The organism is Defluviitalea raffinosedens (assembly GCF_016908775.1).
Classification (GTDB): Bacteria; Bacillota; Clostridia; order Lachnospirales; family Defluviitaleaceae; genus Defluviitalea; species Defluviitalea raffinosedens.
Genome location: NZ_JAFBEP010000014.1, coordinates 1 through 57,671, shown reverse-complemented (window position 1 = coordinate 57,671; position 57,671 = coordinate 1). Strand labels below are relative to the sequence as shown.

At 36.7% G+C, this 57,671-nt stretch carries 57 protein-coding genes (1 of these 57 running past the window's edge); 1 reads left to right on the top strand and 56 read right to left on the bottom strand.

Going from position 1 to position 57,671, the window contains the following annotated elements:
• From JOD07_RS10495 to JOD07_RS10350, 31 genes are all read right to left on the bottom strand, one after another.
• Nucleotides 1–934 carry the beginning of a PTS sugar transporter subunit IIABC gene (locus JOD07_RS10495; protein WP_158741414.1) on the bottom strand. It extends 1,193 nt beyond the left edge of the window, so the window shows 934 of its 2,127 coding nt (coding positions 1–934); the start codon lies at nucleotides 932–934; the stop codon falls past the left edge of the window.
• A gap of 343 nt (nucleotides 935–1,277) precedes the next feature.
• Nucleotides 1,278–2,162 carry a GNAT family N-acetyltransferase gene (locus JOD07_RS15845; protein ID WP_330576595.1) on the bottom strand — a complete coding sequence of 295 codons (885 nt, stop codon included), beginning with the start codon at nucleotides 2,160–2,162 and terminating at the stop codon, nucleotides 1,278–1,280.
• A gap of 281 nt (nucleotides 2,163–2,443) precedes the next feature.
• On the bottom strand, nucleotides 2,444–2,713 hold the full coding sequence (locus tag JOD07_RS15840) for a GyrI-like domain-containing protein (protein WP_330576596.1): 270 nt from the start codon (nucleotides 2,711–2,713) through the stop codon (nucleotides 2,444–2,446).
• The gene (locus JOD07_RS10480) at nucleotides 2,710–3,282 is read right to left on the bottom strand and encodes a helix-turn-helix domain-containing protein (protein WP_330636260.1); all 573 of its coding nucleotides are present in this window, start codon (nucleotides 3,280–3,282) and stop codon (nucleotides 2,710–2,712) included. Before JOD07_RS10480 ends, JOD07_RS15840 begins: the two co-directional genes overlap by 4 nt.
• Before the next feature lie 140 nt (nucleotides 3,283–3,422).
• On the bottom strand, nucleotides 3,423–4,112 hold the full coding sequence (locus JOD07_RS10475; RefSeq protein ID WP_158741415.1) for a 4Fe-4S double cluster binding domain-containing protein: 690 nt from the start codon (nucleotides 4,110–4,112) through the stop codon (nucleotides 3,423–3,425).
• 223 nt (nucleotides 4,113–4,335) lie between these two features.
• A complete protein-coding gene (locus JOD07_RS10470; protein ID WP_204613913.1) occupies nucleotides 4,336–5,178 on the bottom strand; it encodes a pyridoxamine kinase in 843 nt (280 codons plus the stop codon).
• Nucleotides 5,179–5,367: 189 nt separating this feature from the next.
• Complete coding sequence (locus JOD07_RS10465) at nucleotides 5,368–6,414, bottom strand: hypothetical protein (protein WP_158741417.1); 1,047 nt, start codon at nucleotides 6,412–6,414, stop codon at nucleotides 5,368–5,370.
• Between the two features lie 70 nt (nucleotides 6,415–6,484).
• Nucleotides 6,485–7,549, bottom strand: coding sequence for a DUF3795 domain-containing protein (locus JOD07_RS15835; protein WP_204613911.1), 1,065 nt, complete (start codon nucleotides 7,547–7,549; stop codon nucleotides 6,485–6,487).
• Nucleotides 7,550–7,747: 198 nt separating this feature from the next.
• A complete protein-coding gene (locus JOD07_RS10455) occupies nucleotides 7,748–9,019 on the bottom strand; it encodes a S41 family peptidase (protein ID WP_204613909.1) in 1,272 nt (423 codons plus the stop codon).
• Between the two features lie 262 nt (nucleotides 9,020–9,281).
• On the bottom strand, nucleotides 9,282–9,932 hold the full coding sequence (locus JOD07_RS10450; protein WP_201800607.1) for a class I SAM-dependent methyltransferase: 651 nt from the start codon (nucleotides 9,930–9,932) through the stop codon (nucleotides 9,282–9,284).
• A 296-nt stretch (nucleotides 9,933–10,228) separates the two neighbouring features.
• Nucleotides 10,229–10,864, bottom strand: a complete 636-nt coding sequence (locus JOD07_RS10445) for a GyrI-like domain-containing protein (RefSeq protein WP_158741420.1) — start codon at nucleotides 10,862–10,864, stop codon at nucleotides 10,229–10,231.
• 13 nt (nucleotides 10,865–10,877) lie between these two features.
• Nucleotides 10,878–11,669 (bottom strand): MerR family transcriptional regulator, encoded by a 792-nt coding sequence (locus tag JOD07_RS15830; RefSeq protein ID WP_158741421.1) that lies wholly within the window; start codon nucleotides 11,667–11,669, stop codon nucleotides 10,878–10,880.
• 226 nt (nucleotides 11,670–11,895) lie between these two features.
• A complete protein-coding gene (locus tag JOD07_RS15690; RefSeq protein ID WP_279380857.1) occupies nucleotides 11,896–12,018 on the bottom strand; it encodes a hypothetical protein in 123 nt (40 codons plus the stop codon).
• On the bottom strand, nucleotides 12,008–12,463 hold the full coding sequence (tnpA, locus tag JOD07_RS10435; protein ID WP_204613907.1) for an IS200/IS605 family transposase: 456 nt from the start codon (nucleotides 12,461–12,463) through the stop codon (nucleotides 12,008–12,010). Before tnpA ends, JOD07_RS15690 begins: the two co-directional genes overlap by 11 nt.
• Before the next feature lie 183 nt (nucleotides 12,464–12,646).
• Nucleotides 12,647–13,567 carry a DMT family transporter gene (locus tag JOD07_RS10430; RefSeq protein WP_201800608.1) on the bottom strand — a complete coding sequence of 307 codons (921 nt, stop codon included), beginning with the start codon at nucleotides 13,565–13,567 and terminating at the stop codon, nucleotides 12,647–12,649.
• Between the two features lie 404 nt (nucleotides 13,568–13,971).
• Nucleotides 13,972–14,343: an MmcQ/YjbR family DNA-binding protein gene (locus tag JOD07_RS10425; protein ID WP_158741422.1), complete on the bottom strand. Its 372-nt coding sequence runs from the start codon at nucleotides 14,341–14,343 to the stop codon at nucleotides 13,972–13,974.
• 236 nt (nucleotides 14,344–14,579) lie between these two features.
• A complete protein-coding gene (locus JOD07_RS16070; RefSeq protein WP_330636266.1) occupies nucleotides 14,580–14,819 on the bottom strand; it encodes an AAA family ATPase in 240 nt (79 codons plus the stop codon).
• A gap of 20 nt (nucleotides 14,820–14,839) precedes the next feature.
• A complete protein-coding gene (locus JOD07_RS10415; protein WP_204613905.1) occupies nucleotides 14,840–15,406 on the bottom strand; it encodes a TetR/AcrR family transcriptional regulator in 567 nt (188 codons plus the stop codon).
• A gap of 410 nt (nucleotides 15,407–15,816) precedes the next feature.
• Nucleotides 15,817–17,043, bottom strand: a complete 1,227-nt coding sequence (locus tag JOD07_RS10410) for a Zn-dependent hydrolase (RefSeq protein ID WP_158741461.1) — start codon at nucleotides 17,041–17,043, stop codon at nucleotides 15,817–15,819.
• Nucleotides 17,044–17,119: 76 nt separating this feature from the next.
• Entirely contained in the window at nucleotides 17,120–18,649 is a 1,530-nt protein-coding gene (gene preA / locus JOD07_RS10405; RefSeq protein WP_158741424.1) for an NAD-dependent dihydropyrimidine dehydrogenase subunit PreA, read from the bottom strand.
• 4 nt (nucleotides 18,650–18,653) lie between these two features.
• Entirely contained in the window at nucleotides 18,654–20,030 is a 1,377-nt protein-coding gene (gene hydA / locus JOD07_RS10400) for a dihydropyrimidinase (protein ID WP_204613903.1), read from the bottom strand.
• 193 nt (nucleotides 20,031–20,223) lie between these two features.
• Nucleotides 20,224–21,399, bottom strand: coding sequence for an ABC transporter substrate-binding protein (locus tag JOD07_RS10395; protein ID WP_204613901.1), 1,176 nt, complete (start codon nucleotides 21,397–21,399; stop codon nucleotides 20,224–20,226).
• An 85-nt stretch (nucleotides 21,400–21,484) separates the two neighbouring features.
• A complete protein-coding gene (locus JOD07_RS10390) occupies nucleotides 21,485–22,375 on the bottom strand; it encodes an ABC transporter permease (RefSeq protein WP_204613899.1) in 891 nt (296 codons plus the stop codon).
• Nucleotides 22,376–22,388: 13 nt separating this feature from the next.
• Entirely contained in the window at nucleotides 22,389–23,201 is an 813-nt protein-coding gene (locus JOD07_RS10385) for an ABC transporter permease (protein ID WP_158741428.1), read from the bottom strand.
• 6 nt (nucleotides 23,202–23,207) lie between these two features.
• The gene (locus JOD07_RS10380) at nucleotides 23,208–24,041 is read right to left on the bottom strand and encodes an ABC transporter ATP-binding protein (RefSeq protein ID WP_204613890.1); all 834 of its coding nucleotides are present in this window, start codon (nucleotides 24,039–24,041) and stop codon (nucleotides 23,208–23,210) included.
• 201 nt (nucleotides 24,042–24,242) lie between these two features.
• Nucleotides 24,243–25,394: an iron-containing alcohol dehydrogenase gene (locus JOD07_RS10375; protein WP_158741430.1), complete on the bottom strand. Its 1,152-nt coding sequence runs from the start codon at nucleotides 25,392–25,394 to the stop codon at nucleotides 24,243–24,245.
• 82 nt (nucleotides 25,395–25,476) lie between these two features.
• Complete coding sequence (locus JOD07_RS10370; RefSeq protein ID WP_204613888.1) at nucleotides 25,477–26,802, bottom strand: aminotransferase class III-fold pyridoxal phosphate-dependent enzyme; 1,326 nt, start codon at nucleotides 26,800–26,802, stop codon at nucleotides 25,477–25,479.
• A 704-nt stretch (nucleotides 26,803–27,506) separates the two neighbouring features.
• A complete protein-coding gene (locus JOD07_RS10365) occupies nucleotides 27,507–28,667 on the bottom strand; it encodes a PucR family transcriptional regulator (RefSeq protein WP_204613886.1) in 1,161 nt (386 codons plus the stop codon).
• A gap of 319 nt (nucleotides 28,668–28,986) precedes the next feature.
• Nucleotides 28,987–29,439 (bottom strand): chemotaxis protein CheX, encoded by a 453-nt coding sequence (locus JOD07_RS10360; RefSeq protein WP_243144625.1) that lies wholly within the window; start codon nucleotides 29,437–29,439, stop codon nucleotides 28,987–28,989.
• Entirely contained in the window at nucleotides 29,423–29,851 is a 429-nt protein-coding gene (locus JOD07_RS10355) for a bacteriohemerythrin (RefSeq protein ID WP_158741433.1), read from the bottom strand. Before JOD07_RS10355 ends, JOD07_RS10360 begins: the two co-directional genes overlap by 17 nt.
• Before the next feature lie 89 nt (nucleotides 29,852–29,940).
• Nucleotides 29,941–30,699: a class I SAM-dependent methyltransferase gene (locus JOD07_RS10350; RefSeq protein ID WP_158741434.1), complete on the bottom strand. Its 759-nt coding sequence runs from the start codon at nucleotides 30,697–30,699 to the stop codon at nucleotides 29,941–29,943.
• A gap of 163 nt (nucleotides 30,700–30,862) precedes the next feature.
• Here JOD07_RS10350 and JOD07_RS10345 point away from each other — a divergent pair, with 163 nt between their 5' ends.
• Entirely contained in the window at nucleotides 30,863–31,207 is a 345-nt protein-coding gene (locus tag JOD07_RS10345; protein ID WP_158741435.1) for a phenylpyruvate tautomerase MIF-related protein, read from the top strand.
• A gap of 127 nt (nucleotides 31,208–31,334) precedes the next feature.
• Here the strand turns inward: JOD07_RS10345 and JOD07_RS10340 are convergent, their stop codons facing one another.
• The 25 genes from JOD07_RS10340 to JOD07_RS10220 all read right to left on the bottom strand — a co-directional run bounded on the left by JOD07_RS10340 (nucleotide 31,335) and on the right by JOD07_RS10220 (nucleotide 57,376).
• Nucleotides 31,335–31,658 carry a hypothetical protein gene (locus JOD07_RS10340; RefSeq protein WP_158741436.1) on the bottom strand — a complete coding sequence of 108 codons (324 nt, stop codon included), beginning with the start codon at nucleotides 31,656–31,658 and terminating at the stop codon, nucleotides 31,335–31,337.
• A 159-nt stretch (nucleotides 31,659–31,817) separates the two neighbouring features.
• Nucleotides 31,818–33,518, bottom strand: a complete 1,701-nt coding sequence (locus tag JOD07_RS10335) for a methyl-accepting chemotaxis protein (RefSeq protein WP_158741437.1) — start codon at nucleotides 33,516–33,518, stop codon at nucleotides 31,818–31,820.
• Nucleotides 33,519–33,596: 78 nt separating this feature from the next.
• A complete protein-coding gene (locus tag JOD07_RS10330) occupies nucleotides 33,597–34,796 on the bottom strand; it encodes a sugar ABC transporter permease (RefSeq protein WP_158741438.1) in 1,200 nt (399 codons plus the stop codon).
• Between the two features lie 2 nt (nucleotides 34,797–34,798).
• Nucleotides 34,799–36,316 carry a xylose ABC transporter ATP-binding protein gene (locus JOD07_RS10325; RefSeq protein ID WP_158741463.1) on the bottom strand — a complete coding sequence of 506 codons (1,518 nt, stop codon included), beginning with the start codon at nucleotides 36,314–36,316 and terminating at the stop codon, nucleotides 34,799–34,801.
• A 69-nt stretch (nucleotides 36,317–36,385) separates the two neighbouring features.
• Nucleotides 36,386–37,480 (bottom strand): sugar ABC transporter substrate-binding protein, encoded by a 1,095-nt coding sequence (locus tag JOD07_RS10320; RefSeq protein WP_158741439.1) that lies wholly within the window; start codon nucleotides 37,478–37,480, stop codon nucleotides 36,386–36,388.
• 172 nt (nucleotides 37,481–37,652) lie between these two features.
• On the bottom strand, nucleotides 37,653–38,714 hold the full coding sequence (locus JOD07_RS10315) for a D-xylose ABC transporter substrate-binding protein (protein ID WP_158741440.1): 1,062 nt from the start codon (nucleotides 38,712–38,714) through the stop codon (nucleotides 37,653–37,655).
• On the bottom strand, nucleotides 38,704–40,317 hold the full coding sequence (locus tag JOD07_RS10310; protein WP_158741441.1) for a response regulator: 1,614 nt from the start codon (nucleotides 40,315–40,317) through the stop codon (nucleotides 38,704–38,706). The genes JOD07_RS10315 and JOD07_RS10310 overlap by 11 nt, the downstream gene beginning before the upstream one ends.
• On the bottom strand, nucleotides 40,310–41,806 hold the full coding sequence (locus tag JOD07_RS10305; protein WP_158741442.1) for a sensor histidine kinase: 1,497 nt from the start codon (nucleotides 41,804–41,806) through the stop codon (nucleotides 40,310–40,312). Before JOD07_RS10305 ends, JOD07_RS10310 begins: the two co-directional genes overlap by 8 nt.
• A complete protein-coding gene (locus tag JOD07_RS10300) occupies nucleotides 41,793–42,833 on the bottom strand; it encodes a substrate-binding domain-containing protein (protein ID WP_204613884.1) in 1,041 nt (346 codons plus the stop codon). The genes JOD07_RS10305 and JOD07_RS10300 overlap by 14 nt, the downstream gene beginning before the upstream one ends.
• A 331-nt stretch (nucleotides 42,834–43,164) precedes the next feature.
• A complete protein-coding gene (locus tag JOD07_RS10295) occupies nucleotides 43,165–43,890 on the bottom strand; it encodes a YoaK family protein (RefSeq protein WP_158741444.1) in 726 nt (241 codons plus the stop codon).
• A gap of 169 nt (nucleotides 43,891–44,059) precedes the next feature.
• Complete coding sequence (locus JOD07_RS10290) at nucleotides 44,060–44,647, bottom strand: alpha/beta fold hydrolase (protein WP_158741445.1); 588 nt, start codon at nucleotides 44,645–44,647, stop codon at nucleotides 44,060–44,062.
• A gap of 80 nt (nucleotides 44,648–44,727) precedes the next feature.
• On the bottom strand, nucleotides 44,728–45,189 hold the full coding sequence (locus tag JOD07_RS10285; protein ID WP_158741446.1) for an NUDIX hydrolase: 462 nt from the start codon (nucleotides 45,187–45,189) through the stop codon (nucleotides 44,728–44,730).
• 320 nt (nucleotides 45,190–45,509) lie between these two features.
• Complete coding sequence (locus tag JOD07_RS10280; protein WP_204613882.1) at nucleotides 45,510–46,379, bottom strand: SDR family oxidoreductase; 870 nt, start codon at nucleotides 46,377–46,379, stop codon at nucleotides 45,510–45,512.
• 153 nt (nucleotides 46,380–46,532) lie between these two features.
• Nucleotides 46,533–47,087 carry a glycosyl-4,4'-diaponeurosporenoate acyltransferase CrtO family protein gene (locus JOD07_RS10275; protein WP_158741448.1) on the bottom strand — a complete coding sequence of 185 codons (555 nt, stop codon included), beginning with the start codon at nucleotides 47,085–47,087 and terminating at the stop codon, nucleotides 46,533–46,535.
• A gap of 103 nt (nucleotides 47,088–47,190) precedes the next feature.
• Nucleotides 47,191–48,084 carry a helix-turn-helix transcriptional regulator gene (locus JOD07_RS10270; RefSeq protein ID WP_180322476.1) on the bottom strand — a complete coding sequence of 298 codons (894 nt, stop codon included), beginning with the start codon at nucleotides 48,082–48,084 and terminating at the stop codon, nucleotides 47,191–47,193.
• 23 nt (nucleotides 48,085–48,107) lie between these two features.
• Nucleotides 48,108–49,274: a M28 family peptidase gene (locus JOD07_RS10265; RefSeq protein ID WP_158741449.1), complete on the bottom strand. Its 1,167-nt coding sequence runs from the start codon at nucleotides 49,272–49,274 to the stop codon at nucleotides 48,108–48,110.
• Between the two features lie 314 nt (nucleotides 49,275–49,588).
• On the bottom strand, nucleotides 49,589–50,287 hold the full coding sequence (locus JOD07_RS10260; RefSeq protein WP_204613880.1) for an SAM-dependent methyltransferase: 699 nt from the start codon (nucleotides 50,285–50,287) through the stop codon (nucleotides 49,589–49,591).
• Nucleotides 50,288–50,584: 297 nt separating this feature from the next.
• Entirely contained in the window at nucleotides 50,585–50,788 is a 204-nt protein-coding gene (locus JOD07_RS10255; RefSeq protein WP_330636255.1) for a GyrI-like domain-containing protein, read from the bottom strand.
• Between the two features lie 356 nt (nucleotides 50,789–51,144).
• Complete coding sequence (locus JOD07_RS10250; RefSeq protein ID WP_158741452.1) at nucleotides 51,145–51,726, bottom strand: flavin reductase family protein; 582 nt, start codon at nucleotides 51,724–51,726, stop codon at nucleotides 51,145–51,147.
• A gap of 4 nt (nucleotides 51,727–51,730) precedes the next feature.
• The gene (locus tag JOD07_RS10245) at nucleotides 51,731–52,141 is read right to left on the bottom strand and encodes a MarR family transcriptional regulator (protein ID WP_207756920.1); all 411 of its coding nucleotides are present in this window, start codon (nucleotides 52,139–52,141) and stop codon (nucleotides 51,731–51,733) included.
• Nucleotides 52,142–52,559: 418 nt separating this feature from the next.
• The gene (locus tag JOD07_RS10240) at nucleotides 52,560–53,651 is read right to left on the bottom strand and encodes an MFS transporter (RefSeq protein WP_158741453.1); all 1,092 of its coding nucleotides are present in this window, start codon (nucleotides 53,649–53,651) and stop codon (nucleotides 52,560–52,562) included.
• 307 nt (nucleotides 53,652–53,958) lie between these two features.
• Nucleotides 53,959–55,032, bottom strand: coding sequence for a hypothetical protein (locus JOD07_RS10235; protein ID WP_207756918.1), 1,074 nt, complete (start codon nucleotides 55,030–55,032; stop codon nucleotides 53,959–53,961).
• Between the two features lie 373 nt (nucleotides 55,033–55,405).
• The gene (locus JOD07_RS10230) at nucleotides 55,406–55,705 is read right to left on the bottom strand and encodes a DUF1062 domain-containing protein (RefSeq protein ID WP_158741454.1); all 300 of its coding nucleotides are present in this window, start codon (nucleotides 55,703–55,705) and stop codon (nucleotides 55,406–55,408) included.
• Nucleotides 55,692–55,994, bottom strand: a complete 303-nt coding sequence (locus tag JOD07_RS10225; protein WP_158741455.1) for a CD3324 family protein — start codon at nucleotides 55,992–55,994, stop codon at nucleotides 55,692–55,694. The genes JOD07_RS10230 and JOD07_RS10225 overlap by 14 nt, the downstream gene beginning before the upstream one ends.
• Nucleotides 55,995–56,416: 422 nt before the next feature.
• Entirely contained in the window at nucleotides 56,417–57,376 is a 960-nt protein-coding gene (locus JOD07_RS10220) for a hypothetical protein (RefSeq protein ID WP_158741456.1), read from the bottom strand.
• Nucleotides 57,377–57,671 lie beyond the last annotated feature (295 nt).

The window sequence follows — 57,671 nt, the reverse complement described above, 5'->3', positions numbered from 1 at the left end:
CTTTCCTTTTTTCAGGTCGTGCGCAGCGATACATGGCGTAAGCAGCACCAGGAAAGCCGAATATATAAAGAATAAACTCCCCACTGAAAAATCTGGTAGCCAAAGTTGAAAAATGTGTCGTCGCAGGATCGGCCAATTGGGCGAAAAAAATGTTTTGAGCGCCTTCAACTACATTTCCTGCAATCTCCATCGTACCTCCAATGGCAGTTTGCCAAAATGGCATATAAAAAACATGGTGCAAACCAAAAGGGATAAGAAGTCTTTTAATCAATCCAAAGAAAAACGTTCCTACGACACCTGTAGTTGCTACAAGACCGCCTAATTGATTAATGCCTATTTGCACTGGCTGCCAGATGTAAAACATTAATATACCTACAAAAGTGTAAACAATCGTACCTATGATGGGTACAAATCTGGTTCCCTGGAAGAAAGCAAAAGCCGCAGGCAATTCAATCTTATAGTATCTGTTATGCAAGGCTGCAATACCAAGTCCAACGATAATTCCTCCAAAAACCCCCATCTGTAAAGAAGTCATTCCTAAAACAGAAGCCGTTGCACCACTCATAAAAGCTTCCGCCCCCCCATATATAACAATCATACCGCTTACCGCAGCATGCATTACAAAGAAAGCAATCATAGCAGCCAATGCAGCTACTTCTTTTTCCCTTTTAGCCATTCCAATCGCTACCCCTACAGCAAAAATCAGGGGCAAGTTGTCAAAGATAATACTGCCGCATTGACTTAAGATCGTCATAATATTATATATAACCGTTCCAGGTCCCATAAAACCGATTAAATTATAGGTCTCCAATGTCGTAACGTTCGTCAGGGATGCACCTAAGCCAAGCAATAATCCAGCTACCGGCAAAACAGCTACTGGTAGCATGAATGAACGTCCTACCCTTTGCAATACGCTAAATGCTTTATCTTTCATCTCTTCACCCGCCTCCTATATGGCATACCATTCTTTTACTTTATAGAATTCAAGTTTTATTATTTACAGAATAGTAAATACATATGCAAAAATATCCTTCCGGTGTATTTTACAAAAAATAACTACATCACACATATAAGGTGAAAAATCTGGCCACTCCCAAGCAAGACAAATTTCCTATTCACAAGAAAGAGTTTCACAAACACACTTCTCACGCCGAGCGCGGTCGACAAAGTCGACTAAATACAATATGCGCAAGTGTGCTTTCTGCCCGGAGGACTTTTTATTACAATAAAAAACTGCAAAACCTATCAAAAGTCTTGCAGTAAATACAAAAATAATCTTACGCTTCTTTTTCCTGAAAAAGTTCTATTTGCTCTCCCAAAGGTCCGGTGCAAAATGCAATTCGGGCATACAGCTTAGGTTCTGATGGTAAAATAATATCTTTCGGTGGTATAAAAACATCATATCCGGCTTTTTGCACAGAATCTGCTATGGCATCAACATCTGACACAGCAAGTGAAAAATGTCTGATTGCTCCCTGGTCCTTTATCCCTGGGCCATTACAGAAAATTTCTACTAAGCCATTGTCTGTATCAAACATAATACCTTCATTCCAGGTTCTCACAATTTTCAGATTTAATACCTTTCTATAAAATGTCTTTGCAGCCTCAAATTCTTCAGTAGTGCATTTAAGTGACACATGATGTATTCCTTTAATCACAGGTTTTTCATACACCATCTCAATGCATTTCCACGTTTCGTCCAATATATGGTATACTTTGGGCTCATCCTTTTTATTTTCCTTAAATCCCACGGATGTGTAACAATAATATGCTTGAGGATTATTTTCAAATACACCTAATGAGAGTTTTTGGGCTCCATATATTTCAAGAGCATATTTCATTCCCAGCTGAAGCATTTGCTTTCCATAACCTTTTCCTCTTTTATCTGGATTCAAGATTATAAAACCAAATCTTAATTCATCTGTTTTGTCTCCAGGCTGCCTTAATATAAAAAATCCTGCTGGTCCATCTTCATCAACTGCCACGAACGGAAAAAATGTCTCATTTTCAATTCTCTCAGAAACAGCATCGTTCATGCGTTCCGCCGTTATTGGAAATGCACCAAGCAGTCCAGCAGTCCATTTATAAAAATCTCTTTCCTCTTTGCACCAGGTCACTATGTGTTTGGCGTCCTCTTTCCTGTATGGCCTTAGTCTTAACATATTATTCCTTCTTTCTTTTATAAATGTGATTTGACTTATACATTTTTTGAAATACACTATGTTTCGCTGGATCATTACGAACATCATATCGCTGTGTCATGAACAGCCCGGTATTCAATACAGTAAATGCTGGCTCTAGCCGATTTACTTAAATTATAATTCATAAATAGTCTGCTGTTAAGTCATTTGAAATGTGTTTGCCAATTCTATTCTGCTTTCAATTAAAAACGCCAATCACTAAAAAGTAATTGGCGTTTTTAATTTATGGCCTATGCTATTTTTTATATTTTCTCAACCGGTATCCAAATTTCACTATAATAATCCTCTGGATTCCCTTCAGGTATAGTATACATTTCAACATTATAGTTGCCCGCAAGCTTATATTCCCTGCAACTTGGCAGCCACTCACTCCAGATTCTTGTATTGACATCTTGCAATGGTTTTGGCAATGGACCTCTACACGGGAATACCGCCCATGTCCCAGCTGGAATCACTCTGGTTTCATAGCCTTCAGGAATTTCATTCCATGGCAAGTAATTATCCGCAATCATGTAGTCAAATTTTTTCCATCATTATCCATGCAGATGCCGTACATTCCGCAAACCACTTTGCTTTCTTCGCTCTGCAAATGCTCCTGCCAGAACTTTGGAATCTCGTCATAGGAAGTGTCTGTGTTAAAGCTCCTTATCCTGCCCATAACTGTAAATTGTGCCTTTTCAACAATTTTGTACTCCAACATTGTACCGCCCTCCAATATTAATTTTATTTTAAGTGGTGCAAATAATTTCAGATTTGCACCCTTTAATTTAGCTGTCGAAGGAGGAATGCCATGAAATTTGGTGAATGCACGGGTAAAACTGTCAGGAGAATCATAACCATACTTTACTGCAACATCAATTACTTTGACGTCTGCTTTGGAAAGCTCTTGCGCTGCAAGGCTAAGTCTTCTGTTTCGTATATATTCTCCTACTGTAAACCCGCACAGGGCATTAAATATTTTCTGAAAATAAAACGCTGAAACACAGGCTTTTTCTGCTATTTCGTGAATATTGAGTTCCTCTGTCAGATGATCCTCAATGTATTCAATTGCCCTCTGAATACCCTCTATCCATCCAAGCATACACATCCCCCTCTCCGACTGTACTTTTATTATAATTTTCAACTGAGGGCCATACCCGACTTTTTATGCAATTTACTGCAAGTTTTATTGCTCAGTATTTTGTACTATTTCCTCAACCAAATGCTCATTGAGCCAAATAATCATTTGAGTTCTCCTGTTCTCGATTTATATCGCTTTGTCCACGGGCACACGGAAATACAGATGTCACATTCGCCCTCCATTACATTAAACACTCTGCCTCTTTCAATAATCGTATCTATACACCTGAATGGATCCACCAGGTTGTCTCTGTCCATATGCACACTCCATATATTCCCTTTGATAGCATGTCCCGGACAATGCTTAACGCATTCTTCACAGCTTCCACAAAGCGATTCATTAATCGGCGTTCCCGAAGTCAACGGCATATCCGTTAATACACCACTAATCCTTACCGCACTGCCATATTCTTTTGTTACAAGAATAGCTGGTTTTCCAATCCATCCCAGCCCTGATCGTGTAGCCAGCGTCTTCAAAGGCAGTTGGGTCCTGAATGTTTCATTTTGCCTTTCTTCAAAAAGCGAATATGCATTAAACCCTCGCTCCATGATCTTTTCTACAAGAAAATTACTGGTTTCACGAAGTCTTTGGTTTACAGCATTGAACTCATCATAATACTCTTTAGCCAACTCACTGTCTGTACTGGGAAACACCTTTAAAGCAACAGCGAAGCAAATGGCATGAGGATAGTCATAACGCTTTTCTGTATCTATTTCTGATAAATCAGCAAATCCTATCAAATCAATATTTTTTTCCTTAAGTGTTTCTTTTACCCATTGATCATTTTCCATCACGAAAACCCCCTCTTTCTCTTTCCACTTTTTCAAATTGTACATGAGCCTTTATTCTATAATGCCATTACCATCCATAATTTTCAAGAATAAACTGAATATAAAGTCTATATATCCCAAAACAAAAATAAAGGTTTTCTTCCATTGTCATCTCGGGTGAAATCCCCGAAAAAAGAACAATAGTCGAAAAACCTTTATTTATTAAACGCTTTTGGGAATTTTACTATTTATTCAATCGCTCAACCAACATCGGAAGTGCTTTTTCAAACTTAACACCATACTTGTGATTTTCATCCCCCTTGGTAAATCTGAGGGCTTCAACAACAAAGTCTGCAGCCAAAGCAGCGGCATCATATAAGCTCATGCCCTGAAGAACTGCTCCTGTAAAAGCTGCTGCATAACAATCACCTGTACCATGGGACATCCACCCTACTTTTTCATTAAAATATTCCATTTTTTCATCTGTTTTTGTATCATAAACAACAACTCCCAATTTTGATTGCTCGTAACTTACACCCTTAAGGACTATTTTCTTAGCACCGAGAGCCTTGAGCCCCACAAGAAGATCATCTATATATTCCGACGTATGGTTGTTTGCGATGAACTCTTTGTCACACATAAAACAAGCTTCCGTTATATTCGGAAGTATGATGTCTGCTTCTCCGCAAAGGCCAGCCATTGCATGGGCGAAATGTTCATCAAAACCATAATAAAGTTTTCCATTATCAGCCATTGCCGGATCAACTATTCTAAGCCCACCTTCCTTTAGTACATTTTTGAATAGAGCTTTTACATACTCAATCTGTGTCACACTTCCGAGATAACCCGTATAAATACAGTCAAACTTGATGCCTTCACTCATCCAATGTTCCATTATTTTAGGAATATCATCCGTGAGATCACGGAATGTAAAATTCGTGAATCCTCCAGTATGGGTTGAAAGAACTGCGGATGGCAGAATCGCCGTCTCTATTCCACAGGCAGAAATAATAGGCAGTGCCACAGTAAGTGAACACTGGCCATAACATGAAATATCTTGTATTGTCATTACTTTTGCTTCTGTCATAATTAAATCCCTCCGTATCTTCTAGTCCTGATAATAATGCTCGTAATCATTCAATCCACCACTCATTCTTTTTAATTTAATGTTCCTTATTATAATCAAAAAGGAAAAGAAAAACAATATTAACTTCCAAAATTTAACTAAATCCGTTAAAAAAACATAAAAACAGAGGAAAATTTCTATAAGGTAATGTTATCGCTTTTGCAAGCATAATATTTCCTGATCAAACCATGTTTTAATATCCTCTTTTAGATCTAAAACCGAATCATCCAAGGAGATGCGAAGACCATGGCAGCCGCCATCACAACGACCGATTTCTCTTTTTCTGCCACAGCCATATCCTTTGGCAATCAAATCCTGTAAAATTGGAGAAAATGTTTTAATTGAATCAGTATATTCCTCTGTCTTTGTCGGTTTCACATTAATATGATAACCAGTATTAAGAGAAGCATTGAGTCCCCATACCACTTTTCGTTTATAACAATACATTATGTAAATATGAAAACCTTTTATTTCTACAATACAGTTAAGCCCCTTATTTAAATAGCGATAGTGCAGTTCCTGAATGAAATCCTGTATTTCTGAAGATAAAGGCCTGATCATATCCTGCATTACGAAAAATACATCTGTTGTTTCTTTTTTCAATACCCTGTAATCACAACGCAGAAAAATATCCTGGTTGACGAGCGTGCCATGTTCTCTTTCTGCTGTTGCCATCACCTTCAAACCTGTCAACATCATAGGATCATCCGGATAACTTATCTTTATAGTTTGGATATCTGTCAATTTTTGCTTTTTGTTATTTATGTCCATGCCTTCAACGCATAAACCACAATCCGCCAAAAATCGCAAGCATTCAAGGTTTTTAGCACCAGAAACTTTCTCGTTAAATATGGTATTTTCGCAGATGATAGATTGTGCGTCTTCTGCCAGTATACCACTGTACCCTATATTCATTAATATGATTTTTACAGTATTCAGAAATGGATAATGCACCAAAAGGGAAGTTCTGTTTGCATATTCATGGGCATCTTTTTTGCCATGATCATAGATCTCGCCTTTGGCGTATAAAGCATCGTAGATACGAACCAAAAAAGCTCTGACCGCCAAAACACCTTTTCGTATATTCTCTTCAGATAAATCGTTTGCATATATGGGGTTGATCTCATATGCCTCATATGTTTCAGAAACCAAAATATCTTTTAAATAACCTGCCGCATACTGAAGCGTTTTTCTCATTTGTTCACCTCTTTAAAAATTTAGTATTGAGATATTTAATCCTATTATCTCCTTGGACAGCAATAATCGATTACTTGCTCAATTCATTCTCTAATATTTTCAATCCTTCATGTATACCTTGTCCCAAAATCTCCTGCATCTTGTAAAAATCAAATCTCTCATGGAGCTTGTCTTCCACCTCAATAAAAGCTTCCTTCCCATATTTTCGTATAAACATGGCCTGCACCTTCGCTTCAATTGCTCCATTATTCTCCGGTGCGTAGAAACCCTTTGTACAGTTTTCCAGTTCTGAACATTCATAGCATCCATCTATACTCTTCTCTATACAGCAAACTGCATTAGGACATCTTTTATCTTCGAATATTGTCGCAAAAGAGCAGACATTATACTCCGTCCTGCAGGAGCCACACCACTCACCTAAGAAGCAGTGATTGCAAGAATGGTCACAATATGCTGCAGGGTCCACACCTTTACGGGCCATTTTGCATAACTTATTCTTAATCCGCTGCATCGCCTCAATATGCATGATCCAGTGTCTGCTAAAGGGCATTTTAATCAAGCCGTTAATGTCTTTATCACACCAGTAATCGATAAGCCAGACAGCATTCTCAGCAGAACTGACACAACCAGATTCTACAAGCCTTTTCTTATCCTCATCCGAATATTTTTTCTTCATCTGTGAATATTCCAGTTGTGAAAGGATTGAGTTGGTAGATAGCATAACTTCTTTAGCATATTCATATAGGGCCCCGATATCAAGTTTCTGTGAAAAATCTGCAATCTCCTGTCCCTGCAACTCATTACCGGTTGTAATGATCAGCGAACCAATTTTCTTCTGATACTCCCCCTTTACAAATATCTGGTCGTCTCCTGCAATCAATATATGGGCCACAATATCTTCAATCCGAAAGATATGCCAGATAGAATAGGCAAGCGTCTTACTGTGATAACCCTTCACATTTGCAAAAGGCATCTGATAAAATGCCCTGGCAGGATACCCGTTCACAATCTGTGAAATCTGCTCAAACATTTCTTCCCGAAGTTCAAGAAGCTGTTTTATTGCTTCCTTATATATGGCTTCTTTCCCAAGGAGAATCTGGACCTTCTTCTGCTTTTCTGACCATTCTTTGCCCATAAATTTTAAACCTCCTTTATTTTCTTATATTTTTAATAATTTCCCTATAAATTCGAAAAGACTAATTCTTCAAATTTATTACAACATTATATCATATTTCTTTTTTCAGAACAAATGTTCTTTTTATAAAAAATAAAATTCCCAGCACTCAGCAATTCTTGCCAAAAGTCTGGGAATCTATCTTTTCAAATTAAACATTTAATTCTGTTTCTTGATCCACTCCAGTACCGGGTCAGTCCCTTCCCGATAAGAAGCAAAAGTTTCTTCAATCACCACATCTGGTTCAATTGTATTGACATCCTGGTCTAACCAATGGAAATACTTCGTAGAGTAACGAATTGGAATTTTGCTGTTCGGAAGCTCAAACTTCTTTACCTCGCCGTAATGATTCGGTTCACCGCCTGTAGCTTCTCCAACAAACCAAGCCATAGTATCTTTCTTCAAACTAATGATATTTAAAATTGCTGATGAAAAGGTATCTTTTCCTATAATCACAAAAAGTTTGCCATTCTCGTTAAATTTGCTCTTTTTAAGTTCTTTGATAAAAGAATCGAGAATGGTCGAGCTTCCACCACCATTTTCCCTAATGTCAATAATCAGCTTGTCGGCTTCATGACTTTTGGCAAAATCCCAAAACTCCTTAGCAAAAGTTTTAAAAGGCTTATTTTCCATTTCTCGGCAACGAGTATAGTTCAGATAAATCATTTTTTCATCCTTTAAATACTCGTACCAGTAATTCTCATCCGGATGGCTCCGGTATAGTGGAATAACCTTATCTGATTGTTCGATCGGCACATACTCCTCATAATTTATCGGTTTCAGTTGAACCTGCTTTTTTTGACCATCTGTCAGCTCAATCTCCAGTCCAATTTCGTCCGACTCACTTAAACCGAAATATTTCAGGACACCTGGAATCGTAAGATAATAAATAACTTGGTTTTTAAACCAGCTTTCATTTGCCCCTTGAAGCAAAGGTCTAAGCTTATTGGCCGCTTCCTCCATTTTAATACCATTCACTTTGATGATTCTGGTATTCAACAGTTCCTGATGTTCTTTGCTTGTGCCAGTAATATAGATACCCTCTGCAAACCAATGAAGCTCAAGGGGATACATAGATTCCACACCCATGTTCAATCCTGTATGCGTATCACCGATGCCAGCCAGAATAACACTTAATGCAATTTCAATCTCTTCGTCTGTATAGTCGTGTACTTTATTTTTTAATTCTTCCAGCTGACGGGTAAATTCCTCTTCAGTAATCTTAAAATATAAATTCTTGTGAACCCGTGGCAACGTCTTTTCAAGATAGGTAATATCATTCACCCAGCGACTGTCTCTGTCCTCTGCCAGGTAAGCGTTGGTCGAAGAAATAGTACCACATCCTGCAAGTAAAAGCACAAATACAAAAAAACCCGCCATCAACCATCTGATTTTACTGCATACTTTCATTGCAAAAACAGGCTGTTTCATGATTATCTATCCCTTTACTATTACATCCTGAGACTAACTATTTGTAAAAAGCCCAAAACTACAGAGAGAATGATTCTATTATAAATCATCCATTGTTCTGGTTCTATCGATTTAAATGACATTTTAAGGCTGAATGTGACTTTCTTGTCATTCTTTACACTAAAACATCCTGAACATCCTTCAAAACAAACATTAGGGCAGGAATACTCCTGCCCCTGTTCAAACTGTGTAGAAAGTGCATAAGCAAAAAACAATAGTATCATTATCGAATTGCTTTAATCGTATAGGTTTCAGCCCAGTGGTTCAAGATTTCAACTGATGAAAAACCTGCTGACAAAAGGCATTCTTTTTCATGATCTACAGTGAGCGGCGTATCATAATGATAAAATTCATTATCAGCAATACCTTCTTCAGCTTTTAAGCGAAGCAGTTCTTTTCTATAGAATGCTTCTTCTTCATCAGACAATATCATATAATCCGTGAGTATAAAGAATCCACCGGGTTTTAGGGATTTTCGCAATTTTTCATAAAGCGGTCTTTTTTCATCCGCTGTGAAATGATGCAGTGATTCCACAGATACAGCCGCATCGAACCGCTCAATTCCAAATGGAACTTCAAAATATGAGCCAAGAATCAAATTCACGTCTTTATCCCGGAACTTTTCTCGCAGTCTGTTAAGCATACCGGGAGCCAAATCGATTCCAGTAACCTTAGCCGATGGATTTAAACGAAAATATTCCTCTAATTCCAGTCCAGTTCCACAGCCAAGATCAATAATACGGCATCCACATTCCATAGGGAGACACTTAGCTGTATATTTATAAAATTCATGGGCTGATTCAATACAATTTAATTGATGATCTTCGTATTCATCCAGTCGTCTGTCAAAAAACTCTCCCATTTTTTCAAGCATAATATCTTATCTCCTTAAATTCATACTTGTTTATTTTTATTATAGCTAATTTTTTACCGCTGCGATGCATAGCTTCATCATTTGCAGCAATATTTCTTCTCTTTTTCTTCCTGGACCATTCTCAATGATCGTCGATGATGGCATTCTTCATCATAAAAGATCCAAAGTTAAAATTGCCTGACCATCTTTTCTGTTCTATCCATAATCCCATTCTCTGTTAGAAACTTTAACTTAAATTATAATCCTAAAAAAGCTCCTTGTCATTAGAAATCCATCCAATGGCAGGAGCCTGTATTCTACTTTTTCTTTTTGATTGGATGTCTGATGATCGTTTTCCATTTTTCCGGAGCAATCTTTCTTGCATCAGACAAATAAATTTCATGATGTAGTCTCTCTTCATTCAAATCTGTTTCGTATCCATTTTCCTCCAGATACGCATCCATCAAAGCTACCGTCGCCGGCTCGTTATCAAAAGGTCCTATGTGCATAATTTGGGCACATAAGCCTTCTTCCAATGTATAGAACTCTGCCAAAGAACAATCAATTTTTTTCTTTTTGGATGCAGTCTCTACTGCCCAGGCAAAATCTTCCTTGGTTACAAAATCAGGAAGCCTAATAACCGAAATCCAATTGAAACTATCCTTATTAGAATAATCAACTCCTGCTACATTATCCTGCCACCAAAATCCCTCCGACGGGGGAACCACATACTCGAAAAATCCTTCTATTTTATAATCTGTTTTGTAGCTCATCTTTAATGTATATGCAACCGCATACAATATACTTATTGCCTGCTGATAAGCTCCGCCTTCCTCATTTGGATTACCTTTACCTCTTACAGCTATATAATTCACCTTTGGAACAGCTACGATCTTCGGTTCATTCGTCGCTGTATAGAATTCCTTATATTCTTTCTTAAAATCAAAAGCCATTCCCTTTCACTCCTTATTCAATCGGCAGCTGAATTTCTGTCAGCCACTCATCTATACTGCCCTTATTCCATATTCCATCTATATAGCATTCTCTTGAAAGTCCAATTACCTTGTACCCATTAACTTCTGCATATTTCATAATATATGCATATGCCTCACCAATTTGGTCATAGACTCCCTTATGTAAAATACTCAATACCTTGGCTGAAGGAATCTCTCTGAATCTGATATTCTCACTTTCAACACCAAATCTGTCCACAGCCCTATTGTATCTGATTGTCACATCCTCATCTCTGTGTTCCTCATCAAGATATTCACAAAATTCATATAGTGGCTCAATACATTTGATACCAGGATTTAATTTCATCCATTCCTCTCTGATAATAGGAATGTGCTGCATCATATCCGAATATTTGGGTAACCTGACTTCTGAATAATAAACAATAACTGAAGGTATTTCTTTCACTGTTACCTGATATTTCATCACTCCCTCTTCCAAAATATGATTGATTATAGAGAGTCGAATATCCAGTGCTTCCTTTTGTGCCTTTAAGTTTTTTACCTTTTCTTCAAGTATAATCTTTGGTTCTGCGCCTTTTAGTATGACCTTGATCTCATCTATGGATAACTCAAGCTGCCTATAGGATTTAATCTTTGCTGCAATTTCCAATTGATCCGTTTCATAGTATCTAAATCCTGTACTCTCATCCACAAATGCAGGGATCAATAACTCCTCTTTCTCATAAAATCTTAATGCCTTAACCGTAAGATGTGCCAGCTTTGAAAACTCGCCGATCTTAAGCACTGCTTATTCTCCTTCCCTCTTAACAGTAAATTATAAAATATCCCCTTAAGGGAGAGTCAACAACCTTATATTAAAAAATAACGGCTTCTCAACTTTTGATGGATATTCATGGCATGATCTCGCCTATCCATTCAATCCTATCTGCTTTCTTACCAGATGTTACTTCAAAATACTCCTTTTTTATGCTTCCATATACTCATTTTGGCGCTTACTTATATTATATCAATTAGCAATAAATATCCACCAGCTTAGCTGGTGGTTTTTCGTTAGCCCTATAAGGGCATGGTACCTGCTGTGCCTTAAGGCACTCTTTGGTTTCGCCAGTTGCATAAAGTTCTTTACTTGCCACCCTTAAAAGGGTCCATGTATTCTTTTAAACTTATTTGATCCGACATCATATCTTCATGTAATTGATTCTTTATATATTGTTCTATTGCTTTTTTATTTCTTCCCACCGTACTCACATAATACCCTCTGCACCAAAAGTGTCTATTGCCATATTTATACTTAAGATTCCCATACTTTTCAAATATCCTTAAACTACTTTTCCCTTTTAGAAATCCCATAAAACTTGATATACTTAATTTGGGTGGAATCTCTACTAACATATGTATATGGTCTGGGCATGCATTAGCTTCTATTATCTGCACCCCTTTCCACTCACAAAGCTCACGTAATATCTTTCCTATCTCTTTCTTTTTCTTTCCATATATTTCTTGTCGTCTATACTTTGGGGCAAATACTATATGATATTTACAATCCCATTTGGTGTGTGATAAACTATTTTCATCCATGTGGATGACCTCCTTTTGTTTTTAAATTGGCCGGCGAAACCAATTTTATTGTAACAAAAGGAGGTCTTTTATGTCATACTTATCGCTAAAAGCTTTTCAGAACTACCTGCATAGCAGGTAGTATTCTTAAATACAATAACGCCAACCACTAAATAATATGGTTGGCGTTAAAGGGCATATTGCTTATTGTCTAAACTTAGTTGAAAATCTGATTTTTTTTGGTTCTTGTTCACTTACAATTGCTGAGCCTATAATCAGTACAGCCCCTATAATCTCCCATAGGGTCATTCTTTCTCCGAGAATAAGTGCTGACACAATCATCGCCACTACTGGATCAATATAACTGAGAATTGAAATGGTCTGTGCCTTCAGTCCACTCATGCTTCCAAAGTAAAGGGCATATACAACGCCGGTATGAATGATTCCCACAATCAGGAGTAACAAAACAAGTCTTCCATTGAAAACAATAGCTTTAAACTGTCCTGTGATGACCAGGTACGGAACCAGAACAACAGCCGCAGAAATTAATTGAATAATGGTTTTCTGATAGGCGTCCACATCAGTAATTTTCTTATTAAGAATAACAACCATTGCGTAAAAGCAGGCAGCTCCAAGGCCAAATAAAATTCCCTTAAGATCTTCTTCCTGTACCACGTTCATACTGACAACACCTGAAACAAAGATCATGCCAGCAAGTGCTACCAACGCGCATACTATCTTCTTTGCAGTCAATTTTTCTTTAAAAACCAAGGGAGAAAGCATTAAAACAATAGTAGGCTGCATGTAATAACAGAGGGTCGCTTTTGCAATGGTTGTGTAGTTAAACGCTTCAAAAAGAAGAATCCAATTGATTCCTAAAAACGCTCCGTTTATAATCAGTCCAGCAAACTTTTTTACTCCCATACCTTCCCAAGTCTCTGTCCTTCGCAGCTTAATGAAAGCCAAAAGAGAAACAGATCCTATCAACCCCCGAAAAAAAGCAAGCAAAGCAGAAGATAAGGGTATATACCTTCTGAAAATGCCGATGGTTCCTACAATGAATAAAGATGAAATCAACATAATGTATGATCTTTTGTCATTCGTATTAGCATTCACTCTCTGCATATCCTCCTACAAGTAAAAATTTTTATTCTTCCATCTTAAAAAATCCCAGATGATTTGTATCTTTGAGTCAAGTGCTGAGTTTTAAAATTATTATACAATAATGATGTTAATTATACACATTTTTTTAAAAGGTTAATAAAATCTGTGCATTAAAATAAGCTCAAAGCCAATAATCGAGAGTAATTGAATGAATTTCACTCTAATTATTGACAATGAGCCATAATAATAAAAGTCCCCATCTCTCGGCTATACTGACCCCTTCATACACAATAGGATTTATGAGTATTCCAGATAACGTACTGACAGATTGATTGCAAAAATAAAACACCTTGAAATTCAAGCCGTTTTGATTTTGATAAATAAATCATTCATTTTATTATCTGATCACTTTTAAAGCTACTTCTCTAAGCTCTTTCCCCTTCCAGTATTTCTAGTTGCTTTTTCTTACTAAGACTTCTTAATATAAGATTATAGGACTCATCCAGCATTTCTTTCAATAAATCATCCAGCACCTTACCATTTACAACAACAGAATTCCAGTGCTTTTTATTCATATAATACCCCGGTATAATATCCTCATATTGCTTTCTCAAAACTTCTCCTCTTAAAGGCTCCAGTTTTAGCGTGATGTAATATGGTTGGTTCTTTTCATCTAGGCAAATTGCTGCAAACATTTTATTATTGATTTTATATCTGATCCAGTTCCAGCTTTCCTGTAAATCTTTTTCCACGCCTTTTTTGCTCATAAGATATTCATCCATCCAGTCATATTTCATACAATCTACTCCCTTTCAATCTGATACACTAAATTTAAGCTATTTAAGGTAAAAAAGCATCTTCATTAACAGAAAATGTCCTAAAACCTACTTCCATACTTTTTTAAGTTCATTCTCTCAATAAAACCAGTTACTCCAACAGCCTTTTCAGTAATCGCTCTCTGTCATTGATAAATAATTTCATGACGTTATAACATTCCCTTTCTTAGTAACTGCATCTGCTGATTGTACCCTGATCAAATGAGTAGATACATACTCCCGGAATTCCTAATAAGATGGGGGAATGGGTTGAAATAACATTTAGGTTTTCGGTATCTTTTACTTATAATAGTAAAATTACTTAACTCAGAAACATCATTATAAGTAGAAAAATTATAATTAAGCGTGCCACCCTCTGCATTAAATCCATAGGCAACGGCTATAGCCTCAAGTAATGTGGATTTTCCAGTGCCATTTTCTCCTACAAAAAAAGTAATTCGATCTTTACAGTCTATTTTTATTTTTTGAATGTAATCATCATTTGCGCTAAAGCTTGTGGAGAAAGTTCAAAATTAGATTTCACCCACCAGCGTATGCTTTCAACAAATGCACCAGATACATAAGAAATTATCAAATCCTTATTAAGATGGTGCAAATATTGCTCCGATGGCGTTAAGTAAATTGATTCTTTTGCAAAGATCCGGATAATATCTTGCATTCCACTAATAAGATCCGCATCTGGTTGATTAATTAATAGGGTTTCATAGGCAATGCGATTTTTCTTCACATATTCAAGCATTTCAATCAATTTCTTAGATTTCTCTTCTCGCGTCATTAATTCAATAGATTTTGGCTCATGGAAATCAAATGCTGAAACTTGCTTTAATTCCAATAATAGTTCCTGAATTAAATCCAATCGTAATGCATTAACATCTTTATATAATTTATAAAAAGTTGGCCTGGTTATATTAGCATTGGAACATATTTGCTGAATTGACAATTGCTTTTTCCCTTGGGTAAGTAAAGATAAGTATGCATTATGTAATTTTTCTTTTGATTTTACTTGTCTGGGATCTTGTTTCATAATATTCACCTGCTATGATTTCAATATAATATTTGATGCTAATTTTAAATATAAAACTTCAATCAGCCTATCTTTAAGTCGTTAATTCATTAACAAAAAATAATAAAGACAGACTGTTTAAACAACTGCTTACACTAAATGCTTCAGCAAAATCTATTGAACCAGATTGCCAAAATTAAACGATTTAAGCTGTTGACTTACCCTTAACAATATGTTAACAAACTTTTCACAAATTGCAATGGTTTTAATGAATAAAGAAATATGGGATCATTTACAACTAAAGATTTCATTCAAAAACTTCAATTAAATCTTGTGCATTCAATACAACCAAAAGTCACAAAATCTTGCCCTGAGATAAAAACAGGCTCATTGCCAATACATCCAACTATTGGCAATGAGCCTGATGAACTTTAGTGCTGGTCAATATATAATAAAGTTCTTAACAAGACATTTGCGCCCTTAAGACAATTCTCAAGAGGTGTATACTCCAGTTCACAATGGCTGTGGCCACCGACACTTGGTACAAAGATCATAGCTGTTGGAATGACGTCCACTACATATTGAGCGTCATGACCTGGCCCACTGTATAACCTCATGTTGGTATAGCCATAATCCTTTGCACTTTTCTCAACAAAATCAACAAGCTCCGGTGTAAACTGTACCGTTTTGCGGGACCATGCTTCCTCATAGCTCACTTCGCACTTTTCCACAATCTTTGGTATCTTATGGATAATCTCAAGAACTTGCCTGATCACCTCAGGATTCTGATGTCTTGCATCAAGAGTAAACTTAACCTCCTCAGGAATAATGGTATGAATATTGGGATGGGCAGAAATCTTGCCAGTTGTATACACCAGCTTACTATCCAGCTGATCCAACTCATCATGGAGATACTGAATCGTCTTGACTGCCGCATAAAGCGCATCTTTTCTATATTTCATCGGAGTTGTTCCTGCATGGCCGGCTTGACCGCGGAAAGTAAATTCGTAATTGATCATGCCGCATACACCTTCAACAACGCCTATATCATAGCCTTCCTTTTCCAATACCGGTCCTTGCTCGATATGCAATTCAATAAGTGCCTTATATTTTTCAGGGGACATTCTATTGGAAACATCTCCTTTAAATCCGCTTTTTTCTAAAGCTTCTCCAAAAGTATATCCTGGTATATCCTTTGCCTCTGAAGCTAACATTACTTCTTTGTCAAATTTACCGCAAATAACCCCTGAGGACATCATGGCAGGTTCGAATCGTGCACCTTCTTCATTGGTCCATACAACAACAGTAATCGGGTGCCGATGAGGAATTTTTTCTTTCACTATAGTTTCCACAACTTCCATAGCTGCCAGAACCCCCAGAATTCCATCATAATTACCTCCCTGTTTTACCGAGTCAAGATGGGAACCGGACATAATTGCGGGAAGATCTTCTGTTCCTGGAATAGTTGCATACATATTGGCCATATCATCGGTAACCACCGTTGCCCCGAGGGCTTCCATCCGCCTTTTTACTTCATTTCTTGCTTCTATGGCTTCTTTTGAAAGCGAGTATCGTGTGACACCACCTCTGCCGGTGTCACCAAACTTGCTGAATGCTTTTATTTTTTCTTCTAATCGTTCAATACTACAGGATATCATCATTCTTAACCGCTCCCCTCAAAGGAAAATTCATTTGAAATATTTAAGCAACTCTTAATGATTTATAAATAAATCCTCACTGCGCCTTGCACAATTCATCCTCAGCTTTTTTAGGCATTCTGATTCCCTGTGAAATGGCTTGTGCAGGACACACTGTAACACATAAATGACAGCCCACACATTTTTCAATAATCAATACCGGCTTCCTGGTGGCATGATTTTGAATCAGAGCCTGATGCCCCCCATCATAGCACGATAAATAACATCTGCCGCAGCCAAGACATTTGCTTCGGTTAAATTTGGGAAGGCAAATGCTGCTTCGGTCAAGATTTTCAGGATGCACAATCTGCGGAAGTGCCTTTCCAACGATTTCCTTTATACTTTTATATCCATGGGTACTCAGGTAATACTTCATCCCTTCAATCATGTCATAAATCACTCTATAACCATATTGCATGACAGCGGTTGTCACCTGTACGGTCTCGCACCCCAATGCCATAAACTCAGCAGCATCCTTCCAGGTTTCAATGCCTCCCATGCCACTTATGGGAATGTCTTTCAGTTCACCATGGCTTTTCATGGACTGAATAAACCTAAGTGCAATAGGTTTAACAGCTTTTCCGGAATATCCCCCTATACTGGTCTTTCCCCTGACCTCCGGTGCGGAAGCAAAACTGTCCAAGTCGACTTTGATAATGCTCTTTATGGTATTGATGGCAGCGATTCCATCAGCTCCTGCTTTTATGGCGGCAATGGCTGGAATCTCCATATTGCCAAGATTTGGCGTCATCTTTGCCAGAACGGGGAGGTGGGTACCCTTTCTGACAGCCCTGGTATACTCAGCGACCAGATCAGGATTCTGCCCGACATCTGATCCCAAGCCATTTGCCGCCATGTGCGGGCAGGAAAAATTACACTCTATAATATCCACTCCAACATCAGTCATGAGCTTTGCAAGGTATGTCCATTCTTCCTCATTTTGACCCATGATGGAAGCAATAATAACTTTATGGGGATAATCCATTTTCAGCTGTCTTAAATATTGGAGATTCACTTCCAAAGATAGTTCTGAAATTTGTTCAATATTCTCAAACCCGATAAAAGGAACTGCTTCTTTTCTCAATGCCTCAAACCTGGGTGAAACCTCTTTGGCTGCAAAAGTTCCTATGGTTTTGCAGGCCACTCCGGCCCAACCCATATCAAAAGCCTTGGCCACCATTTCATAATTACTTCCCACCACTGAGGAAGACAAGAAAAAGGGATTTTCACATTTTACTCCACAAAATTCAATGGATAAATCTACATCTTCTGACTTTACCTTCCCATAGGACGATGTACTGACTATGATTTCATCGATATCCACAGGCCTGTTGATTTTCTGTTTTAAGCAAGCTTTCATGCAATCTTTTGTCTCGCAGCCCGCACAAGGTATATTTTCAGGTATTTTGGCAGCCGCACCCAGATAATTTTCAAATCGAACCGACCGAATGATGCTGTCAACTTCGAGGCCATAAGCGCAGGCTTTGGTACAGGGCGCATTGTTGCACAGCAAACAACCGCTTGCTTCCTCAATAATTGAAATATCTTTATACAAAACTTCTCCCATGCAATCATCCCTTTCTGATTCTCGGCTCCCGTTTGATGAATTTTCCGAATCCGGGTTTGCCTACAAAATTACCATGATCATAAACCAATTCTCCCCTCACATAGGTCTGTACAGGATAACCGTGGAGTTTTACCCCTTCCCATATGGTATGATCATAATCCGAGTGCATATTGTCTACTGATATCGTAAACTCCTGATCAGGATCATAAATTACAATATCCGCATCCTTGCCCACTGTAATGGATCCCTTATCAGTACAGCCAAAAATTCTGGCCGGATTGGTTGCACATAATTTTACAGCAGTATTGAAGGTAATCTTGCCTTCGTTTGCTTTAGACAGCATATAGGGATACAGATTCTCTATCCCTGCGCAGCCATTGGGTATTTTTGTGAAATCATCTTTTCCCCAGTCTTTTTCGTAACTTTGGAATGGGCAATGGTCTGTTGCAACCACGTCAACAGTCCCGTTTTTGATAGCAGCCCACAATGCATCCTGGCTTTCCTGCCCTTTAATTGGCGGTGAGCAGACAAAGTTTCTGCCGTCTTCCCGCTTATAAACTTCACAGGTAAATTCGAGGTATTGAGGACAGGTTTCCACAAATATGTTGTAGCCTTCCAGTTTCGCAGCTGCTGCTGCCTCCACCCCTTCCTTATTGGCAAGATGAACGATGTACAGGGGAGTATCGAAGGTTTTTGCCCAATGAATAGCCCTTTTGTCGGCTTCTGCCTCAACAAATTCGGGTCTGCTAAGATAATGGTACCAGGCTGATGTCTTTCCTTCTTTTAAGAATCGCTCAATATTCATATCAATGATATCCGGATTCTCCGCATGAAGATTAGTAATAGCCCCCACTTCCTTAGCTTTTAACAGTACCTTTACAAATGTGCCATCATCAACCATCATACCTTCTTTCTTGTACACGAAAAAACATTTAAAACTAGTTATACCATAATCAACAGCCGCCTGAAATTCATCCAGCAAACTTCCTTCATTAAGATCAGTAATAATACAGTGAAAAGCATAATCCACGCAAGCTTGTGGAGCGCACATCTTCAGTCGTTCTTCAACGGTTTCCAGGATCCCCTTGCCTTTTCTTTGCATGGGATAATCAAATACGGTAGTAACACCGCCGCAAGCTGCCGCCCTCGTACCGGATAAATACCCATCAGCTGATACCGTTCCGCCAAAGGGCATAGCAAGATGGGTATGCACATCGATGGCACCGGGTAATACATATTTCCCCGCGGCATTGACAATTTTTTTAGCTTCCAGAGGAAGATTTTTACCTATTAAAGCAATTTTCCCGTCTTTCACTGCAATATCTGCAATAAAGCTTTCACTTTCAGTAACAACAGTACCGTTTTTAATTAATAAATCCATTCTATCAACCTCCTATCCATGCAATATCCGAACATAAAACTTCAATCTTTTATTTTGTGTTACTGTCCTGCAAAACTGTTCGCATCCTTATAAACTTCATGTACTTGTTAATGAATCATGCCTGAATCAGGTGTTCCAAGCAATTACCCAATTCAGGCATATCGGATATCATACAATCCCGAATTTTAAAAATTTAATTCAACTTATAAACAAGTACCAGTCCTGATCTTTGATATACCTGTGCAATCTGGAGAAGATCCATTCCTCCTGCATTGGCGGCAATCAGGTTGGATACCCAGGTAACGCCAAAATCAACCTGGCCGGTATAGACTGCCGTGGTTTCTCCGATGTCTCCGCCGCCGGGAATGATGGTAACATCCAGTCCCACATCCTTGTAAAACCCTTTATCCAGTGCTACATAATACCCCATGAACTGAGCCTGTGGAAGCCACTTAAGCTGAATAGATACCGATGTCTTTTCAAGCTCGCCAAATTTTCCGTCTGAAGCCATGGCTTCTTTTATGTAAGAAGCATCACGGATATCATCCAGTGTCATGGACTGCAACTTCTTGGCTGCGTCCGGATCACTCAGCTGAATATATTGCTTTGCAAGGTCAAGGGTTTGCTGCATGGCTTTTTCGTCCATGTTTCCGTAGTCTTTTACAGGAGCGCCTGTCGTATCGGTTTCAACCAGCTTTTTCACTTCGGAAGCCATATAAGCCTGATGGTCGCCAGATACCGAAGAACCATATTTATAGACAATTTCCGCTGCTTCTTCAGGATTCTGGCAGGCATATTCCCAACCTTTCATGGAAGCATAAAGAAAAGCTTTTACAGTATTGGGATGCTTTTGTGCAAACTCCCTTGTACAGAAGATGTTATCCTCAAGCATGGCAACACCTTCATCGTTCATATCAATAATACCAACCTGGTCACCATAGCCATATCCGCCTTCATAGCTGTTTTTAACCAGTCCCAGCTCGTTGTATGTCATGGCAGAAGCAAGCAATATCGTGTCATTGTCAAAACCATCCATATCAAAAGCCTGACTTAAGAAAGTGATGGGCTGACCATATTTGGCCAAAAGGGCCTGTACTTCATACTCATTTCCAAGTCCCCAGTTTCCTACTTTGCCTTTGCTGGCAGCATCTTTGATAATACTTTCTACAGAATCTGTTGGATCATAATATTTGCCTGAGCTCTCGGAAACACTGTCAGAAGAAGATGGAGAATCTGCTTCATCCGTGCTTACTTCACTACTTACCTCACTTGTAGTAGTTGCTGACTTGATAGATTGGCCACATCCCGCAAAAGAAGCTAAGATCATGGCACTCATCAGTAAAATAGCTAATAACTTTGATCTTCTCATAATTTAACCCTCCTTACGATCTGTTGATCAACTAAATATATTGTTATACCGGAAACAGTCTGTGCTGTCCCAGTTTAATTGAAAATTAGCGGTTTCGTCGGTCTTTTAGTATAATCCCTTCAGCAATTAACAATATGGCATACATCAGTATGCCTATGGCGCAGGCAACTATGATATAGGCCCAGGCCGTTGCATATTGAGCCAGAACAATACCTTCTCGAATCTGACGCCCAACACCTATGATATATTCCGCAAAATATTCACTGACCAATGCACTGATAATGCTTGTCGGAACACTGACTCTCAAAGCCGTAAATACATAAGGGAGACTATTGGGCATTCTGAGTTTGAGAAACACTGTCATTGGGCTTGCCGCATAGGATTTCATCAAGTCCAGTGAATAGGGCTTTAACTCTGTAAAGCCTCTGTAGGCATTGATGCTCATGGAGACTGTACAAGTAATCATAACCACAAGGGTCTTTGCCAGCATACTTCTTGCATTGGGATCATCACTAAAATCCTTGGTCAAATTATTTAATATAGGTGCTATAGCCACAATAGGTACAGCAGTAAAAGCGGATGCAATGGAAATACCTCCATACCCCCATTGGGGAAACGCCATAGCAACAATTCCAAGTAAATATCCCAATGCCGAGCCTAGTACCAGCCCGCCTGCAGCTACAATAACAGTAGCCTGAACATTTTTTAATATCTCAGGTATATTGCCGAGTATGATATTGATAATTCGCCCAGGCAGGGGAAGCGTAAAGGTATCGGTACCCAGAATTTTGTGCAATAACTGTGTTTGCCAAAGAAGCAGGATAAAAACTCCAAACAAAACAGGATAAATGACCGTTGTAACTCCATCTTTATTTAATTCGGGTTTGCTTCTTGATTTCACCTGATTGGGATCTGTTCCCTCAGATGTTTTTACATTCAGGAAATTGGATTTGGTGTTCAAATATCCGTTTTCCATACCATACCCCTCCTCATCTTCCGACTTTTTTATAGGGCGAGACCAATTTTTCAATGGCAGACATCAGATAGAAACTTAAAATTCCGATGATAGCACTGAAGAATACTATTTGCCAGAATACGTAAATACTCATGGCATGTTTTAAAGATTGGGAGAGCATACATCCCAGTCCACCTCCACCCTGGAGCGTATCCACCAGAATGGAAGCCGTAATTGCCATGGGAGCGGATATTTTAAGGCCTGTAAAGAAATAAGGAATGCTGGATGGAATAAAGAGCTTCTTATAAACATCTGCCTTCTTTGCTGCAAGAGAATACATCAGTTCAAGTTTTTCTTTTTCTACAGCCTTAAACCCAGCCAAAGTATTGGTGGCTACAGGGTAAAAAGTCAATATGGCTGCAATGACAATTCTGCTTTTATCAATATCCTTTGTGATCGCCAGAATGATCGGGGCCATACCCAAAATAGGAATCATCTGAATGATCATAAGATATGGAAAAGCAATTTTTTCAACAGGGAGAAACATATTCATAAGTAAAGCCAATACAAAACCAATGACGCTTCCGATGATAAAACCAATTCCTGCCCTCACCAATGTCACTGCTGCATTGCTGAGTACAATTTGTGCAGCTGTCTGACTGCCGTTTACAAGATTTGGACTGAATACTGAATCAATAATCTGGTAGATGTGAGGGAGGACATATTCGGGTGTTCTTTTCGTCTGTTGTACCACAGTTGCCCCAATCTCCCACGCCATAATCAAACCAATAACCCAAACAAAGGTAACGATCTGCTTTGAGGATAAAACTCTTTTTACTCTGTTCATTCGAGCCTATACCCCCTCAAAACTGTTTCTTACTTTTGAAACCAGTGCATTGAATTTTACAGTATCTTTAATCTCCAATCCTCTTGGCCTTGGAAGATTAATGTCCACAACAGCCGAAACTCTTCCAGGATGAGGTGAAAGAACCACTACTTTATCTGACAAGAACACTGCTTCCTGCATACTGTGGGTAACGAAAATAATAGTTTTCCTGGTTTTGCGCCAAATGTTCTGCAAATCCAGATGTAATTTTTCTTTGGTAAATTCATCAAGGGCAGAGAAAGGCTCATCCATAAGAAGTATTTTGGGACGGAGTGCCAGGGCTCTGGCTATACCGACTCTCTGCTGCATGCCCCCGCTCAGTTCATGGGGATGCTTTTTCCCAAAATCATACAGTCCAACCAATTCAAGCATCTCACTCACCCGCCTTGTGCGTTCCGGTTTAGGAATTCCCATAATCTCCATGGGCATGCAGACATTTCTTCTGACCGTACGCCATTCATATAAAACGGGATTCTGAAAAACGATGCCAAATTTCTGCTGAAGTCTTACTTCACGGGGTGTCAAACCTCCAATGGATATGGTTCCGGTCGTTGGCTGCTGCAAGTCGGCGATTGTCCGAAGCAGGGTTGTTTTTCCGCAGCCTGAAGGTCCTACCAATGAAACAAATTCTCCTGGCTTTATTTCCAGATTAACGTTTCGAAGGGCTTCCACCGGTTCACCGCCATTTTTATCCGGAAACTTCACTGATAAATTTTTAATTATGATTCCAGTGTTAAATTCATCTGGATCAGAAGCTAAATTTCTATCGTAATTTACATTTGCTTTTTCAGCTTGAAACATACTAAATCCCTCCTGCTTTGCCACGTATTTTGCCCATAAAATGAAAAAATGGCGTAAAACCCTCAGGTTTTACGCCATTGTAAACTTTCAAAAATCTTTATATATAAAAAGATTTTCATATCAATCCAATTGCAAAGTGATTTGTTTTACACCATTGTAATCAGTAAAAGCAAATCTTTATATAAGTTTTCGTAGATCGCATCACCACAGTCGATTATATATTTCCAAAAGGTCCGCCCTGGTAACTTCTTTTATTGTATTAGACGGACTTCCACTTGCCATGGCATCCTCTGCCATTTTGACTTTTACTCGGTCAAACTCACCCTTGCTAATCCCATATTCCTTCAGAGTAGGTATTTTTAAATATTGGCAGAGCTCCGATAATCTTTCAATAAAAGCCTTAGCTGCTTCCTGATCGCCAGATTGGTCATTTGCTGCACCGATTACTCTGCCGATCGCGGCAAATCTCTCATAACAACCATCCAGTACATAGGACAGACATTCCTTGATCAGCATTGCATTAGCCAATCCATGAGGCACATGAAACAATGCTCCTACAGGCCTGCTCATACCGTGCACCAGAGTTACGGAAGCATTGTTGATACAAACCCCTGCTTCGTATGCTGCCAAAGCCATCTCTTCTCTTGCTGCGAGATTCCTGCCATCATCAAAAGCTCTTGGTAAAAAAGTAAAAATCCTTTTGATGGCACTTAGTGCATACATATCCGTAAGAGGATTTCCCCTTCTGGATGTATAGGCTTCAACAGCATGGGTCAGAGCATCCATTCCAGTTGATGCTGTAATAACAGGAGGCGCCGTAATGGTAAATCTGGCATCAATGATTGCCAAATCTGGAATCAACGCGTCCCCTTTAAGCAGCATTTTTATATTTCTCTCCGTATCGGTAATGACAGCGAATTTGGTTGCTTCGGAGCCGGTGCCGGCAGTTGTAGGTATTAGAACCATCGGTGGAAAATCTCCTTCTATCTCCTTACCCATATAGTCCGAAATGCGTCCTTCCAATACCGACATGGCAGCTATTGCCTTTGCACTGTCAAGAGGGCTTCCGCCACCTATTCCAATAACGAAATCACAGCCAGTTTCCTTATACTTTTTAACCCCTGCCTCAATCATTTCCACTGTAGGTTCTCCGGTGATTTCGTTAAACAGCACCCAGTCAATATTGCAATTTAAAAGAGTATCTGCCAAGGTTTTCATCGCATCTGTTTTACTGACATTTTTGCCGCTAATTATAAAAGCTTTTTTACCAAAATCTTTTATAACGGCTTCGCTTCCTTTAAGCCCGTCAGGACCAATAAATGTTTGTCCTGGTAGTCTGAATTTATAAGCCATACTGCCTCCTTTCCCAGATCCTTCGGCAACTGATAAGTATTAAACATGATTAATAACTGCTTTACCTATATATCCCTAAATATTAAATAAATTCTCTGTCTACAACACTCAGCACTTCATCCAGCTTAACCATTTCTTCCCTCAACTGTTTTTCAGTGATAATCAACGGAGGTGCAATAAGAATCATATTTTCATGGGTATAGGTCATAAAGCTGCGTTCTTTAAGCTTGCCAAGAATTTTTCCCATGATGCCGTCGGGATCTTTACCATAAGGAACTATAGGCTCTTTCGTTGCTTTATCCTTTACCAGCTCTACTGCAGAAAATAAACCTATATAACGGGCATCTCCCACACAGGGATGCTTTTCTTTAAGATCCTCCAGAATCTCACCCAGAACTTTTCCCATTTCACTTACTTGATCTGCTATATTGTGCTTTTCATAATATTCCACACATGCAACCCCTGCTGCACAAGCCAGAGGGTGTCCGCTGTATGTAAGCCCGCAGGATAATAAATGATCATCGAAGTATTCGGCGATTTTACTTGATACCGCCACGCCTCCCAGCGGTATGTACCCACAGGTAACACCTTTAGCAAAGGTAACTATATCGGGCTTTACATCAAAATGTTCAAATCCGAACATTTTACCGGTTCTGCACCAACCAGTCATCACCTCATCGCATATCATTAAAATATTATATTGATCGCACAAAGCCCTTACTCCCGGCAAATAACCTTTAGGAGGAATGATGACGCCGTTGGAACCTGTAATGGTCTCCAGAACAATTGCTGCTATTGACTGGGGGCCCTCATACTGAATCTGTTCTTCCAGTTTTGTGAGATAGTATTTTGCAGCCTCTTCTTCTGACTGAAATACAATGGCTTCCCTATAAACATAAGGATCAAAGAACTTTACAAATCCGGGAATGCCCGGCTCCAATGCGAATCTTCTGGGTTCTCCGGTAAGATTTCCGGAACCAAAGGAAGATCCGTGGTAACTTCTATAGCGGCTGAATATTTTAAATTTACCAGTATACATTCTTGCAATTTTAATAGCATTCTCATTAGCTTCAGCTCCTGCATTGGTAAAAAAGACTTTGCCCATATTGTCGGGCATGAGGTCAATGATTTTCTTTGCCAACTTCGCTCTGGACTCAGCACCGTATGAAGGTCCGATAAAACAAAACTTCTCCATTTGTACTTTGATTGCATCTTCTATCTCTTTATTGCCATAACCAAGATTCAAATTCACCAGCTGTGACGACATATCAGAATAGCGATTCCCTTCATAATCCCAAAAGTATATGCCTGATGCTTTTCCCACAGGAATAGGATCTATATATTTCTGCTTGCTCCATGATTGAAGATTATATTTTTTTAATGTCAATTTAATTTCTTCACCATTCATGTTATCGCTCCATTTCTACTTCATTCAAATAAATATTTCATTTAATGAACAAAATCCAAATTTATCTTTGTACATGTCAGATTTTATAACCCTGAGAATTGCACCAGTGCATTTTATGTTGATCTACAGATCTGTAAAATAAAAAAAGATGAAGCTCCATTTATATTAAAGCCCCATCGCTTTTTAATCTAATTTTTTAACTTGGGTTTATTATAAATCAAAACCATATGATATTGCAATTAACACTCTCCCAAATATTTTTGTGCATATGCACACTTATATCCATTAATTTACAAAAAACCGTTTAATAATTAAAGTATCCTAGAGGTTTTTGCAGTTATATAATCCCAATATTCATAAATCCGCTTAAAATCCAAATTTTTAAGTTAATGATCATCATTATATCTGTAATCGAATGAAATTATCAAAATGCAATCCTTCATTTTTCGCCATGTTTGCTACTATAATAATTAAATACAACCAATATAAACATCGTATTTTTCATGATAATAACGTATTCGTCAACTCAGGACAAATTATCATGAATTTTATGATCGACAGTCTTGCACAATCATAATCGTTAAATCATTTCTTAAAAATCTATCTTTCTGTGCTTCTGCACAAATATGTATTATCGTCATATGAGTTCCAGATAATTTTTACATATCCTACTTCATATAATCCTCATAAGCCTTGTTAAAATATTACAAAATGTCTTTTATGTAAAACCCTATGTAAAGGTTAACGCGTCCTTCCAGTTCCAAAGGATTGATTCCCACAATACTTTCGATTTTCTTGAGATGATTTAATACTGTATTTCTATGGACATACAATTTTTCTGATACCAATTGAATACTCCCGTTATTCTCAAGATAAATCCGTAAAAGTTCTGTAAAATTTGTCTTATTCTGTTTGTCATAAGCAGCCAGTTTTCCGATGGTATCATTATAGAAACTACTTAAAACACCTTTGTCGTTGGTGGCATATAGGATTTTGTAAATTCCAAGTTTATCATAGTACAGATAATTTTCCTTGAGATTGCAAGCCATCTTCATAGCAGAAATGGCTTTTTCAAAATTTTTATTTTGGTTATCCATGCCCGGTTGATTAGGACTAATCCCCATATGAATATTCAAGTGCTTTAATTTACTGCTGATGTTTTTAAAGAACTCCTTAACGAAGGCTTCGATCTCTGTATCTGTATAGTTTACAAGGGCTAAAATTAAACTCTCCCCATATAAAAAGGATATATACAATTCATGCATGCTTTTGGCAATCTTCTCTACAATCATTTTAATCTCCCGTTCGTAATCTTCAAAGCTTGCATCACCAAGGTTGCTCACGGTTATACTTATAAAGCAAAGCATACTGTCCCGATGGCAACCATATCTTTCAAGATGCATAATCTGAGCTTCCGGATCTCCAACATTAAATACAATATTCTTAATGGTTGTCGTCAGATCATTCTCCATTTGCAGATCATTGAATATTCTGTGGCAGAAATCCCTTGTCATATCCACCATTCTTGTTTCCCAGGGTATGGTGAAAAGCGGAAGGTTTTCCTTATTGCAAAAATCGATAACTTGCTCATCTATTTCTTTAATGTGAGGCCCCAGATTGACAACAAATGCACTGGCATTTACTTCTTTCAGCTTAACAGTAAAATTCAACAGCCAGTCTTTTTTATTGTTTAATACACCAGCAGTAAAAATCAGCTCATTTCCATGAAGGAAAGAAATTACATCACTGTCTTCAATAATATGAACCCATTGAACAAGATTATTTAAGCCATTATGACCAGCAATAAGCTTCATATTATACAAGAACTCACTATTCTTGCAAAGTTTCTTCACCGTTACAGACATAATCACCTCACCCCAACATTCATGTCGACTGAACATATAGATTTTAAAATTAAGTTTTTTCGATTAGTACTACATTATCAATGTTATTTAAGGTTTGTTGAAATTCGTTCCATATGTAAAGTTTATATCCATTATTGGTATACATATATCATATCATGACAGACTAAATATGCAAATACGTTGATACAACTGAATATCTTAATTCTTTCTAAACCTCAGTCAGTAAAGAGATAAAAAAATAAGGTTTCCATCAATCGGTTATACTTACCGAAAGTCTGGAAACCTTTCATCTTAGATTCATTAAGGCATATTGATGATATCAGGCCGAATTGAGTCCTATTTTAAGGCAAATTCCACCGATGGATGTGGAAACGCAGCAACTCGATTCGATCTCATATTCTTTAGAATCATCAGGCTTACCCTGCACAGGAGGCAAGATATCATATTTCTTAGTATGATCAGAAAGTGCGGTAACAACATTTCCACTAATGATATTGGCAACCTCTGATATGGCAGAAGTCACGAAAATATCCACATCCTCAAACTCCATGCCACTCATGATATTTACCATGCTAAGAGATGTGGCAACCGGAAATCGGTAAGTCACTTCTCCCTGAAGTTCTCCTACAATACCAACTACAATATCTATCTCGTCATCGCATGTAAAATTCTCAGTCGAGTGAACAGAAATATCTGAAATATTAAACATCAGATTAAAAACATTGTATGTTGAATCCACAAAAGCTTTATAAAGCTCATCTACCATTTCCATTCACCTCTTCCTTTTTAGCATAATCTGCAATCCGTTGGTCTTCGGCGGCTACATGGTTAATCAACCATGAAAGCAGTTTCCCTCCGAACTGCTGCACCAAGTTTTCATTATAATTGGTTTCTTCAAATTGCTTAGAAACCTCCAGAACGTAATCCACCATACCTATATGTATTTGCTTATGTGCTTCGTACCCAGGATAATTAATCTTTTTCTGGTATTCTTCTTCATCTCGGAAATGCTCTACGACATATCCTTTCATAAACTCCAGCGTTTCATTGATCTTGGGAAGCTTCTCTTCCCAGGCATCCTTTGATCGCACTACCTGCAAAAATGCTTCTACACGCCTGAATAATTCTTTATGCTGCGCATCAATCTGTGGAACCCCCAATTCATAGGCATCTTTCCAAAGCATAATACCACTATTCCCTTCTCTTATTAATTTAAAATTTAAATCACTTGTGCGTATAATACAATAATTTTACCATCTTTTCTCTCTATCTCCTACATAACTTTAAGGAGCATTGTTACTCCAGATATTTCGTTCTCAAGCTCATTACATTCATCTTGCTGGGTCTGTATGTAACTATCAAAAAGACATACCTTTTCCGGGAATTTTTCTTTTAATTCATTGGCCCTTTTTATGATCCATTTCTGCTGTTCATCATTAAGTCTGGCTATTTCATCATCATCAATAACCTTATCTTCTATCAGCTTTATTCCTGTTTTATCAAATATCTCAAGCCATTGCTCTTTAGTTGGATATTGTGGGTTGCTTTCATCATTGCCATATGCATCATCAATAATAATATAACCACCATTTTTTACTGTCTTTTTCAGTAACTTTATTGTTTCTTCTGAATTTCCCAAAACGTCGCCTGCTGCTCCAAGAATAACAATGTCATAGTCCTTTTCAGTCTTAACCAATTCTGTGATGTCTCCTACTGCAAAGTCACACAATTCTCCCACGCCAAATTCCTGCGCTTTTTGAACTGCAAAATCAATAAACTCCGGAATAAGGTCAATCCCTTTTACCAAGCAGCCAAGTTCCTTGGCTAAGTTAACACTTACTGCTCCTTTGCCGCATGCCAAATCAAGCACTTTTGTTTCTTTGGATACAGGAATATGTCTAGTAATCATTTCCACTATATCCTTTGGTGATGCCCCCAACTCCCATAAATCCTGCAATAAATACGGCAGATATGGTATAAGCTCTACGGATTCAGCCGTCAAGGATTTTGCGAGTTTTTCTTCTACAGTCATAAGTCTTCACCTCCCAATGCGTTAATTTCTGAAAATAAAAATTTGTTTGATTTTTCAGCAATAACTTATTATGTATAGTATATCACAACATCCGTATGTGTGGTATAATTATATTTGATATAATGTCAAAAAACACAAATAATGACATGAAAGGATGATGATCATGCCATATATAAGCACAAAAACGAATGTAAAACTAAGCAAGGATCAGTCTGAAGCTATTAAAACCAAGCTTGGAAAAGCCATTGAATTACTGCCTGGAAAGAGCGAAAATTGGCTCATGGTTGCTTTTGAAGACGAAAGCAATTTATATTTTAAAGGCAAAAATGACAAACCTTTAGCCTTTGTAGAAGTAAAACTTTTTGGCAAAGCATCAAGGGATGCCTATAACCATCTCACAAGAGAAATTACCAATATTCTTCGTGATGAACTTAACATCCAGCCAGATTGCATCTATGTAAAATATGAAGAAGTTTCAAACTGGGGCTGGAACGGAAGCAACTTCTAATGCTTAAAACACTCATGGATGCAAGATTAACAGCTTGCCTTTACTTTAATATCCAAGAATAATAAAACAAGGTTCCCATCAATCGGTTATACTTGCCGAAAATCTGGGAACCTTTAATTTTTAACCTTTAAAACCATCCGCCATTAAACTTTTTTTGTACTTTTCCCAAAACCATAAATGATATAAGCATTCCAATCAAGAGTACTGCCACGGATATAACCACAATGGCTGTATCTTCTCCAATCAAAGTAACACTTCCACTAAGCAATAAAGTGAATGCCAGTAAGTAAATACCTTTCGCAAAGGCTTTGCCATATTCTAATCTATCTGACTCTTTTACTTTTGATCGATGATAATCATGAATCAAATCCGTATTCCCTTTTTGAATAGCTATTCCACAAATCAAAAGCAATACTGCCGCAATCATCATAATAATGGAATATACCATCATATGCTTCCTCCTTAAAACTTACTTCCTACCCCTTTTCCTTTATGCACCTTCTTATACCATATTGCCATACCATCGATCCGCTCTAAAAACTTGGCTCTATTCTACTACAAACAACGACTTCCATCAATTACTTCTTATCACCTTATTATGGAATGAAATTTAAATTTTAAACCTGCATACTGCTTCATTTAATTGATCTCCTAAACTTGCCAAGACTGTGGCTAATTCTGTAACTTCAATAAGACTTGCTTGCTGCTCTGTTAAAGCAGCATATATATCATTGCTGGCATGTACAGATACATCTATGACTTCCTGAACATTTTTCATACTGCTTTTAACTTTTTCAATAGATTGCATAAATTCATTAATGTCACGAGTTATATCTGCAATATTGCCATTGACTATTTTATCTTCTTGCTCTATTTTATCAAAATATTCTTTTGCTTCTAAAGTAATTTTATTCCCCTCTTCAATTTCTTTCATATTTTCATGCATTTTGCGATTTATAGCTATTGTGTGATTTTGAAAATTATCAATTAATTCTTTAATCATCTGAGTTGACTTAGATGTTTGCTCTGAAAGTTTTCTAACTTCTTCTGCAACGACTGCAAATCCTTTCCCCGCTGCTCCTGCCCTGGCTGCCTCTATAGATGCATTCAGAGCTAAAAGACTGGTCTGGTCTGCAATTTCTGAAATAGTATTAATAATGCCAGTCATCTTATCTGAACTCTCTTTAAGCTCTTCTGAGATTTTTAGGGTGCTATCCATTACACTATTTATGTTCGAAATCTTTTCTACAAACTTATGAATGCAAATATTCCCTTGGGATGCTAATCTTACAGAGACTGCAGTATTTTCTAAAATCTCCTCTGCCCTGTTACAAATCTTTTGAGACACATCATACATTTTACTCACCGTATTCATTGTATTCTGTGCCTCTCTTTTTTGTTCTTTAATTCCTCCTGTCACAGATTCCATAGAAGCAGTAAGGAGTTCTCCTGATCTGCTGTTTTCTTCTACATTATTTTTTAAGGTATTAGACATTTCACATATATAGACGCTAACCGAAGTTACCTTTTCTATAATTCCTCTGATACCTTTTAACATGTTATTAAAAGCTTCTGCCAGACTTTTTAATTCATCCTTTGAGCGAATCACCAGGGGGTTGACTGTTAAATCCCCTTCTGCAATAGCTTTGGCATTATTACCAATGTCTTTAATAGATTTATTAATATTACCAGAAATTATTGTAATCCCAATACTTGAACCGGTAATTGATAAAATTAACGCAACAATACCCATAATACTGATTAACCGGTATTCCTTTTCTATTTGATCCTTGATAAGTTCACTGCTTTTTAATTCATTGGATATAAGGGTATTTTTCTCTGGTTCAATAAAAAAAGCTATAAGATTTTGCATGTATTTGATATTTTCCTGTACTAGACCTGAATCCTGCAAATTTTCTTCTGCAGATTTTATCTTTTCTTCTATAGTTGCAAGATGGTCTTTAATAGCACCGACATTGTACTTTACTCTATCTGAATTTGTATTGTTTTCAATGATATCAATATTTTTTTTAACTAATTCCAGATTTTCTTTATACTTCGAATCGCTGAAATCAGAATAGTTTTTATATGAATCTTCAAGGGAACCTGGAAGTATATTTAATATTTCAGGAATAGTATTGGCCAATAATATATTATCAAGAATGCGATTGTATTGATTGTTGAAATGATTGACTGTAAGCAGAAGAATAACGGATACACTGCCAAGAACAGTAACAAGAGAAAAGAAAGTAATTAAAAGCTTCCCTTTTATAGATATCCCCTTGATACTTTCACTTTCTACTTTCTTCATAAAATATTCCTCCAAAATCTTGTTTACAAATACACCTACCGATCAAACGGTAGGTGTCAAAGTCTTACCTGAATTTAATTAAGCAGCTTTCTTTCTTGTAGCTATATCAAACCATACAGCTATTAAAAGCACAAGTCCTTTTACCAAATATTGTTCAAAAGATCCGAGATTCATAAGACTCATTCCATTATCAAGACTTGCCATAACTAAAGCTCCAATAATTGCTCCTGGAATTGTTCCTTCTCCGCCTAAAGTACTGGTTCCGCCGATAATAGCTGCTGCGATACAATCCATTTCAAAGTTCTGTCCCGCTGCAACTATAGCTGCATTTAATCGCGAGGTATATACAATTCCTGCAATTGTAGACAAAAGTCCCATGAGTACAAAGATCATCATATTGGTCTTTCTAATATCAATACCAGAAAGCCTTGCCGCTTCCCTATTTCCACCTATAGCATATACATAACGGCCAAACGCAGTCTTGTTAGAAATAATTGTAAATATAATAACCACTACAAGAAGAAGTAAAACCGCATAGGGAATTCCTCTGTATAAAACCATTATAGAAAATACAGCGGCAATCACGATACTCATACCAATCAATTTTGCTATAAACATAGAATTGGAAAGCACTGTAAAACCATATTTTTGTCTTTTCTTTCTTGTATATAATTCTAATATTATATAAGCAATAATGAATAAGATTCCTAATAATGCTGTAGTATCGTGGAAATTTAATCCTTCATTAAGTTTAGGCAAATATCCCTGACCGATTGCTTTAAAAGTTGAATTGTTGGGAGATATAGATTTAGAGCCTGTAATTCCTATGATTGCTCCTCTAAACATTAACATGCTGGCAAGCGTAACAATAAAGGCTGGTACTCCTCTATAAGCGATCCAAAATCCATGCCATATCCCTATCATAAGCCCTACGATAAGAGTGATTAACAGCGCCGTGCCTACAGACATATTAAAATTAACCAGACAAACTGCAGTCACTGCTCCGGTAAAACCTACAACTGACCCTATGGACAAATCAATATGCCCAGCCACCATTACTAATACAACACCACTGGCCGCAATACCTACAGCAGCACTTTGCAAAAATAGATTGGATAAGTTTCTTGCACTTATAAAAATACCGCCGGTTAATATTTGAAATATAATCCATATGGCTAAAAGAGCGATAATCATCGAAAATTGCCTTATATTAATTTTTAAAGATTTTTTAATGGTTTCTATTGATAAACTACTTGTATTGATTGCTGGTTCTGTCATAGTTATTTCCCTCCTGTCGCATAATACATAACTTTTTCCTGAGTCGCCTCTTTATAATCTAATTCACCGCGTATTTCTCCCTCATGCATGATCAAAATTCTGTCGCTCATACCTAAAACTTCCGGAAGTTCTGACGATATCATAATAATACAAACACCACGGTCTACCAGATCGTTCATTATATTATAAATTTCATACTTGGCACCCACATCGATTCCCCTTGTAGGTTCATCAAGAATAAGTACTTTAGGCTCTGTCATAAGCCATTTTGAAAGGACAACTTTCTGTTGATTTCCACCACTTAGATTGTTAACTTTCTGCTCAATCGAAGGCGTCTTAATGTTTAAATCATCTACATATTTATTGGTTTGTCTGATAATTTCATTATCATTAACTATTCCACGATTTACCAGGCGATCCAATGATGCCAGAGAGGAATTAGATTTAACATCTTGCCCTAATACAAGACCGTATTTTTTTCTATCTTCTGATACATATCCTATACCGGCTTTAATAGCATCCTTTGGTTTTTTAATGTTCAGTTTCGTACCATTTAAAAATATTTCGCCCTTTACATTTTTACCATAAGCCCCGAAAAGGCTCATAACCAGTTCTGTTCTTCCTGCTCCCATAAGTCCTGCTATTCCAAGAATTTCTCCTTTTCTGACTTTAAAGCTAACATTTTTAATAATTTCTTTTTCAGGAATTTCCGGATTCTGTACTGTCCAATTTTTAACTTCAAGCACCACTTCCTGTGGCGTATGCTCTTTTCTTGGAAATCTATCTGAGATTTCACGGCCTACCATCATCGCAATTAATTGATCTTCATTCATCTCATTTGTAGGAATCGTTGCAACGGTTTTTCCATCTCTTAATACTGTAATCGTATCGCTGATTTCAAAAATTTCATTGAGTTTGTGGGAAATATATATACAGGTAACCCCTTTTGATTTCAAATCTTTTAAAATCTCTAATAAATTCTCTGTCTCTCGCTCAGTCAATGCGGCAGAAGGCTCATCCAAAATTAGTAAATCTGCATTTTTTGAAATTGCTTTTGCTATTTCAACCAATTGCTGCTGTCCAACCCCAAGATTCAGTACCTTGGTAGCCGGATTTAAATCTAAATGAACTTCTTTTAATATTTCAGCCGTTCTTCTATAAGTCTCATCATAATCAATGAAACCTTTTTTAATAATTTCATTTCCTAAAAATATATTCTCTGCAATACTCATCTGCTTAACCAGGGCTAATTCCTGATATATGATTGCAATCCCTATTTTTTCACTGTCTCTTATACCAGACATTCTTTGGACTTGCCCTTTAAATATAACTTCCCCTTCATAAGTTCCTGCAGGATAAATTCCGCTTAAAACCTTCATAAGCGTTGACTTGCCTGCTCCATTTTCTCCAACCAAGGCATGTATTTCACCTTTTTTTACCTTAAAATTAACATTTGACAGGGCTTTAACTCCAGGGAATTCCTTTGTTATATTGTTCATTTCCAGAATGTACTCGCTCATCTTATCCCCCGCTTTCAATACAATCATAGAGGAAGGATTAAATCCGTTCCTCTATGTCTTGTCTAGCCTTTAATTCTTATATACATCTTCTCTCTTAAGATAACCGCTGTCGATTAAAATTTCGTCAATATTATCTTTATCAACGGCTACTGGCTCAAGAAGTAAAGATGGAACATCCATTTTATTATTGTTGGTTACAGCACCGTTGGTTTCAACTTTTCCACCACTTGCCATAGTAATTGCTGCATCCAATGCCGCTGTTGCAAGTTTTCTTGTATCTTTAAATACTGTCATATCTTGTTCACCATTTACTATTCTTTGTGCTGCTGCAAGTTCTGCGTCCTGTCCTGTGATCACTACTTTGTCTGTAATACCCTGAGCATTCATTGCCTGGATGCAGCCACCTGCTGTACCATCGTTAGGAGCCAATACCCCTTGTATATCGTTGTTTGCCAAAGTTAATGCCTGCTCCATAATCTTAAGAGCATTATCTGGTTTCCAATCTATAACATCTTGTTCAAGAATTACTTTATAATCTCCACTGTCGATTTTAGGTTGAAGGTATTTTGCTGCTCCTTGCTTGAAAAGTTTTGCATTGTTATCTGTAGGTGCTCCTGCAAGCCATACAATGTTTCCTTTGTCAAGATGTTCTGTTAAATACTTTCCTTGGATTTCCCCTACCTTTACGTTATCGAAAGAAATATAAAGATCAAGGTCTGTATCCATAACAAGACGGTCATAGGAAATTACTGGCACATTGGAAGCTCTCGCACTTTCAACAATTGCTGCTGCTGAAGATGCATCATGAGGCGCCAATATTAAAACATCTATTCCCTGAGAAATTAAGTTTTCACATTGGTTAGCCTGTTTTTGAGCGTCCATATCAGCGATCTGAACTAAAAGTTCAATCCCCTTTGATTTAGCGTAATTTTCCATTGCTTCTTTGTCTCTTGCCCATCTTTCCTCTTGAAGTGTTGGAAGCGAAAATCCTATTACCAATTTTTTGCCTTCAGCAGTTTCTTTAGGTGACTCCTCAACAGTCCCTGTTTCTCCTCCCGTATTTCCTGCGGTAGAACTTGTATTTGTTTTGCCACAGCCTGTAAATGATGAAACTACCATCAAACAAAGTAACATAACTCCTAATAACTTTTTAATTTTTTTCACGATAAACCCCTCCCTGTATTTTTGGATCACTTTTGTGACCTTATTACATTATTAATATATCACATCCCGATCTGGAGATTTTTGCAATATTCTATAAAATATAGTATTGTTACAATGGTATATTTTAGATATAGTATTATTTTGTGCACAAAAAAATCGCCTATAAAGGCGATTAATTCTTAGGCCACTGTTTGGGTGGTATGTTTTGGTATACTGATTCTAACCTTTGAAATCCATCTTTAATGACTGTGTCCATCATATTTTCCTTTGTCACTGCAATCGGCATAATTTCATAGTATGGGATCGAATACTCTCCATCCTCATATACGTTGTTTACAATAATTTCTTCTCCTTTCGCTAACTGCACTGCAAGTTCTGCCGATAATCTTGCCAATTTATCAATAGGTTTATACACTGTCATAAGCTGTGTCCCTTCAACAATTCTTTGGCATGCTGACACTTCCGCATCTTGTCCGCCAACTGCAACTTTACCAGCCATTCTATTTTCTGATAATAATCTAATGAGCATCGTTGCAATAGAATCGTTTCCTGCTATAATCGCATCGATCTTTTCTTGGTTTCTTAAAAGTTCTTCCATTTTATAGCCAGCTTGCTCAGGTTCCCAATTGGGTGTCCAATATTCATGAGTAACGATAATATCTCCTGACTGAATTTTAGGATTTAAAACATTATAGTACCCTTTCCTTAGTAAAGAAACATTATTGTCACTTTCGGGGCCATTAAAAATTACATAATTTCCCTGTGGCACATGACTCACTAAAGTATCAGCTATTAATTCTCCAACCAGTTCATTATCAAAAGATATGTATAAATCCAGAGGAACCCCCTTAATCAATCGGTCATAAGAAATCACTTTAATTCCTTTTTTCCTCGCTTCATTTACCACTGTCCCCAAGCCATTGGCATCTCGTGGTACAATAACCAAAACATCTACATTTTTATTGATTAAATACTCGATTTGCTTGATCTGTTCGTCCAGATCCCCTCCCGCAGTCTGTACTATAACCTCTGCTCCAAGTTCATTCGCTCTGGATACAAAAATATCCCGGTCTCTTTGCCATCTTTCAATCATAAAAGAATCCATGGAAAATCCTATAGTGATTTTATCAGATTCATGAGATAATTCTTTTACAGGCTCCAACTTTTTTTGACAGCTGCATAAAATAACCATGTTTAAAACAAGTATACTGGTTAACATAATCTTAGTCTTCATATAACCAACTCCCATTACGTTCCTTATACTCCGTAGGAGTAAGGCCTGTAACTTTTTTGAATATACGGCAAAAGTAATTAGGATCGCTATATCCACAGTCATAAGATACTTCCTTAATACTGATCTCTTTATTTTTAAACTGATTACATGCATGTCTAATTCTTACGCTGGTAAGATAATCAATGAAATTTTCCCCTGTTTCTTCTTTAAATAACTTGCTGAAATAATATGGGCTTATATTTACCGCCTTTGATACATCTTCAAGTTTTATATCTTTCGCAAAATTTTCATTAATAAATGCTTTTGCTTTTCTGGTTACATCACTTATTTTATTTTCTTTCATCCTCTTAATCTCTTCAGAAATAAAAGTGATCTGTCCAATACTCCATTGTCTGATTTCTTCATAGTCTTCTATAGATAATATCTCTTCAAAATAATTTCTGTTATTCTGAATCATATTCTCTTGATTATTATTTTGAATATAATGACTCACTTTAAAAATCTGCTCTAAAACCTTATTTTTAATGGTTAAAGGGCTATTACCGTAGAGGATGGTTAAGCGATTAAAAAAATCATTAAATATCTTTATGCCTCCAGGAATATCTCCCTGGATGATTTTTTCTCCCAATTGTTTTTCCAGCAAAAGCAAATTATGATCTATAAGTTCATGAATTTCCGGAATATCTTTAAAATGCATTATCCCTACATCATTCATACTTTTTATAGCCTGTAAAGATTCGTTGTAGGAGTTGGAAAGCATCGTTAGATCTTTATAATTCGAACCTATTCCTATTTTAAAATCAATATCTTTTATTTTTTCATTTAATTTTTTGTAAATTAATTCTCCAAGTTCAAGAGAATATAGTCTCTCTGAATACTCATTTTCTTTTTCATCATAGGGTATAAAAACTACTATCCGGTTAAGCATCATGGCTCCTACAATGCAATCCGTTATAGATTTTAGAGTATCTCTTATAAAAGAATAGAATTGATGAGCCTTAACACTGACTCCTATTTTATTATTCATTCTGTCTCCACTGGCTTCTCCCAGTTCAATAGTCATGATGTACCCTCCTGAATGAATGCCCATGAGGGTTTTATAGTTCATGATTTCAGTACTATGATCATCAGGAAATATAACGGAATATATAAAACCATTTTCAAGCATAGGAAGAATGATTTCCATCTTTTCACGAATTTCTAATTCTTTATTCTTTTTCTCTCTTTCCAAATCTATCTCATCCATTACCTTCTTTAAAGTCTGAACAATTTTAGTTTTATTGACTGGTTTTAAAAGATATTCAGAAACTCCAAGATTAATCGCTTGCTTTGCATAATCGAATTTATCAAAAGCTGTAAGCAATATAAATTTTGTATCCGGATTACTTTTTTTAATTTCTTCAATTGCTTCTATTCCATTAATTCCTGGCATCTTTATATCCATAATAACAATATCAGGCCTATACTTATCAGCATCTTCTATAGCTTCTTTTCCTGAGTACACACTGGATACAATTTCTGCATCCTTGAAATTTTTCCCTATAACAAATTGAAGCGAATCTAAAACAATTTGCTCATCATCTGCAATCAATATTTTATGCAAGTTTTTCCCCCTCCCCATCTAATGGAATGTAAATATACATCTGAGTGCCTTTGCCCTTGCCTTCACTTTTGATCTCAAATAAATCAGCTGCACCATAAAACAAACTGATCCTATTAATAACATTAGAAATCCCTATTCCCCCTTCTGCTTTTTCATCCCATCGCTTATTCATTACCTTTTGAATTTCTTCTTCACTCATGCCTGTTCCATTATCACTAATACAAATTTCCGCCCTGTCTACTTTCCTTTTTACTGTAATTTTTATTGTATTTCCTGCACCCAGCTGGTCTAAGCCATGGACAAAAGCATTTTCCACTATAGGTTGAAGCAGCATACTGGGCAAAACCAAATTATAAAGACTTTCATCGATCTCTTTTTCATATTTTAGCCTACTGGAAAATCTTGTCTTTAAAATATATATATAATTTTCCACATGATTAATTTCTTCTCCAAGAGTGGCTGTTTTCCCCGACTTTCTGGTGGTATACCTAAACAGCTCTGCAACATTTTCAATAAATTCTCCTGTTCTGTCTGCTTCCTCCATAATGGCTAATTGCACGCCTGCATTCAAAGTATTATATAAAAAATGGGGATCTATCTGAGACTGAAAACTTCTTAACTGTGCTTCCTTCAGATAGGTTTTCATAGATAAATTCTGGAGTTCCTGTTCTTTTAATTTTCCCTCTAATTCCGCTTTCTGCTGAATTTCTGAGATATAATTTTTTATGCTCTTTACCATAGTATTAAAGGCTAAAGCCATTACCCCGATTTCATCATCAGACTCCACTCTTACCTCACGAACATCAAAATTTCCCTCTGCAATCCTGTCAGCAGCATTGGACAATTCTATAATGGGCTTTGTAATCTTATATGTAATAAGTAAGATTAAAATAATATTAAGTACTATAGTCAAAATGATAATAGTAAAATTTAAAAACTCTATGTATTTTAAATTTGAAGCCGCTACAATATACTGCTTTGTATTATTTTGGAACCTTATATTATTTAATTTTGTAATATACTCATTGATATAGCCATATAGTTTTACAGCTTCTTTATAACTTAGAGCATACCTGTTTACATTTCTTGCTCTTTTTTCTTTTACGGCCTTATCCGTTACGTCCATATAAGTTTCGATCATAGATTTGATATTTTTTTCGAGAAGTGCCGTTTCATCATCTATTATTTTTGAATTTAATTCTTCTGATTTTAACTTTAACTTCTCAAAGTTATTAAAATAGGAGGCTAAATTATCGCTGCTATTCGTCAAAAGATATGCTTCTATGCTACTCTCTACATTATTTAAAAGGGTAGACAGTTCATTTAAATTAATATTACTGACATAAATGGTGTCTACCTTTTTCATAATGGTATTAACATTCATATATACATAGATATTGGTTATTCCCATAAGGGTAGTAGTGATTAAAAAACAGAGAATAAGTCTTGTTCGTATTTTATTTTTAGGAAAATGCTTACTTTTCTCCATCCTCAAAGTACTCCTTTTTTTCCTTATCAACAATATACTTTTGGACATTGTCATTTGTAATAACGTTAAGCTTTGATGTAATAAATTCACTGGTTCTTTTATTCTCTTTTAACTCAACCATTGCTTCGATGCTTTTATAACCCATTCCCATGGCATCTCCTGCGATCGTGCCATATATAACGCCATTCTTTATATAGTTTAAGATTTCAGGATTATCATGATATCCAATAATGGTTACATCTCCAACCCTGTTTAAATCTACTACTGCCTTGGCAGCCCGTAAGGTATCGGCAGCATTCATACATAAAATCATATTAACATGATCATCATTAATCAGTATTTCTCTTATGGCTTCTTCTGAACTAAAAATCTCTGAATCCTTTACACTGACAATTTTAAATTGAATATTAGGATAACTTTTTGTACTTTCATTAATCCCCAACAAGATCATTTCATGATGATTGCTTTCAAAATTCTTGTAATCAGGATAAATAATCCCTACTACTGTATCTTTGTCAGAAGCGGCTAAGGCAATAAGCTTGCCCCACTCCAGTCCTAGATTGTATCTATTCACTCCTACATAGGACTGTCGCATACTGGACTGAGCATCATTATTTAAAGTAATAACCGGTATTCCCATATCTACTGCTTTATCAATATATGGTGTCATTTTCTCTTCATCGCTTATGTGCGTAATAATCCCATCAACTTTTGATGCAATAGCGATCTCTAAATATTTGATTTCTTCTTCTACATTCGTAGTACGAGGCCCGTTAAATTCTACTGCAACATTAAAGTCCTCGCCTGCTTTTTTCGCTCCTTTCCTAAGAGATTGCCAAAAAGGTTCATCCATACTTTCACAAATAACTGCAAAATGATATTTCAGCACATTTTCTTTATTTAACAAATCTTCTTTTTCCATAGAATCTACTTTAAACTTATTAGCTGTACTTAAATAGATGGCCATAGTAAATAGAAATACGATCAGCCCTATAATGATAAAAATAGCCAAATCTCTTTTCCTCATTTTTATCCCTCATATAAAGTTAATTATTATAAATAATCCCAATTATGATTATAGCATAGTCATTTATAAAATAATAACATAATTTTGTATATAATTTACAAATCCCCTTGGACTACTTTTTAAAAAAGCAATCTAAGGGGATTTCTGCATCATCAATATTTTAACTTCCTAGAAAAATATTAAATTATTCATTTACCGATACTTTTCTTTGTAAGATTAATTCACTCTATTTGAAATTCATTATGCAATCAATGTAATCTATAAGCTTTTGAAATAAAAAAACTACCACATGGGGTAGCAGTTAATTACTCATTTTATATATTTTATCTGTCTACTTGGCAAGGGGTATATCAAAGGAGATACTTCCCGATACTTTTTCATCCTTGATCGCTGTAATTGCAAGTGCTGGAACAGCGTAAACAAATCCAAAAAGAGAAGCATAAATACCAAAAACTTTAACAGCAAAATAACTCATGGCAATACTTATGTGAAACCAGAATAGTGTATTGATATAATAAAGTGCAGTATTCAGCTGCTTTCTGTCTTTGCCGAAGGCATACTCATTCAGGGCAAGCAGCATCTGACGAAGATTATTTGTAGAGAATATCGTCGCACTGTTATATCCCCTTACTCCGTGAAACACACTCCACTGAGTAGAAATGATGAAAAATACAGGAAGTATTCCTATCAACATATTTACTTGCTCCGGTATCAAAGCCAGAATCAAAAAACCTGCCATATCAACATAAATACTGTACCGCTCCAGATTGATTTTTGTCTTTTTCGAAAAAAGTATAACTATCTCCATTCCCATAATATATAAAAAAAGTCCAAGGATCCTAAGCAGAAGCTCCTCCCTGTTTTTACCCACGATCCCAAGTACAATATCGATCATGTTAAGGGTCTGTGCAGAAGCCAAGTTCCCTCTGCAAAGCACAGCGTAGCCACCCAAAAAACCCCCTATACTGCACATTAGGCTATGAAGTATTAAGTCTTTGTTCTTTTTCATAAAAAGTAGAATACCTTTAGTCGCTCTGCTCTGTGTTAAGTCATTCATTTTACTGCCTCTTTTCTATTATATTCAATCAAAGTCAAAATAGTTGTATCACACCCCATCACAATTATCAACCACCAAAACTTACAAAAATACACTCGATATGTCCTATAACACATACCGAGTGTAAAAATGAAATCTGCTCTTTAAGTTGAAAAATTTAATTTTTGAACTAAACTGTTCCAGTACTTTTTAATTCATTTTTGAGAATCGCAAAAAATTCATCTTTCGCATAATATTCTTTCCACGGATCATGCCCACATTTGTCCAGCAAATACATTTTAAAATCATTCAATCGATTTTCCAGAGGTTCTTTTACTCCTTCCCACGGATGAGGATCATTTTTACCATGGATGGCAGCAACAGGACATTCAATATCTTTAGATAGATCCAACAGCTTACCACTCGCACGCATAGGACCTATTTCATTCATTAATGACTTAAATTGCTCTTCATTAAAGGCAATCATATCTTCCTCTATATCCGGCAACAGGCAATAGTGGTCGGGATCATACTTAATATCGTCAGTGTATAAGTTTGCCGCTCTTATATCTTCTTCCTGTTCTTTGGGCATCTTTTTAACGTTTCTTCTTTCAACAAGCTGAGAATAATAACTTAATTCAAACGGACCACTGCTTACCAGAATCAGTTTACTGACATACTGGGGATACTTTGCGGCAAAAATATAGGATAACCACGCGCCCCAGGACCGCCATGAACAACTATTGCATGAAAGGGTAAACTGCCATACTCTCTGCAATTAGTCAAATCTTCACCTCCCATACAATAGTCTAACAGTTATCATTTTATGGATATTTATAATCCATGAGGTATTACATCTTATTTTAATGTTCTTTTCCTGACGTACTCTTTTAGTGCTTTTACATTAGGCGGTGAAATATTTTCCGGTAAGTCAAACAACGGAAAGAACTTAAGATCTATAACTTCATCCTGCTGCATTTTTAAATCCCCTGAATAAGATTTGCATATATACACAAGATCAATATTTGACACTTCGTCACCATTAGGATAAATATAGTGCATATCCTTTCCGGAAAAGACACCAAAAAGTTCCAGTTCATGAGCAATAAGTCCGGTTTCTTCATATAGTTCTCTTTTTGCCGCTTCTTCTACTTCTTCATCCAGTTCAACGGAACCTCCGGCATATCCCCAGCAATGATTATCTTTTCTAAGTTGCAGCAATATTTCACCCCGTTCATTCTCAACGATCACAGAGGCTCCACATTGCAAAATAGGGGTATGACCAACCATTTTTCGTAAAGTTTTTATATATTCAGCCATTAGAATCCTCCTCAGTAATAATGTCATCAATACGACGTACTCCCATGATCCAAATCATCACATCCAAAAATCCACCAAATGAAATAGTTCATCTTTTGCATGAATCTTGCAACAAAAATTAATCTGATGGCAGGAATTAATACCCCAATTTATACGAAGATAAAACCAGCATATCATGTATAGGTATTCTTGTAAATATTCCAATATTGCCTTATATAAGAACATGGATAAAAATGGTATTTGCAACTAAAAAGAAGTTAATAAAATAAACCGGAAGGCATTCGCAGAGAATGTTCCTTCCGGTGATCTCACTAAATCCATTATCCATTGATAATTGACCCACCATTGATATGAATGGTCTGCCCTGTCATGTAGGAAGAATCAGAAGATGCCAGGTATACATAGGCTTCTGCCAGTTCAACGGGCTGCCCTGGCCTTCCTAATGGTGTATCTTTGCCAAAGTTTTGAATAGTAGTCTCATCAAGTGTAGATACAATAAGAGGTGTCCATATTGGTCCAGGGGCTACTTGATTGACTCGAATTTTCCTTCCCGCTAAATTCTCGGATAAAGATCTTGTAAATGCTGTTACAGCTCCTTTGGTTGCGGAATAATCAATTAAATCTTTATTCCCTTTAAATGCTGTTACAGAACTGGTATTAATAATGGTGCTGCCCTCTTTCATATGAGGCAATGCTGCTCTTGTTAAATAGAACATGGAAAAAATATTGGTTTTAAATGTCCGAAGCAGTTGCTCATCCGTAATATCCTCTATGGATTTTTGCATATGTTGTTCAGCGGCATTATTGACCAAAATATCTATGCCGCCAAATTCGTTTAAAGTTTTTTCTACTACTGCATTGCAAAAACTGCTTTCTCCGATATCTCCTTTAATCAATAATGCCTTCCCTCCATATGATTCCACTACTCTTTTGGTCTCATTGGCATCATCATCTGCGATATTATATACAATCACTACATTGCAGCCCTCTTTCGCATAAGCAACGGCAACAGCTCTGCCAATTCCGCTGTCACCACCTGTGATAATGGCAGTTTTGGATTTTAACCTGCCCGTACCTTTCTTTTCAGGATAATCATAAATTGGTTCGGGATTCATCTTGCTTTCTTTTCCCGGTACAGGCTGGGTTTCGGCTCTTAATTCATCAGGTGTATACATATCCTTTTCATTCATAGGCAACCATCCTTTCGTTTTTTACGAATAGTATTCCTTTTAGAAAAAAGAATCATACAGCACAAAATAAGGCTTCCATCAATCAGCAATCTTTGCTGATTGATGGAAGCCTCCAAAAAACAAATTTATTCATTATTTAGGTATCAAACCACACTACTTCCAAATGTGCTTAGTTTCTTTTCTCTTCTCCATCAGTTTTATAAGCCTCGGGCGATTATACCGCTGCATAATAACAAAGATGGAATCAAATATCGCTGCCATTACAGAGGTCACAATGAATACCGGATATGCACCAAACCATCTTCCAGCCAGTATAGGGAGAAAACTTAAAAGAACAATTGTCTCATGACCCAGTTCTGCCTGGCACATGGTCTGAGCAATTTCATCCAAAGAATGATTTTTTACATCAAATCCTCTGGGATCATAGGTTGGCATTTTATTTTTCCACTTTTTGATTCCCAGTTTCTCATAGAATTGTTGCTCACGTACACTAACAGAAAACCACTTATTTCTATAATTTATTTTATTATTTATAAATGAATTATAGAAATAAGCTACAAGAAGCCGCATTACAAAATGATAGCTTGTAGTACCAAATGTAATGGCCAATGTCAAAAACAATGCTTTGGATGTAAAACAGTATAAACTTATAAATAATATCGTAAATATCACTACAATTGCAGTGATTCTTTTGATCAACTTAGCCATTGTGGCCCTCCTGAACTCAATTAAACGTTATCGTTCTTTATATCGTATTTTGTTCTCCTTTCCAGAATACATAGGTCATCTGTGATACTTGAAATTTATGATTTTATAGATTTACAAATTCCTTGGATATAACCGGAACCATTTCTATATATCCTCGCGTACAGATTGGTTCCAGTTGTATTCTGGGATTATTTTCATCTATTACATAACCATTTCCGTGAAAATCATATTCTGAAATCACTTTTTTAACATCCAAAATGGCAGATTCATACTCTTCATCCTCATAAGGATCACTTCTGAATAACAGATAATCTGCCTTTGGTAACTCGATAACCTCAAAGCCATCAGGGATAACCCCTTTATAATCCATTTCCACCTCAGCACCTTGAACATATTCATTGGAAATTGGATTACGATACTGTTCAGGAAGCCATAGACATACAGGCTCTCCACTTATTGATTTGATACTTTTAAGAAGCCCCCATACATCGCACCCTATTTCATCGCAATAGGACCAGTAATCAGTAGCCTTTATCCCTCTTTTTATGATTACTTTCCTTTCATATTTATGAATCTTTTGAACCGTCACCTTTCTGGCATTGGAGAGTGAAAAGTCATATGCTTTATTGTTTTTAGAATGTACAATAAATGGAGTGAAAAGATAGATTGGAACAGGATTGGTTCTATACTCTTTCGGATTACATCCAAATTCCTTTTTAAATGCCCGTTGAAATCCATCTACACTCCCAAATCCGAATTGGGTCACTACATCAATTACTCTACAGGATTCATCCCGTAGCATAAGTGCTGCTTTTGTAAGTTTTAATCGCCTTATATAAGCCGTTGGTGACAACTTTGTCCATTCAAGAAAGAGACGTCTTACGTGTACAGTGGAATACTTGGTGAGATTTGCCAGATCATCAATTTTTATATCTTCTAAAATATGTTCTTCAATATAATTTTGCATTTTCTGGACTGTCATCATTCTTTCATCCACTGCTACTCCCCCTTCTCTTTTTTCTATTTATAACCATTAACAACTTTGCAGATATACTCGGCTGCATTTTCAATTAACTTTTCATCAACCAGATCTATTGTATCTTGCGGACAATGGGTATAGGACAAACATTCTTCAAATAAATCCGATGCAGAAATTAAAATACATTTCGTTCCGCCGAAGGCAAACATTGCATGATCTCCGGCATACCAAGGCTGACCAGGAACAATATTGGTACAACTATTCAGTGTGCTGTCTAACTCCGCCTGCTCCTTTTCACTAAAATTAAATGTGGCAACTGCTACTTGTGATCCAACATGTGCTAAAGTATCGATATTTATCACCAGCGATATTTCTTTTCTGCTTTCCTCAAGTTCTTTTAAGTAAATCAGCTCGCCTTGTGGATCATAATATTCTTCAGAGTTAAACGGAACAATATCAATGTTGTAACTGTCGTTTTCAATATTCTTTGCAGCATGAAGCATTGCAGCAACACCGGATGCATTATCCAGTGCACCATCGGTATTATATTTGCTGTCCATGTGAGCACAGATTAGGATTGTACCTTTAGGATTGGCAACTGTTTTTGATGCGATCAGCTGATATGCTGTTGCAATATTATTATTCGAAACAATAGATAATTCAATTTCATGACCTATTACCTTATCTTCTATTCCGGCAAAAATCTCTTTGTCAAGATTGGCTACAGGAATATGAAAATTTCCATCTTCAATTAAAGGGAAAGGTTTAAGACCACTCATGTTGGTTTCACCTGTGATGGCTATGATTGCATCTGGTTTTTTTGCTTCCAGGCAATCAATAATAGCTTTATGCTCATCGGGATAATAAAATGGATAATCCTTTGGCTGTAAAGATTCTTTTGCCAAATCCTCTGTCAAAAATAATATCTTATCTACACATTCCGCTCTTTCCAGTTCTTCCAGATTCCTTACAACAATAGCTTTTCTTGTCCCTGTAAATGGCTCTGAAAAAGGACTTGCCTGTAATACGATCTTGTTCCCTTCTACAACTAAGAATGACTCATTTGATTCCCAAACTTTACAGCTAAAGGGTACCTTCTTTGTTGTATATCCAAGGCTTTGCAGGTATGAATGAATGTAGTCTGTAATTTCCTGATTTTGAGCAGTTCCTACCGGTCGTGTTTTTGCAATTTTCGCTAATAATTCCATTTACATCCCCTCAATCCTTTTTTAAAATCGGTTTTGTTAATAGAATATTAGCAATGATCATTCACATTGTCTCGACTTATTTGATCAAAATATAGCTGTATCGACTGCTTTCAGCACATCTTTCTGGTGTTTTCGATGGGTTATCATCACGTAATCGAACTGCTCACATCTCAAAAATAAAACTTTCTTCAATATCAATTGAATCTTTTACAATAGGTAATTTCGTTGAGATATCCAAAGAATTCTCTGACACTGACAATATCACTTGATTCAGGTATAGAAGCATTAAGTACAATAGACTCATAAATTTAGCTTTATATATATATACCAACAAAGCAAGTATAAGGCTTAATAATTGATTCAAAATATTGCCTGTCCTCGTGTGCATATTCATTATCAACTGCAAACCACTCATTCCATGCTTCTTCAAAGCAATCCATTTCCCATGTTACAACTGATTCAATTCTGTCATGGCTGCCAATAAGCTTTTCCCAGAGTTTTGGGCTTTTAAACATATAGGCTTCTTCTCCAAGCCATTCGGATAGAAGTTCTTCGGAACGACCTGAATATTCATCCTTCATGCCAGGAATGCCGATTAAAATCACTCCATCATCTTTTATAAATGGAAGTATTTTTTCTTGGAAAAAGCCCGGCTCACCTGCAAAATAATGATATGCATCGATGCTAACCAAAGCATTGAATTGCCTTTCTTTAAAATGTAAGTTATTTGCATCTTCGCAAACAGGTGTTACCTGTCCATCAATTCCCCATTCGGCAAATCGTTTCCTATTTTCTTCTGCACTTACCCAGAGATCATTGGCATAAACCTTTGCTCCTGTCTCTTTTGCAATTACAAGACTCGTCAACCCCGTTCCACATCCCAAATCAAGGACTAAATCATCTGAAGTGAGTTGCAAAGGATATTTGTCGAATAATTCTCCAAGAATCCTGATACAGTTTGGACCCATCAGTGTTTCTGCCGAAATATATTTCTTATAATTACTGATATTCATATGTTGTCCCTCCACAAATACTGGGCTCTTTCTTTTAATCATAATTATGAAGATAGTTCATAGCCTTAAAAAAATCCAAAAGCCGGAACCCCTCCCTTCTTCTATAACATATATTCCAACGAATTGTCAAACACTTCCTCCGATGATCATTTCATATCATTCAGCAAATCAAAAAAGCCCTCACTATTGGCATTCATCCAATGATGGGAGCATATTTTGGATTTGATTATGATGAATCAAAAAAGATGTGTAAATAAAATTCATTGTTTAAGAATATCCATTACTTACCCTAAAGTTCTAATGAATAGAAATATAGATATGTATTTCGGCATCCTCCATATCTTCGCCGCCTTGATATTCTTCAAAATCACAGCAATACTTTCTGTCTAAGTCCATAGCCCAAAGCTTTGTCCAAAATTCCCCCACTGCTTTTTGCACGTGACCGCGAACAATAAATTTAGCATACTTTTTTGCTTCCAATTGTACTACTTCATAATCCATGTTCATATACTCCTTTCATGTTGTTTTCCATCAGTATATCAGGCTTAATTTGACATCTGTATGCCATATTACAAATATTTATTATATTGTACAGGAAGTTTTCAGCAAATTACATTGACAGCAAAAAAAGACCACATTCAAATATAGAAATGTGGTCAAACTTGTATATATGATTTTCAAGATGATCTATTATTTGATCGGGACCTATATGTAGAAAATGCGATTGAATTGCATTTTTATCTCGCTTCATCTATTAATTCATTTTAATTAGATTCTTTACTTTTAGACAATAACAGGCTTTCAACATAGTTCGAATTGATGATATTGATGTTTAAGGCCTCTTTTAAAACCCCATGCTATTTCGTGAAATTTAAGTCTTTCCAATCTCCGGTTTTTCCCAAAGTTTTGTAGTTAAGGGTATAATATTGCCCCTCTCCAATCCACATTACAGGAGCAGCCATACGCAACCGTTCATCAACACTGATCGAAGGATCTTTAAGTGCTTTGTCTACTATTGTATTGCGGATTTTACATAAAAAAACCTCACCGTCATTCAATGGTATGGAGTGTTTAACTTCAAGCTCAAATACCCACGGACTTTTCTTTAATACTGGAACATTCAATACTGCACCTCGTTCGATTTCAATCGGAATATCCATTTTCCCGCTCTTGTGTCCTTCTGTATTGCCTAAATAGTCCGCAAATTCCAGCAGAGATTCGGTGACAAGGTTAGCAGAAAATACTTTGCTTTCCCGTATACGATCTTTTGTTAATTTTTCGCCTCCAATACAAGCCATAACCCCCAGTTCGCCATCTCTGCAATAACTGAACCAGCAGAACAAACCAAAGTTCGGTGTTCCATCCTCTTTATATGTACCATATAAAAACAATGTTTGTGGGCAAAAATTATTCTCCGGACCGATAGATATTTTTCCCATATTCTTATTCTCCTTCTTTTTCAAGATTTTTAATGATTCTTCTGAGTTGATTCTCAAAACAGATCATTTCATCTTCTGTGAAGCCATGATAGAATATTTCGTTCATTTTGTCCGATATAGAGTCATATTTTTCACGATATTGGTTTGCTTTTTCCGTCACCGATATAAATGTCTGTCTGCGGTTTCTTTTGTCTGGTATTCTTTCAATCAACCCATTTGCTTCCATACGATCGAGCATACTGGTAAGCGTCGTTTTAGCCAATGAGGTAAGCTTTCCGATCTCTGTGATTGTCAACTGGCCATGCTCCCACAGCACATAAAGTATACGCCCCTGCGCACCATTGAAAATGTCAACACCGCTTTCCTTTAATAGCTTTTCAAATACTCGTCCGCTAAGATGCCGAATCTGCGACAAAAGGAAACCTCCATAAGTCTTCGTTACAATCACCTCCTATATAGTATTATTCTATATAGAATAGTACTATATAGAACTTTGTTTGTCAATAATATATCTACAATTTTTATTATTCTTGTTAAAATCACGAAATAATGGAATTATAACCACTGTTAGCAAGAAGAAACAGCACATTGATAGCTACCAAAGAAGCATTCATATAGTCAGGTATATAGCAGTTTCATTGATAATAAATAAAGATAGAGATAAAGTTACAATGTCTGAAAAAACTTTTACCCACAGGATGAAATAAAAAACGGCCGACAGATCGTCTGCCAACCGTTTTGGATGCTTTTGAGTTTTATGGAAAAAGGTCAATGGTTTTAAATGTTTTAGGAATGTACCAGTAAGTCTTTCATTAAATGAATATACTTATCTTCTATATTATGTCCAGCAGCATTCCCATAAGAGGTGAAAGTATGATCATAACAACAGAAAAAGCAAATGAGCAGACAGATACAAGAGTTGCTCTTTGCTCAGACGGAATCATATCATTCAGTATAATATCCGCTCTTACTTGCATAAAATCATCTGAGAATGCAGCAATAAATCCTCCAATAATTGTAAGATAAGGATTTTTAAAGAGCAACGAAGCCAGCGCAAAAATAATACCTGTGATACTGATTGCTATTATTTTTATAAATCTTGTCCTGGAAAAATACTGTACAAGTTTCGCACCTAAAGCCGCACCTAATTGCATGATAAATAAAGCTGGTCCCAGCCAATTAGGATGCAGTCCTAATATTGGAAGTTTTGCCTGTAAAAAGAACAAAAGAAGAGTTGCTATAGCACCTGTTAAAGAATTAATTGCTATTAACATAATCGCCTTAGGATTTTTCTTCAGGAAGCAAACACTGCTTACAATGCAATCTTTAAATCTTTTCGTTACACTTTCATTCTTATATGCATCATAAGCCGTTACATCCATTAATAATAGAGCCACCAGAATACTAAGACATCCAATGGAAATATCAATACTATACGCCTTTTTATATCCAAGGTAAAGAGCCACTCCTGCAAATAAAGTGGAGAGCCCTGATCCAATTCTATAAATCATCATTTCTGTTGAAGCAAATTTATTATAATCTGCTTCCTTATTATATTTTTTCAGCGAATCATATGCTAAGGCTTCTCTTGTCCCCGATGCCATATTATAACTTAGAGCATTCATCCCTACCGCAACAGCGATTCCCCAGAAAGAATCGGAAAAGATCATTGCAATGGCCGAAAGAACTGACATCACTCTACTGGCTATCATTGTTCTCTTGCGTCCTAATACATCCGCTGCAAGTCCAGATGGAATCTCCCCACACAAACTCACACAATGAAATATGGCTTCTATTACTCCGATTTTAGCTATTGAATAGCCGCGGGCAGCAAGCAAAGCAACCCAGGAGGCTCCTCCAAGGGATAAAGATTCAAGGGTAGTCAATGAATACAATTTTATAAGTTGAATTTTAATTTTAGACATAAAAAATCTCCTATTCATATTATAATAAGTAAGTTGAATAGGAGACAGCGGACTCTTTAGAGCTAATATTGTCTAAAAAAGAGCGCACTATCCCCGTAAAAGGGGAAATAGCATCCACTTATTAACATAATATTAACCGTTTTCCACTTCATAAGGTGTGCGCTCCTTTCTTTATAATCTTTTCAGATTATATCATACACTTAATATGACTGCAATCTAAATTAAGGATTGTAATATCCTGCATTATTGAAGCTCCGTTAAGCACTTCATTAACGTCCAAAAAAGCTCTTAGGAACTGGCAATACTATTAATTGTTGATCCAGAAAGCTAATGAAATCTCTCTGCTAAGTATTTTGGATAAAAATAACGGATTCTTTTCCTGGAAAGCTTTAAGACTCTCAAGAAATGCTGACTTACTGTCTGTCTTAATATCTGCAAAAGTCTCATCCAGTCTCTGATTTTTTACATTTTGCTCTACGTAGTTTTTGGATATTTTCTCATATTCACTGATCACACCAGGATTTTTCTTTATTAAATTCTGATACCAATTCATAATATATTTTAATCTGACGAGCGGTCTGTCTTCTTCGCTGCTCTGGGCAGCGATTCTTTCATACTCTTCGTATGCCTTGGGATCCATTGTTTTCATCATATCCAGTGTATTGGTAGTTGCCACCAATCCACTGCCATGCCCTAAATATTTAGGCTTATGAACACCATAATTCATATTTCCATTAGCATCTGATTTGCCTGCAGTAGCAAGTTTAGCAATGGTCTGCATAGCATTAAGGAATGCTTTTTTATGATCTTCTGAGATAAAATGATGGGCAGCATATTCTGCCTTTTTCATCCCAAGCGAAATATTGGCAAGTCTCTCTTCTTCTGTCATATCCCCAGTATTTTCAACAAGGAAGTTATATCGAATGATATCGTAAACAAATCCTTTTTCTTCTTCACTACAATTTTCAAGTGCAATGGCGATTGCTTTGTCAGCCTCATATAGACCTGAATACTCCGGCATAATTATGGGCTTTAATTCAAAATGCTGTATCTCTTTCTGCAATGCTGCTTCTCGTTCAGCATTTACGATTCGCTGTCCCTCCGAAAGTTCCGGAAGCATACCTTTTCTACTTTTGGCTAATGCTGCCAGCCCATCCCCCGAGAACTCTACAATTACATTGTCTCCGTACTGTGATGCAATATCTTTTATTGCCTTTAAGGTTTCTTCTACGGACATTTTATCCATAATCTTGTTTCCCTGTGCGTCTCTGGTGTTAAACTCATATCTTACAAGAAGAGTATCCTTATTGGCCCCAGAGCCATAAGTACGTATGGATTCTGTTCCTTTGTAAAACTGACTGTAATTCGTATTAATATTCATTGGTATTCTTTCATCCCCTTTAACGACTTATTTAGTTTTCGCTTCAGCATATAAAAATGCCGTCTACATACTTTTTCGGCATATGTATGTAAATTATATACAGCAAATTGGATTATTTTCCCTTACCGAATAAGCACGTCAAAGGCTCTCTCTGCTTTCATACAAATTTCAATTGTAAAGTAACTCAATTTTTTCAAGCAAGAAAAAGTTTCGCCCTCAAAACTCTCGCACCGAACATAGTCGGCAAAACCGATAAAATACAACACAAGCGAGTGCGCATCCTGCCCGGAGGGCTTTTATTGTATAGGAAATCCGGAGGAATTTCCTATACAATAAAATAGCCCAACTTAATCAAGTCAGGCTATTGTCTCATTCACTTAAATTCGGCATTATTCCTTTTCAAAAAAGCCATGTCATTGCCATAACGATAAGCCAATTCTTCGTCATTCTCAAGGAACAACTGATACTCTTCCATCGATATGCTGCTCGCCTTCTTCCTCTTATAAATCACCAGATTCCAGGAATGTTTGCATTTCACACATTGATAAATCAGCCATATATCCACATTTTTACCATTTGCATTGATTCTGAATTTCCCTGTATTTACAAACTGTCTCTTCTTTCCGCAGCCTCCGCATCGATGGTAAACTTTTATTGTATTAAAGTATTTCATCTGATACCCTGCTTTCAGGAGTATCAGAGCATTTTTGATTTCTGATAATTCTTTGGATGCTTTTTTCAGTCAAAAAATATTCTTTGGATAAATCCTTTATGGACATACCATTTTGATATTTTCTGATAATATCTTGATTTCTGCATTCAAGAATTTCTCTCGTATTGGTGCTGTCTCCCCATTTTTTCTTTCCCTTGGCCGGGATATAAATAGACTCTCCGGAAACATATTTTTGAACGAGAGTAAGCACTTCAATGGGCAGAACATCTTCTGCTCGCAAATAGCTCATGATAATCCTCCTAAGTTAATTAGTTGTCTGGTTAATTAGCTTTCAAGGATTCATCTGAGCTTACAGCTTACATTATAATCAATTTCTATAAGCTCAGATTACTGAGCTCTAATATATCTGTTTCTCATACGGAAACTTACTCCTTTCGAAATTTTTTCCTAATTATATCATGGATAAAATTGATTCGCCAACCTCATATTTGCTTAGAAATAAATATGTTCCATCAATCCCTTTCTCTTTGTGATATAGAATTACATATGAACTCATTTCGGAATGTTTAATTTCTTCTTTATCAATTCTGTTTCTATTCCTTTTTTAGGATTAGGGGGCAGTAACTAAATCATAAAGATATTGCGTATGCTTATTATGAATGCAAAAGTGATCTAAAGAAATCAGAATGGGTGTTAGCTATATGTTTCTTTTTAAGCATTGGTGATTAAGCGATTAATTTCCTCATTAAGTAGATTTATTCTATCCATGTTTTCTTTCTCCATGGATTTTAACTTTTTTAGGACATGATTTACTTGATTTTTGGTTCTTTCCACGCTCTCCAAAGAATCTTTTATTTTAGACTGCATATGCCAATCAGCAAATAATCCATCGAAAAAGAAATCCGCAAATTTTTCAAAATCTGATATCTCAATAGAAAGATTACTTATTACTTTTATATCAGCCAATTCACTACGAAAACGGGATAACTTTACTTGTGCCTTCGATACTTCGACCTTTGCTTCATCAATGTGAGAATGCTTCGCCAAATCTGAAAAAAATCCTCCTCCCATGAGATCCCATGCTCCCCAGCCTTCAGCACTATTAAGACTTTTTGATGCTGCTTCTAAATGGGTAAACACATCTTCACCTGCGTCAATGGCTTCTTTAAGTTCTCTTCCGTAATTTCTAAGAGCTGTTATTTGCTGCGAAAGATTTAGAATCTCTTCTCCTGTCTTTGAAGCAGATCTGATTAACTGCTCCTTCTTCTCATTATAAATTTTTTGGTAAATTGCTTTCCAATCTCTATTTTTAGCCTCTTCTAATTCTAAACGTGCAATATTGTCCTCTACATTCCTTAAATCCATACAAGCCTGGTCATATTTTAATCGCGCAGCAAGAGCTTCTTCTCGCTCTTTCTCTAATTTTTCATCCAAATTTCCTAAAATAGTATAAAAGATATGGCTTATACTTTTACCCTCTAAATTTTTTACATCCAAGTCCTCTTTCTCAACCTGCTTCATCAACTCTTCCACTTTCTTTACCAGAGCACTTTTTTGAGCCTTTAAATCCTCTAACTTGGATACTAGCTTTCGATGATACAGCATTCCCTCATGGGCCTTTTGCAATTCTTCATTAATATCACTATACATGAATAATGTCACTCCAATCATTCATTTTCGATAATTTTATCATAGATATTATCCATATATTATCAGACAAATCAATATTATACAAAGCAAATCTTCTTCTTTTATTGGTTCAAAAAAATCTCCATTACCATAACCGAAGTGTTATCGTCTACACCTGTACCCGTTTTTTAACCATTTTACCTTACAATGAATTCAGAGATGTAAAATGATTTGATAATGTGCAATAAATATCCACCAGCTTAGCTGGTGGTTTTTCGTTAGCCCTATAAGGGCATGGTACCTGCTGTGCCTTAAGGCACTCTTTGGTTTCGCCAGT

What these genes read in the sequence shown, in the direction of transcription:
- JOD07_RS10455 (WP_204613909.1), bottom strand. Translation starts at nt 9,019, where the DNA reads ATGAAACAGCCTGTTTTTGCAATGAAAGTATGCAGTAAAATCAGATGG.
- JOD07_RS10370 (WP_204613888.1), bottom strand. Translation starts at nt 26,802, where the DNA reads ATGAATGGTGAAGAAATTAAATTGACATTAAAAAAATATAATCTTCAA.
- JOD07_RS10315 (WP_158741440.1), bottom strand. Translation starts at nt 38,714, where the DNA reads ATGAAGACTAAGATTATGTTAACCAGTATACTTGTTTTAAACATGGTT.
- JOD07_RS10285 (WP_158741446.1), bottom strand. Translation starts at nt 45,189, where the DNA reads ATGGCTGAATATATAAAAACTTTACGAAAAATGGTTGGTCATACCCCT.
- JOD07_RS10390 (WP_204613899.1), bottom strand. Translation starts at nt 22,375, where the DNA reads ATGGAAAACGGATATTTGAACACCAAATCCAATTTCCTGAATGTAAAA.
- JOD07_RS10430 (WP_201800608.1), bottom strand. Translation starts at nt 13,567, where the DNA reads ATGCAGAGAGTGAATGCTAATACGAATGACAAAAGATCATACATTATG.
- JOD07_RS15845 (WP_330576595.1), bottom strand. Translation starts at nt 2,162, where the DNA reads ATGTTAAGACTAAGGCCATACAGGAAAGAGGACGCCAAACACATAGTG.
- JOD07_RS10385 (WP_158741428.1), bottom strand. Translation starts at nt 23,201, where the DNA reads ATGAACAGAGTAAAAAGAGTTTTATCCTCAAAGCAGATCGTTACCTTT.
- JOD07_RS10355 (WP_158741433.1), bottom strand. Translation starts at nt 29,851, where the DNA reads ATGCTTTGGAAAGATGCCTATGAATTGGGGGTTCCACAGATTGATGCG.
- JOD07_RS10305 (WP_158741442.1), bottom strand. Translation starts at nt 41,806, where the DNA reads ATGGAGAAAAGTAAGCATTTTCCTAAAAATAAAATACGAACAAGACTT.
- JOD07_RS10300 (WP_204613884.1), bottom strand. Translation starts at nt 42,833, where the DNA reads ATGAGGAAAAGAGATTTGGCTATTTTTATCATTATAGGGCTGATCGTA.
- JOD07_RS10445 (WP_158741420.1), bottom strand. Translation starts at nt 10,864, where the DNA reads ATGGCTTTTGATTTTAAGAAAGAATATAAGGAATTCTATACAGCGACG.
- JOD07_RS10260 (WP_204613880.1), bottom strand. Translation starts at nt 50,287, where the DNA reads ATGAATATCAGTAATTATAAGAAATATATTTCGGCAGAAACACTGATG.
- JOD07_RS10450 (WP_201800607.1), bottom strand. Translation starts at nt 9,932, where the DNA reads ATGCTTGAAAAAATGGGAGAGTTTTTTGACAGACGACTGGATGAATAC.
- hydA (WP_204613903.1), bottom strand. Translation starts at nt 20,030, where the DNA reads ATGGATTTATTAATTAAAAACGGTACTGTTGTTACTGAAAGTGAAAGC.
- JOD07_RS10340 (WP_158741436.1), bottom strand. Translation starts at nt 31,658, where the DNA reads ATGATGGTATATTCCATTATTATGATGATTGCGGCAGTATTGCTTTTG.
- JOD07_RS10375 (WP_158741430.1), bottom strand. Translation starts at nt 25,394, where the DNA reads ATGGCTTATAAATTCAGACTACCAGGACAAACATTTATTGGTCCTGAC.
- JOD07_RS10475 (WP_158741415.1), bottom strand. Translation starts at nt 4,112, where the DNA reads ATGGAAAATGATCAATGGGTAAAAGAAACACTTAAGGAAAAAAATATT.
- JOD07_RS10350 (WP_158741434.1), bottom strand. Translation starts at nt 30,699, where the DNA reads ATGACTGTAGAAGAAAAACTCGCAAAATCCTTGACGGCTGAATCCGTA.
- JOD07_RS10265 (WP_158741449.1), bottom strand. Translation starts at nt 49,274, where the DNA reads ATGGAATTATTAGCGAAAATTGCAAAAACACGACCGGTAGGAACTGCT.
- JOD07_RS10465 (WP_158741417.1), bottom strand. Translation starts at nt 6,414, where the DNA reads ATGAGAAAAACGCTTCAGTATGCGGCAGGTTATTTAAAAGATATTTTG.
- JOD07_RS10255 (WP_330636255.1), bottom strand. Translation starts at nt 50,788, where the DNA reads ATGGATTATGAAGTAGTACAATTGGAAGCAAAAAAGTATGCTAAATTT.
- JOD07_RS10230 (WP_158741454.1), bottom strand. Translation starts at nt 55,705, where the DNA reads ATGAAATACTTTAATACAATAAAAGTTTACCATCGATGCGGAGGCTGC.
- JOD07_RS10470 (WP_204613913.1), bottom strand. Translation starts at nt 5,178, where the DNA reads ATGACAGAAGCAAAAGTAATGACAATACAAGATATTTCATGTTATGGC.
- JOD07_RS10335 (WP_158741437.1), bottom strand. Translation starts at nt 33,518, where the DNA reads ATGAAGAAAGTAGAAAGTGAAAGTATCAAGGGGATATCTATAAAAGGG.
- JOD07_RS10415 (WP_204613905.1), bottom strand. Translation starts at nt 15,406, where the DNA reads ATGAAACAAGATCCCAGACAAGTAAAATCAAAAGAAAAATTACATAAT.
- JOD07_RS10250 (WP_158741452.1), bottom strand. Translation starts at nt 51,726, where the DNA reads ATGGGAAAAATATCTATCGGTCCGGAGAATAATTTTTGCCCACAAACA.
- JOD07_RS10275 (WP_158741448.1), bottom strand. Translation starts at nt 47,087, where the DNA reads ATGGCTAAGTTGATCAAAAGAATCACTGCAATTGTAGTGATATTTACG.
- JOD07_RS10325 (WP_158741463.1), bottom strand. Translation starts at nt 36,316, where the DNA reads ATGAGCGAGTACATTCTGGAAATGAACAATATAACAAAGGAATTCCCT.
- JOD07_RS10425 (WP_158741422.1), bottom strand. Translation starts at nt 14,343, where the DNA reads ATGAAATATGACTGGATGGATGAATATCTTATGAGCAAAAAAGGCGTG.
- JOD07_RS10360 (WP_243144625.1), bottom strand. Translation starts at nt 29,439, where the DNA reads ATGGAAATGGTAGATGAGCTTTATAAAGCTTTTGTGGATTCAACATAC.
- JOD07_RS10480 (WP_330636260.1), bottom strand. Translation starts at nt 3,282, where the DNA reads ATGCTTGGATGGATAGAGGGTATTCAGAGGGCAATTGAATACATTGAG.
- JOD07_RS10345 (WP_158741435.1), top strand. Translation starts at nt 30,863, where the DNA reads ATGCCATATATAAGCACAAAAACGAATGTAAAACTAAGCAAGGATCAG.
- JOD07_RS10380 (WP_204613890.1), bottom strand. Translation starts at nt 24,041, where the DNA reads ATGTTTCAAGCTGAAAAAGCAAATGTAAATTACGATAGAAATTTAGCT.
- JOD07_RS10225 (WP_158741455.1), bottom strand. Translation starts at nt 55,994, where the DNA reads ATGAGCTATTTGCGAGCAGAAGATGTTCTGCCCATTGAAGTGCTTACT.
- JOD07_RS10395 (WP_204613901.1), bottom strand. Translation starts at nt 21,399, where the DNA reads ATGAGAAGATCAAAGTTATTAGCTATTTTACTGATGAGTGCCATGATC.
- JOD07_RS15840 (WP_330576596.1), bottom strand. Translation starts at nt 2,713, where the DNA reads ATGATTGCGGATAATTACTTGCCATGGAATGAAATTCCTGAAGGCTAT.
- JOD07_RS10240 (WP_158741453.1), bottom strand. Translation starts at nt 53,651, where the DNA reads ATGTCTAAAATTAAAATTCAACTTATAAAATTGTATTCATTGACTACC.
- JOD07_RS10280 (WP_204613882.1), bottom strand. Translation starts at nt 46,379, where the DNA reads ATGAATGAAAAGGATATGTATACACCTGATGAATTAAGAGCCGAAACC.
- JOD07_RS10235 (WP_207756918.1), bottom strand. Translation starts at nt 55,032, where the DNA reads ATGAATATTAATACGAATTACAGTCAGTTTTACAAAGGAACAGAATCC.
- tnpA (WP_204613907.1), bottom strand. Translation starts at nt 12,463, where the DNA reads ATGGATGAAAATAGTTTATCACACACCAAATGGGATTGTAAATATCAT.
- JOD07_RS15835 (WP_204613911.1), bottom strand. Translation starts at nt 7,549, where the DNA reads ATGGGCAAAGAATGGTCAGAAAAGCAGAAGAAGGTCCAGATTCTCCTT.
- JOD07_RS10330 (WP_158741438.1), bottom strand. Translation starts at nt 34,796, where the DNA reads ATGACAGAACCAGCAATCAATACAAGTAGTTTATCAATAGAAACCATT.
- JOD07_RS10410 (WP_158741461.1), bottom strand. Translation starts at nt 17,043, where the DNA reads ATGATATCCTGTAGTATTGAACGATTAGAAGAAAAAATAAAAGCATTC.
- JOD07_RS10295 (WP_158741444.1), bottom strand. Translation starts at nt 43,890, where the DNA reads ATGAATGACTTAACACAGAGCAGAGCGACTAAAGGTATTCTACTTTTT.
- JOD07_RS10365 (WP_204613886.1), bottom strand. Translation starts at nt 28,667, where the DNA reads ATGTCTGTAACGGTGAAGAAACTTTGCAAGAATAGTGAGTTCTTGTAT.
- preA (WP_158741424.1), bottom strand. Translation starts at nt 18,649, where the DNA reads ATGGGAGAAGTTTTGTATAAAGATATTTCAATTATTGAGGAAGCAAGC.
- JOD07_RS10220 (WP_158741456.1), bottom strand. Translation starts at nt 57,376, where the DNA reads ATGATTGGAGTGACATTATTCATGTATAGTGATATTAATGAAGAATTG.